Raw genomic sequence first — 55,804 nt, 5'->3', positions numbered from 1 at the left:
GGGAACTGCGCGAACCGGAAGGCGGCTCACCTGCAACTGAGGCTCCGTCAGCCAGTTGCACGTGCTGCCGTCCCCCTTCGCGCAGTTCCCCGCGCCCCCGGTGTAACCACGTACGTCCTCGCGCCGCGGTGTGACCACGTACGTCCTCGCGCACCGGTGTGACCACGTACGTCCTCGCGCACCGGTGTGACCACGTACGTCCTCGCGCCTGGCGTCACCTGGGCGGCAGGGGCGGGCGGCGGAGGTCGGGCCGGGGGGTGTCGGGGGGCGGGGGAGCGGCGGCCGGGTGTTCGGCCAGCAGGTCCAGGGCCAGCCGGACGGCGGTCTCCAGCTCCGTGTGCAGGTGCGCCGCCCACTCGTGCGGCCCCCGCACCACCGTGACGTCCGGCGCCACCCCGTGGTTCTCCACCGACCACCCGATGCTGCCCGTGAACCACGAGGCGTTCTTCGGCACGGAGATCTGCGTCCCGTCCCCGAGCGTGTGACGTCCGGTCATGCCGACCACCCCGCCCCAGGTCCTCGTCCCGACCACCGGCCCGAGCCCCAGCAGCCGGATCGCGGCGATGATGACGTCCCCGTCCGAGCTGGTCGCGTGGTCGGCCAGCGCCACCAGCGGCCCGCGCGGCGCGTCCCGCGGGTAGCGGACCGGCAGCCGCCCCCGGGCGTGGTCCCAGGCCAGCACCCGGCGGTTGAGCTTCTCCAGCACCAGCTCCGAGACGTTCCCGCCGGCGTTCCCCCGCACGTCCAACACCAGGGCGGGGTGGTCGAGTTCGCGCCGCAGGTCGCGGTTGAACTGGGCCCAGCCGGAGCCGCCGAGGTCAGGGATGTGCAGGTACCCGCACCGTCCGTCGCTCAACTCCCGTACCAGCTGGCGCCGTTTGGTCACCCAGTCCTGGTAGCGGATCGGCCGCTCGTCGGTCAGCGGGGTGACCGCGATCCGGCGCTCGGAGCCGTCGGAAGCGGCGCGGAAGGTCAGCTCCACCGTGGTGTTCCCGGCCCCGGCCAGCAGTGGGGCGGGGCCGCGCACCGGGTCCGGCGGGCGGCCGCCGACGGCGGTGAACTCGTCGCCGTCGCGCAGCCCGTAGCCGGCCAGCGGGGCCCGGGCGCGTGGGTCGGAGGACTCGCCGGGCAGGATCCGGTGCACCAGCCAGCGGCCGTCCGCGGCCCGGCGGATGTCCGCGCCGAGCAGGCCCATCGGCTGCTGGGCGAGGGTGGCGCCCTCGCTGCGGCGGGCGGCGGTGACGTAGGCGTGCGAGGTGCCGAGCTCGCCGAGCAGCTCCCTGAGCAGATCGGCGAAGTCGTCGGGGGAGGCCACCCGTTCCACCAACGGGGCGTACTGCTCGACCAGTCCGGGCCAGTCGAGCCCGCACATGCCCTCGTCCCAGAACTGGTCCGGCACGATCCGGGCCGCCTCCCGGAAGGACTGACGCCACTCCTCGGCCGGGTGCACGGTGTGCGTGATCCGGCGCAGGTCGACCGTCAGGGGCTGGCTGCCGGAGGGGAGTTGGAGCAGCCGCAGGGTGGCGTTGGAGAACACCAGCACCGACCGGCCGTCCCCGGCGACCGAGTACCCCTCGACGTGCTCGGCCACCGTGGTCCGGGTGCCGTGCGCCAGGTCGAAGTACTCCAGCACCGGGCGGCCCGAGGTGTCGGCCGGATTGGCGAAGGTCTGCCCCAGCGCCCCCGCGATCGGCCAGCGCAGCCAGAGCACCCCGCCCCGGGCCGAGGCGGTGGCGGAGTACTTGGAGGCCGTCACCGGGAACGGCACCAGCCGGGTGGACAGGCCCTCCCGGTCCACCGTCACCGTGCCGTCGCCGCTGCTCTGCTCCGGGTCCAGCCCCACCGGCGGGCGGCCCTCGGCCGGGGCGGCGAAGGGTGACGGGGTGTCCGCCGCCAGCGGCACCAGGTACGGGCGGCAGCCGAGCGGGAAGGAGAGGTCCCCGGTGTGCACGTCGTGCACCGGGTCGAAGCCGCGCCAGGAGAGGAAGACCAGGAAGCGGCCGTCCCGGGTGAAGACCGGGTGCTCGTCCTCGAACCGCCCGCCGGTCACGTCCACGGTGTGCGAGGGGTCCGCCACCCTGGCCAGCTGGATCGAGCGCAGCGAACGGCCCGCCACCGGCTGCGCCCAGGCCAGCCACTGCGAGTCGGGGGAGAACGCGGGCGTGCCCACCGGGCCGTGCCGGGAGGCGGCCACCTCGGTGACGGTGCCGTCCGCCACCGAGACCAGCAGCAGCCGCCCGTCGGTGGCGACCACCGCCAGGGTGCGGCCGTCCGGCGAACCGGTCAGCTCCACCACCCGGCCCAGCCGCCCCGCCGCCAGCCGCCGGTTCGGGCCCTCCGCGCCGCCCCGGCCCGGCGCGGGGGCGATCTCCACCGCGTCGGCGCCCTCCGCGTCGGTGATCCAGGCGATCCGCCCCTCCGCACCGAGCACCACCGGCAGCCGGGCCCGCACGCCGGGGGTGTCGGCCAGCACCCGGGCCGGGCCGTCCCGGTGCGCCAGCCAGTACAGGCTGCCCCGGACCGTGAGCACGCCGGCCCGCCCGGTGGCGTCGCAGGCGAGGTCCTTGACCTGACCCGCCGTCGGTACCTGGTACGGGCGGCGGCCGGTCCGCGAACCGCCGAGCGGCACCTCCAGCCGGCGCGGGTGCGGCGCCTCCAGGCCCTCCAACAGCCAGAGGTCACCGGCGTGCTGGTAGACGATCCTGGTCCCGTCGGTGGCCGCCTCGCGGGCGTAGTAGCAGGCGTGGTCGGTGTGCCGGCGCAGGTCGGTGCCGTCGGTGCGGCAGGAGTAGAGGTTGCCCACGCCCTCGTGGTCGGAGAGGAAGGCGATCCGGTCGCCCATCGGCATCGGGGAGGCCAGGTGGCCCGGGAGCTCGGGCAGCAGCTGACGGTTCCCCAGCCAGAGCCGCCCGGTGGCGCCGCCCCGGTACCGCTTCCACGCCGCCGGCTCGTGCGGGGCGGTGGCCGTCAGCAGCACGGTGTGCTCGCCGTCCTGCTGCGCGTCGCCGACCGGACCCCAGGGCATCCGGCGCCCGGGGGAGCCGTCCGGCGGGAGCGCCCACGCCCAGGTGTAGTGCGCGAAGGGCTCGTGGTACGAGGTCACCGCGAGCAGTTCGCCGTCCGGCAGCCACCCGCGCAGCCGGGTGTCCTGACTGGCCCAGTGCGTCAGCCGGACGGCCGGCTCGCCGCCGGCCGAAGGGGCGCTCCACACCTCGGGAGTGAGGGTCAGCCAGCTGGTCCAGGCGACGGTCCCGCCGTCCGGCGAGAGCCGCGGGTTGCTCACCCTGGTCCGGTCGCAGCTGACCCGCCAGGCCCGGCCGACCCCGCCGTCCGCGGCGAGCGGGGCGGCCCAGACGTCGTCCTCGGCGGTGAACGTGAGCAGCCCGCCGCGCAGGTGCGGGAACCGGAGGTAGCCAGGGACGGTCACGCCCTCCATGCAACGTGCGCTTCCACGGGCCCGCAACCTGGCATCGGAGGCTCGGCAGGGCAGCGGCCCAGGGGCGCGGGGAACTGCGCGCCGGGGAACGGCAGCACGTGCAACTGGCTGACGTGCCCTCAGTCGCAGGTGGGCCGCCTTCCGCTCCGCGCAGTTCCCCGCGCCCCCAAAGACATCACCTCGTTCCCGGAGCCATTGACACCCGACGGCCCGAGACGCTTCAGTGGTCCAGTCCAATTTTGGCTCCCCTGCACCGAGTTGGACACCCCCACAGAACGAGGCAGGAGCGTCCCCCACATGCGCACTCCCCGTACCACCAGAAGGCTGGTCGCCGGAGCGACCGCCTGGGCCACCGCGGCGGCCGGTGCCGTCGCCCTCACCTTCTCCCTGGCACCGTCCGCGAGCGCGGGCGAGTTCCTGGCGAACGGCGGCTTCGAGTCCGGCAGCCTCTCGCCCTGGAGCTGCTCGGGCGGTCTCGGCAGCGTCAGCAGCCAGGCCCGGACCGGCAGTTCGGCCCTGGCCGGCGCGGCCTCGGCCGGTGACATCGCCAAGTGCGTGCAGACCGTCCAGGTCGCACCGAACACCACGTACCAGCTCTCCGGCTGGGTCAAGGGCTCCTACGTCTACCTCGGCGTGGAGGGCGGCAGCACCGCCTCCACCTGGACCCCGGGCACCGGCGGCGCCTACCAGAAGCTCTCGGTGAGCTTCACCACCGGCGCGAGCCAGACCAGCGCCACCGTCTACACCCACGGCTGGTACGGCCAGGGCACCTACTACGCGGACGACCTCTCGCTGGACGGCCCCGGCGCCCCGAGCCCGAGTCCCTCCGTCTCCGTCTCGCCCTCGCCGTCCACCAGCACCTCGGCCTCGCCGTCGCCGTCCCCCTCCACCAGCACCTCGCCCTCCCCCTCCCCGTCCACCTCCTCCTCGCCGACCGCCCCGCCGCCCGGCGGCCTGCCCAAGCACGCCCTGGTCGGCTACCTGCACGCCAGCTTCGCCAACGGCGCCGGCTACACCAAGGTCGCCGACATCCCGGACTCCTGGGACGTCATCAACCTGTCCTTCGGCGAGCCCACCTCGGTGACCTCCGGCGACATCCGGTTCAACCGCTGCCCGGTCACCGAGTGCCCGTCGGTCGAGTCGGACGCCGACTTCAAGGCGGCCATCGCCGCCAAGCAGGCCAAGGGCAAGAAGGTGCTGATCTCGATCGGCGGCCAGAACGGCCAGGTCCAGCTCACCACCACCGCCGCCCGCGACGCCTTCGTCAACTCGGTCTCGGCCATCATCGACAGGTGGGGCCTGAACGGCCTCGACATCGACTTCGAGGGCCACTCGCTCTCGCTGGCCACCGGCGACAACGACTTCAAGAACCCGACCACCCCGGTCGTGGTGAACCTGATCTCCGCGCTGAAGACCCTCAAGGCCAAGTACGGCAAGGACTTCGTGCTGACCATGGCCCCGGAGACCTTCTTCGTCCAGCTCGGCTACCAGTACTACGGCTCCGGCCCCTGGGGCGGTCAGGACCCGCGCGCCGGCGCCTACCTCCCCGTCATCCACGCGATGCGGAACGACCTCACCCTGCTGCACGTCCAGGACTACAACTCGGGCTCGATCATGGGCCTGGACAACCAGTACCACTCGATGGGCGGCGCCGACTTCCACGTCGCGATGACCGACATGCTGCTCAAGGGCTTCCCGGTGGCCGGCAACACCAACAACGTCTTCCCGCCGCTGGCCCCCTCCCAGGTCGCCATCGGCATGCCCGCCACCACCTACGCCGGCAACGGCTACGTCTCCCCGGCCGAGGTCAACAAGGCCCTCGACTGCCTCACCAAGGCCACCAACTGCGGCACCTACGTCCCCCGCAGCGGCCCCCAGCCCGACCTGCGCGGCCTGATGACCTGGTCCATCAACTGGGACCAGTACAACGGCACCCGCGAGTTCTCCAAGAACTTCGACAGCTACTGGCCGTAGAACGACCGAAGGCCCCTCACCTGAGTGAGGGGCCTTCCGGCTGTCTGTGCGCCGCCAGGGACTCGAACCCCGGACCCGCTGATTAAGAGTCAGCTGCTCTAACCAACTGAGCTAGCGGCGCCTGCTGACGAAGAGAACATTACCCGGTCAGCAGCCCGGATCGGAAATTCACTCCTCCCAGGGGAGGATCACGGCCTTGCCGCGGACGTGGCCGGCCTCCACCAGGCGGTGGGCCTCGGCCGCGCGGGAGAGCGGGAAGGAGGCGGAGACGGTGAGGCGCAGGCGGCCCTGCTCCCAGAGGGCGGTGAGCTCGGCGAGGCGGGCGGCGGAGCGGGGGCCGTAGAGCCAGCGGATGCCGAGGCCCTCGGCGGCCGGGTCGGCGATGGTGCCGATCCGGGAGCGGTCGGCGACCAGTTCGAGGGACGGTTCCAGGGCGCCGCGCCCGGCTGCGTCGAAGGCCGCGTCCACCCCGTCGGGGGCGAGCGCGCGGACCCGGTCGGCCAGGCCCTCGCCGTAGGTGACCGGGGTCGCGCCGAGGGAGCGGAGGTAGTCGTGGTTGGCCTCGCTGGCGGTGCCGATCACCGTGGCGCCCCAGGCCCGGGCCAGCTGGACGGCGACCGTGCCGACCCCGCCGGCCGCGGCGTGGACCAGGACGGTGTCACCCGCCGAGACCCCGAGCCCGGACAGCGCCACGTGCGCGGTCTGGCCGGAGGCGGAGAGCGATCCGGCCTCGGCCCAGCCCATCCCGGCGGGCTTGGCCACCAGCTGGTCGGCCGGTGCCGCCACGTACCGGGCGTGGGCGCCCAGCAGCCGGAAGCCCAGCACCTCGTCGCCGGGCGCCCAGCCCGAGACGCCCTCGCCGAGGGAGACGACCACCCCCGCGAACTCGTTGCCCGGCGTGGCCGGGTACTCCACCGTCACACCGCGCGGCGCCCAGCCGGAGCGGATCGCGGTGTCGGCCGGCTGGATGCCGGCGGCCATCACCCGCACCAGCACCTCGCCCGGCCCGGGCTCCGGCACCGGCAGCTCGGTCACTTCCAGCACCTCGGGCCCACCGGGCTCCCGGAACAGCGTCGCCAGCATCTGCCTGTCTCCCCTTCGGTCGGACTGATCGTCACCACTCTCGAAGATGAAGCGCGCTTGAAGTCAAGGCCCGGCCGGAGCGCGCCGCGCGCGTCTGTCGCACTGTCAGATTTATGCTGATCGGCGACCCGTCGCCCACCGAGAGGACGCCGACCCCCGTGGGACAGCTCAGCCTGCTCTTCCTGGTGCTGCTCGCCTCGGTGGTGACCATCCCGGTCGCCCGGATCACCCGGGTGCCGCAGCCGGTGCTGATGACCGCCATCGGCCTGGTGCTCGCCCTGGTGCCGCAGGTCCCGGACATCGAGGTCAACCCCGAACTGATCCTCCCGCTGGTGCTGCCGCCGCTGATCTTCGCCGTCGCCCGGCGCTCCTCGGTCCGGTACTTCAAGGCCAACGCCCGCTCCATCCTGCTGCTCGCGGTCGGCCTGGTGGTGGTCACCACCACGGTGGTCGCCGGCACCTTCCACTGGCTGCTGCCCGCCCTCCCGGTGGCCGCCGCCATCGCGCTCGGCGCGCTGGTCTCCCCGCCCGACCCGGTGGCCGCGGTCGCGGTGGCCGGCAGCGTCGGGCTGCCCCGGCGGCTGGTCGCGGTGCTGGAGAGCGAGGGCCTGTTCAACGACGTCACCGCGATCGTCATCTACTCGCTGGCGATCGAGGCGGTCACCGAGGGGCACCTGTCCGCGGAGGGGATCGCCCTGCGGTTCGTGCTCTCGGCCGTGGTCGCGGTGGTGGTCGGCGCGGGCCTCGGCTGGCTCAACGCCAGGCTGGCCGGAATGCTCGACGACCCCACCCAGCAGGTCGCGCTCAACCTGCTGGTGCCGTTCGCCGCCTACGTGCTGGCAGAGGAGCTGCACGGCTCCGGCGTGCTCTCCGTGGTGGTCTGCGCCCTCTACCTGGCCGACCGCGCCCAGGACGCCGACGACGTGGCGTACCGGCTGGTCGGCAACGCCTTCTGGCAGATCGTCGAGATCCTGGTCACCGGTGTGGCCTTCGGCCTGATCGGCCTGGAGCTGGCCCCGCTGCTGGACGAGGTCGGCGGCGCCTGGCGTGGCATGCTCGGCGACGCCGCCTGGGTGATCGCCGCCGTGGTGCTGGTCCGGCTGGCCTGGCTGCTGCCCGCCGCCTGGATCTCCAAGCGGGTCAGCAACGCCGACGAGGACACCCCGGTCAGCGTCGGCGAGACGGTGGTGCTCTGGTGGTCCGGGATGCGCGGGGTGGCCACCGTGGCCCTCGCGCTCGCCATCCCGCGCGACTTCCCCGGGCGCAACGAGATCGTCATCTGCGCCTTCGCGGTGGTCCTCTTCACCCTGCTGGTCCAGGGTCTGACGCTCCCTCTGGTGGTCAAGGTGCTCGGCCTCGGCGGCGGCACCGACGAGCACGAGGAGGCGGTCAAGCACATGTGGTGGCGGGCCGCCAAGGCCGGCCTGGTCCGGCTCGGGGAGCTGGAGGAGGAGCGCGACCTCCAGCCCGAGGTGGTCGAGGTCCTCAGGGAGCGCCAGCACGACCGGCTGGCCCGGCTCTGCCCCGAGCGCTACGCCGAGGAGGAGGCGGTCGAGGCCCGCGAGCGCTGGGAGCAGCTGCGCTCCGCCGCCGACCTCGAACAGGAGATGATCGCCGCCTCCCGCCGCGAGGTCCTGGTCGCCCGCGGCGAGCCGGGAGGCGATCCGGAGATCGCCGACCAGGTGATGCGCCGTCTGGACCTGCGCTCCCGGCGGAAGTAGGTGCACGGGAGGAGGTGGCGGAGTACGCCCGGTGGCCAGTGGCGCGTCACCTGACGGACCGTCGCGCGAAGTAGGCTGACCCGGGCAGGCCGTCAACGGAGTCGGCGCACCACAGAGCTACCGCCGGACCTCGCGCCACCCTCTCGCAGGGACCTGCCGGTAACCGAAATCCGGATACTCAAGGAGCAAAGCGATGACGGCGCAGAACCGCACCCCCCTGGACCGGCTGCCGCAGTGGACGGCGCTGGCCAAGCACCGGGAGGAGTTCGGTCAGACGCACCTGCGCGAGCTGTTCGCCGCCGACCCGGAGCGCGGCTCGGGCTACACCCTGGCCGTCGGCGACCTGCTGGTGGACTACTCGAAGCAGCTGGTGAACGACCGGACCCTGGAGCTGCTGCGGGAGCTGGCCGCGGCCACCGGCGTGGCCGAGCTGCGCGACGCGATGTTCCGCGGCGAGAAGATCAACACCACCGAGGACCGGGCCGTCCTGCACACCGCGCTGCGGGCCCCGCGCGGCGCGGAGGTCCTGGTCGACGGCGAGAACGTGGTCCCGGCCGTGCACGCGGTGCTCGACAAGATGGCCGCCTTCTCCGACAAGGTCCGCTCCGGGGAGTGGACCGGCCACACCGGCAAGCGGATCAAGAACGTGGTCAACGTCGGCATCGGCGGCTCCGACCTCGGCCCGGCGATGGCGTACGAGGTGCTCCGCCCGTTCACCCAGCGCGACCTGACGGTCCGTTTCGTCTCCAACGTGGACGGCGCGGACCTGCACGAGGCGGTCCGCGACCTGGACGCCGCCGAGACCCTCTTCATCGTGGCCTCCAAGACCTTCACCACGATCGAGACCGTCACCAACGCCACCTCCGCCCGCGGCTGGCTGCTGGAGCAGCTCGGCGCCGGCCAGGAGGCCGTGGCCAAGCACTTCGTGGCGCTCTCCACCAACGCCGCCGGCGTCGCCGACTTCGGCATCGACGTGGAGAACATGTTCGAGTTCTGGGACTGGGTCGGCGGCCGCTACTCCTACGACTCGGCCATCGGCCTCTCGCTGATGATCGCCATCGGCCCGGAGAACTTCCGGCAGATGCTGGACGGCTTCCACCTGGTCGACGAGCACTTCCGCACCGCGCCCGCGGCCGAGAACGTCCCGTTGCTGCTCGGCCTGCTGGGCGTCTGGTACGGCGCGTTCTTCGATGCCCAGGCGCACGCGGTGCTGCCCTACTCGCACTACCTCTCCCGCTTCACCGCCTACCTCCAGCAGCTCGACATGGAGTCCAACGGCAAGTCGGTGGACCGCGAGGGCAACCCGGTGAACTGGCAGACCGGCCCGGTGGTCTGGGGCACCCCCGGCACCAACGGCCAGCACGCCTACTACCAGCTGCTGCACCAGGGCACCAAGGTGATCCCGGCCGACTTCATCGGCTTCGCCCGCCCGGTCGCCGAGCTGGATGCCGCGACGGCCGCCCAGCACGACCTGCTGATGGCCAACTTCTTCGCCCAGACCCAGGCGCTGGCCTTCGGCAAGACCCCGGAGGAGGTCGCCGCGGAGGGCGTCCCCGCCGAGCTGGTGCCGCACAAGACCTTCCGGGGCAACCACCCGACCACCACCCTCCTGGCCGGCGAGCTGACCCCCTCGGTGCTCGGCCAGCTGGTCGCGCTGTACGAGCACAAGGTGTTCGTCCAGGGCGCGGTGTGGAACATCGACTCCTTCGACCAGTGGGGCGTCGAGCTCGGCAAGGTGCTCGCCAAGAAGATCGAGCCGGTCCTGCTGACCGGCGAGGGCACCGACCAGCTGGACAGCTCCACCGCCGCCTTGGTCGCCAAGTACCGCACCCTGCGCGGCCGCTGACGCTCGCCCGGGCAGCGCCCCGAGGGCCGAAGGCCCCAGGGGCGCGAGGAACTGCGCGGGCTGGAAAGGCAGCACCTGCAACTGGCCGACGGTGGGTCAGTCGCAGGTGAGCCGCCTTCCGGTTCGCGCAGTTCCCCGCGCCCCCGGGATCACCATCCGGTGCGGGCAACGCAAGAAGGCCTCCCATCCGGAGATGGAAGGCCTTCTGCTGTCTGTGCGCCGCCAGGGACTCGAACCCCGGACCCGCTGATTAAGAGTCAGCTGCTCTAACCAACTGAGCTAGCGGCGCCTGCTGACGTGGAAGACTTTAGCAGCGTGTTCGGGCGGAACCAAAATCCAATTCACCCCCGCGACGCCCGGACGCAGGCCCAGAGCACGGTGGCCGCCCCCGGCAGCCACGGCTCCCGGGAGTCCGGCGCCACGATCCACCGGCCCGACCCCTGTCCGGGTGAGGCCGGGGCGTCCAGCATCCGCTGGATCGGCGGCACCGTCACCGCGTCCCCCAGGCCGTGGCAGAGCAGTGGCGGCACCTCGCGGGCCCACTCCTCCCAGGCCAGCAGGGTGCGCAGCCGGGCCGCGGCGCCCGGCTGCACGAACAGCAGGGTCCGGCCCCGGTACGAGGCCACCGGGCCGCAGCCCGGCCCGGAGGCCCAGAGTTCGTCCAGCACGGCCCGCCCGAACAGGGCCGGCATGCTGATCACGTCGAAGGCGCGGCCGCAGGGCAGCACCGTCGGGGCCCAGGGGCGGGACTCCCACAGGGCACGCATGCTGCGCGGGTACTCGCTCGCCGTGGCCAGCCAGGCCTCGCCGGCGGCCGTGACGTACTCCACGGATTGATACGTCCAGATGTCCACGCACAGCAGGGTGGCGCGGGGCGGGCGCCGCACGCAGGGAAAGCGGCGTTCGCCGGACAGCGGGTGGGGTGGGGGCGTACCCTTCCCGGCCGCATATGCCAATGGCCTGCCGGCCGGCTGCGCCCCCGCCTGCCCCGCTCGGCTCAGTGCTCGCCGGAGGCCCGGCGGCGGAGCAGCGAACCGCCGTACTCGACCATCTTGGCCGCGTAGTCCGGGGTCCAGTCGGCCCGGTCCGCGATCTCGGCGGGGGAGAGCGCGTCGAAGCGGCGGGTGTCCGCCAGCTGGGCCGCGGCGATGGCCTGGAAATCGGCGGCCCGCTCGGCGGCGGCCCGGAACGCCAGCGTCAACTCCGTGGAGCGGCGCAGCAGTTCGGCCGGGTCGGCGATGGACTCCAGGTCGAAGAACCGTTCCGCCTCGGGCTCGTCGGCCTGCGGCTCGAAGAGCAGCTGGGCCGGGCGCAGCCGACGGGCGGGCGCGGGCACGGCTGACGGGGCGTCCGGTGCGACGAGGTCGGCAGCGTCGGGGCGGGAAGCACCGGCGTCGGGCATGGTGGGACACCTCCGGGGTGTGGTGGGTGGCTGCCGTCCCATTGTCGCGCGGGGACGGCCGGTAACGGAACGGTGCGCGTGCGGTCGCTATTCCCCTCCCGTGCGCCCCCTTGGTGCTGCCTCCGCCGGTGTTCGTGCCGCGTCCGCCGTGCTCAGCGCAGCCGGACCCGGTGCTCGCCCAGCAGGGCCAGCACCGCGTGGTTGGCCTCCCAGCCGTCCGGGAACTTCATCGTGACGCCCAGCTGCACCGGCTCGGTGGACGGGTGCTCGTCCAGCAGCTCCGGGATGCCGGCCCGGGCCACCACGATGCAGGCGTGCCGGTGCCGCGAGGCGAGCACGCAGAGCCGGCCCGTCTCCAGGTGGAAGGCGGTGGCGTCCGGGCGGCCGGAGAGCGGGTGCAGCACCACCGTGACGTCGTACTCCCGGCCCTGCAGCCGGTTGGCGGTGTCCACGGTGACGGCCGGGCCGGCCGCGTGGTCCACCGGCACGCCGAGCTTCACCAGGGCGGCCCGCACCGCCGCCGCCTGGTCCCGGTGCGCGGTGCCGACCGCGATCCGGTCGGGGGTGAGCGGGGCCGAACCCTGCTCCGAGTGCGCCGTCAGGCCCCTGGCCAGCAGGCGCTGCACCACTGCGGCGGTGGCCTGCACCGCCTGCGGGTCGGTCCGCACGGTGTGCCGGGCGGGCAGCTCCAGCAGCGCCCAGCCGTGCTCGGCCGCCTCGTCCACGGCCGCGTCCAGTGCCGAGCCGTCCCCGGCGGTGGCGGCGGTCAGCCGCCGGTCGTCCGGGCCGGTGCCCGAGCGGAACGGGGTGTACGGGTAGAACGCCTGCGAGATCAGCGGAGCCGCCGAGTACGGCAGCCGCCAGGAGACCGGCAGCCGGTGCGGGCGGATCGCCGGGTTGTGCGCCAGCAGGGTGACCACCGCACTGCTCGACGGGTCGTACGACAGGCCGGCCCACTGGTCGGTGCCGACCACCGTGAACGGGTCCAGCTGGCCCGGGTCACCGACGAACAGCGCCCGCTCGAACAGCCCGGCGACGGCCAGCAGTGCGTCCGAGCGCATCTGGTACGCCTCGTCCACGATCGCGTGCCGCCAGGGCTGCTCGGCCTTCACCCACTGCCACTTGGCGGCGGTGGAGATGACCACGTCCTGCTCCAGCAGCTCCGCCACCTTGGAGGAGGCCGTCACGTTCGCCAGCGCGGCCAGCTCCGGGCCCGGCTTGGCGTCGCTCGCGTGCAGCCGGCCGATCGTCAGCTCCGGACCCCTCTCGGCCAACCGGCCGACCAGGTCGTCCACCTGACCGTTCGTCTGGGCCACGATCATCAGGCGCTCGCCGCCGGCGACCAGCTCCTTGGCGGCCCTCACCACGAGCGTCGACTTCCCCGCGCCGGGCGGGGAGTCGACCACCACGCCCCGCGGTCCCCCGGGGGCGGGGCTGACGGTGGCGGCCAGGATCGCGGCCACGGCGGAGTCGGCGGCGGCGCCCGGGTTCGCCACCTCGGGGGCCTCAGGAGCCGCGGGGGCCTCCGGGGCCGGAGGGTCGATGGTCATGCCGGTGGTCATTCCCACTCTTCGCTTGCGGTAGGCGAGGGATCGGTGCTGCCGCCGGGCGGGCCGCCGTGCGTCCACGGCGTGTCCTCCGGCTCGGGGAGCGGGGCGGACTGACGGGCGGTCAGCTCGAAGAGCGTGAAGGTGACCTGCTCGCCGGGCTCGGGCAGGCTGCCCGGCTCGGGCTCCTTCTTGCGGCCCATGCCGTTCAGCACCCGGACGGTGACGGTGCCCCCGGCCGCCGCCACGATCTCCGCCTTCTGGGCCGAGGGCCCGTTCGCCCGGTGCACCTCGCGGCCCGCGTCGGCGTGCGGGCGGTCGGCGGTGCGCAGCACCAGCAGCGGGCGGGGCTTGGGGGAGCGGCCGGTGGTGTCGTACTCCGGCACCACCTCCACCACCTCGCCGCTGAACGCCTCGCCCGAGAGCCGGTGCCCGGCCATCGCCAGCGGGTCGTCCAGTGCCTCCTGCACGTCCACCTTGGCCTGCTCGCGCTCGCGCTGGGCCAGCTTGCGCGCGGCGGTCACGGCGTCGTCCTGCTTCGGCTGCGGCGGCTCGCCGGCCGCCAGCCTGTCCCGGTGGTTGGTGAAGGACCAGCGGTCGCCCTCCCAGCGGTCGGCCAGGTGGGCGGCGGGCGGCAGTTCGCGCAGCAGGTCCAGGCCGCGCCAGACGTCGTGCCAGGTGGGGAGGGTGGCCCCGAGCAGCACCGCGCGCAGCTCCTCGGCGGCGCGCTTCACCGCCGACTGCGCCTGGGGGTCGCCCCGGTGGGCCAGCGCGGTGAGCGCCTGGTCGTGCCGGGTGATCGCCGGGGCGAGCACCTTGGCGTCGAAGACCGGATCGGTGGCCGGCCCGGCCGGCGGGTGCACCGGCACGCCCCGGGCGTCCCGCTCGGTCTCCACCCGCTCGGCCAGCTCGGCGCCGGACGTCCCGGCCGGCGGCCGGTGCCAGGCCAGCCGGGCGCCGAGGTGCTGGTCCTCCAGCAGGCTCTGGCCGGTCGCCCAGTGCCGGGCCAGTAGCTGGGTCACCGACAGCAGCAGGGAGGAGCCAGGCACCTGGGCCCGCTCGGTGAAGTGCGTCAGCCAGCGGCCCAGCAGCGGCACCTGGGTCGGCGCCGGGTACGGCCCCGGGTCGGGGTCGGAGGCCGTCCGGCGGAACCGGGTGGAGCGGCCGATCAGCGCCAGGTGCTGCACCGCGCCCGCGTTCGGAACGATCAACTGCGGGGCATCGGCACAGAGTTCACGGAAGGTCTGGGTCTTCTCGCCGGTCTCCGGATCCTTCTCGGACCGCTCGACCAGCTCCACCTCGCCGGCGTAGGACTCCAGGTACGGCAGCAGCTCGGCGGCGAACTCGGCCAGGAAGCCGAAGCGCATGTCCCGGTTGAGCGGCTGCGGCACCAGCAGCAGCCGGGGGTGCTCCCGGTCGGTGCCCAGCAGCACCGCCAGCGGGGCCCCCGCCTCGCCGGCGGCGGCCAGCGGCACCAGCACCATCGGACGCTCCGACAGGTGCCGGTGCCGGACGGTGGCGAGCGGCTCGGCGTGCCCGCTGCGGACGGCCTCCAGCCGGGCCAGCGTGTCCAGCAGGCTCACCGGGCCGCCTCCCGGGTGCCGGTACCGGTCGTACCGGTCGCACCGGCCGCGCCCGCGGAGCCTGCCGCGCACAGCGCCTCGGTGCGGAGTGCGGCGGCGTGGGCCAGCCGCACGGCCGCCTCGTCGGTGCCGTCCGGGCTGCCCTTCTCGGCGGCGGCCAGCGCCTCCTCCACCGTCCGCAGGGTGCCCAACTCGCCCCGTACGCCCCGGCCGAGCTGCTCCACCGCACCCGAGGTGCGGGCCTGTGACCGGCAGAGGAAGCCCAACTCGCAGGCGGCCAGGCAGTCCGGGCCGTAGCTGGCCGGCACCGCCTCCACCGCGCTGCCCAACTCGGCCACCGGCCTGGTCGGCACCCCCGCCTGGTCCGGCGCCAGGTCGAAGCTGGTGCCGGACGGCAGGGCCTCCAGCAGCTCCTCGATCCTGGTCAGCCGGGCCAGCTGACGCCTGGTCACCGAGAGCTCGCGGCGGACGTCCACGCTGCTCGCGGTCGGCCGGTTGGAGAAGTCCTTCGGGCAGACCAGCAGCACGCTCAGCTCGGGCGAGCCGGGCAACTGCTGCTGTCCGTACGGCGACTGGTCCACCGTCACGCCCGCCAGCTCGGCGGCGGCCTGCTGGAGCGCCAGCACGTACACCGCCGCCTGCCGGGCGGCCGCGCCGACCTTGGCCGGATCGGCGGAGCCGTCGATCACCGGGAAGGACTTGATCTCCACCACCGTGCAGCGGCCGCCGTGCACCAGCACCGCGTCCGGCTCCAGGTAGGCGGGGGTGCCGGCCACCGTGAGGCGGAGCATCGGGTGGTCCAGCAGCGTCCAGCCGTCGAGGTCGGCCGCCGCCTCGGCCAGCACCTGGCGGGTCCGGTCCGCCCGGGTGGCCGGGGCGGAGCGCGGCAGCAGGTCGGGGACCGTCAGGGGGCTTCCCTCGGGCGGGAGTCCGAGCCTGGCCCGGAGCGGGGCCAGCAGGGCGGCGTAGCCGTCGTCCTTGAGACGGGCCTCGAAGACGTTCCCCCGGGTGATCGCGAACGGCGACTGCCCGAACGGCGCGGGCCGCCCCAACCGCTCCGCCACCGCGCGCTTGTCCACCCCGGCCGCATCGAGCACTGCCCGCCGCCGGCACCCCGGATTGGCCGCGAGGGCGGCCAGCGCCCGGGCGTCGAGGCTGCGCTGCGGCGCCGGGCCGCGCAGTTCGCGGAGCCGCCGCGCGACCGGCTCCGCCTGCCCTTGGATCGAGACGTTCATGGTGCGGCCCAGTCTCGCACCCACCACCGACACTTCGGGTCAGGACGGCCCGACCCGGGACGCTCCGGGCGACCCGGGCGCTGCCGGCGGCCCCTGGTCGGTGGTGATGCCCGTGGCGACCGCGAGGACGGCGAGGCGGATCCGGTTGTCCCGGCCGGTCTTCGCCATCAGGTTCGCGACGTGCGTCTTGACCGTGGTGACGCCCAGGTGCAGGCGGTCGGCGATCTCCCGGTTGGACAGCCCTCCGCCGACCAGGCCGAGCACCTCCCGCTCGCGCGGGGTGATGTCGGGCACCGCCGGGCGGTCGGAGCCGGAGCCGGGGTCGGGAGCCTTGGCGGCCCGGGCGTCGACGGCGTGGCCGACCAGCCGGTCGAGAGCGGCCCGGCTGAACGGGGCCTCGCCGTCCGCGGCCCGGCGCACGGCGTCGACCAGGTCGGCCGGTGGGGTGTCCTTCACCAGGAAGCCGCAGGCCCCGGCGGCGAGCGCCGGGTAGAGGTGGTCGTCGTCGTCGAAGGTGGTGAGCGCGACGACGCGGGTGGCGGGGCGGGCCGCCAGGATCCGGCGGGTCGCGGTGACGCCGTCCAGCACGGGCATCCGAAGGTCCATCAGGACCACCTCCGGACGGAGGCGTTGGGCCAGCCGCACCGCCTCCGCGCCGTTCTCCGCCTCGCCGACCACCTCGATGTCGGGGGCCTGCTCGAAGAGCATGCGCAGGCCCATCCGGACCAGCTGCTGGTCGTCGGCCACCAGGACGTGGATCACGGTGTCTGCTCCGGGAGTCGTACGGGTGCGGGAGAGGCGGGCAGTTCGGCGGTGAGCGACCAGCCCCGCGGGGTCGGGCCCGCCTCCAGGCGGCCGCCGAGCAGGTCGACGCGTTCGTGCATGCCGACCAGCCCGTGCCCGGACGTGCCTCGGGCCGGGGCCGGGGCCGGGGCGGGCCAGCCGGGACGACCCGCGCCGTCGTCTCGGAGCGTCAGGTGCACGGTGTCGTCCTCGGCCATCCGGACGGTCAGCTCGGCCCGGGTGCCGCTGCCGGCGTGCCGGGCGGTGTTCGCGAGGCCCTCCTGGGCCAGGCGGAGCACGGCGAGGCCGCGGACCGCGTCGAGGTGCGCGAGGGCCGGGTCCACGACGGCGGTGACCGTCAGACCGGTGCGGCGGCCGCCCTCCAGGACGGACTCCAGAGCGTCCGGCAGTGCCCCGGGCGTGACCAGGGCGGAGGCCGCACCGGGGCCCGCGACGCCGTCCGGATCGCGCAGCACGGCCACCAGGCGGCGCAGGTCGGCGAGTGCCTCGCTGCCGCTGGAGTGCAGGTCGTCGAAGACCTCGGTCACCCGCGGGTCGACGGTGGCGGCGGGGAGGACGTGCCGGGCGATGCCGACGCGCAGCACCATCGACGAGACGTGATGGGCCACCAGGTCGTGCAACTCGCGTGCGATGGCGGTGCGTTCGGCGGCGCGGGCGGCCAGCACCCGCTCTCCGGCGCCGGCCGCCTCCCGGGCCGCGTGCGCGCGGGCGTCGCGGGCGGCGTCGCGGGTGGTCCGCAGGTACGCGCCCAGGAGCAGCGGCAGCCCGGCCACGATGCCCATCTTGTAGAGCACGGAGGGGAGTTCGCCGGGGAGGTCGGCGAGGCGGTTCGCCGCGACGGCCAGGGCCAGCACCACCGAGCCGGCCACCGGACGGCGGCCGTGCTCCCGGACGGCCAGCTCGAAGACGGTGACGGCCGCGAGCACCTTCAACGCGGGGACGATGTCCGAGCCGAGCGCGTGCGCGGCGACGAGCAGGCCGGACAGCAGCAGCACCGCGCCGAACGTCCACCTGGCCGCGATCGCGCACAGGGCGGTCCCGGCCGCCGCGAGGGCCACGTCCCGGACGCCGGAGGGCCGGTGCACCAGGAGGAGGTCACCGACCAGGACGCCGACCAGCGCCACCGTCCGCAGGGCGGCGAACCGTTGGTCGAACGCCAGCTCCATGCCTGATCGGTTCACGCGCCTCACGATAGGCGGGTGTCCGCTCGCCCCGGGTCCTGCCGTGGGAGGAGGGCGCCTCCTCCCACGGGCCGCGAGGTCCGGCCCGTCGGCCGAGCCGGAGCCCCGGCCCGGACTGCGAGCGTGGTCGCCATGGAGACGAACGCGAACGGCGACACGAACGGGAACGACAACGTGGACGACTGCGCGAACGGCGGCCCGAAGGCGGCCGGGCCGGGGCGGCGGGCCCTGCTCGGTGGCGCGGCCGCCGTCGGCGCGGCGGGCGCCCTGCTCGGCGCGGGTGCCCGGACGGCGAGCGCCGCCCCGGCGGGGCGGCGGGGCGGGGAAGGACGGTTCCAGGGCAGGTCGGTGCTCATCACCGGCGGTACCTCGGGCATCGGCAGGGCCACCGCCCGGGCCTTCGCGGCGGCCGGCGCCCACGTCGGATTCTGCGGCAGGCGGGCCGAGTTGGGACGCCAGGTGGAGCGGGAGATCCGGGACGCGGGCGGCGAGGCCACGTACGTGCGGGCCGACGTGCGGGAGGCCGGGCAGGTGCAGGAGTTCGTGGACCGGATCGCGAGCCGGTACGGCGGGATCGACGTGGCGTTCAACAACGCGGGCATCGGCAGTGCCAAGGCGCCGCACGAGCTGAGCGTCGAGGAGTGGGAGGACGTCCAGGCCACCAACGCCAGGGGCGTCTTCCTCGCCGTCAAGTACGAGGTCCCGTACATGCTCACGGCCGGGCGCGGCGTCATCATCTGCACCTCCTCCTCGGCGGCCGAACAGGCCCGGCCGACCAGCGCCGCGTACACCGCGAGCAAGCGGGCCGTGCAGGGCATCGTGAAGGCCGCCGCGCTCGCCTACGGTCCCCGGGGCATCCGGGTCAACGCGCTCCTGCCGGGCACCACCGACACCCCCTTCGTCCGCCCGCCCGGCATCCCCGACGAGGCGTGGGCCGCGTACAAGCGGGCGTTCGGTCCGCTCAACATCGACGGACTGGAGCGGATGGCCGAGGCCGAGGAGATCGCGCGCGCCGTGCTCGGGCTCGCCTCCGACGACTTCCCCTACATGACGGGAGCCTCCGTCGCGGTGGACGGCGGCAGCACGGCCGGCCGGAAGATGGTCCAGCCGGGCCGGGCCTGAGCGGGTGGTGGAGGGCCCGGCGGCCGTGCCGGCTCCGGCGGTGGGGGATCATGGGGGTGTCGGCGACTCGATGGCGAGGCTGGCCGGTGCCCGTCTTGGCCGGGGAGGAACTGCCAACGAGTTGTGAGGAGCCGCTCATGCCCGCCCGTATCGTGCTCGTCCGCCACGGTGAGACCGCCTGGTCCGTCACCGGCCAGCACACCGGCCGCACCGACGTGCCGCTCACCGAGGAGGGCCGCGAGATGGCCCGTGCCCTCGGGGTCCGGCTGGCCGGCGCGCCGTGGCACGGCCTGCCGGAGGCGACCGTGTACACCAGCCCGCTCTCCCGGGCCCGGGAGACCTGTGAGCTGGCCGGTTTCGGCGCCCGCGCGGTGGACCGCGAGGAGTTGCTGGAGTGGGACTACGGCCAGTACGAGGGCCGGACCGGTCCGGACATCCGGGCCACCGACCAGCCCGGCTGGCTGATCTGGCGGGACGGCGTGCCCGGCGGCGAGGAGCTCTCCGAGGTGGCGGCCCGGGTGGACGCCTTCCTGGCCGGCCTGCACGAGGAGCACGGCACCCCGGAGCCGGACACCACCACCATGCACTGCGCCGACCACGACGTGGTGGTCTTCGCCCACGGGCACCTGCTGCGCATCCTGACGGCCCGTTGGCTGGGCCTGCCGCCCGAGTTCGCGCAGCGGTTCAAGCTGGGCACGGCCGCCCTCTCCGTCCTCTCCTGGGAGTACGGGGCCCCGGCGGTCGAACTCTGGAACGACCAGTCCCACCTCGGCAAGTAGCCGGACCCGACCCCGCCGCCGGGCTCAGGCGGCCTCGTGCGCGGCCAGGAAGGCCGCCACCTCCGGGACGGCACGGTGCGCCCGCAGCTGCCGCGCCGTCCCGGAGAGCATGGCCCGGATCCGGGCCGAACGGACCTCGCCCAGCAGCGCCGTCGCCTCGGAGGCGAGCACGGCGGCCCCGGCCAGGTCCCCGAGCCCGAGCCGGTCGTGGGCCAACTCGGCGGTGTAGAGCACCCGGTTGCGGACGAAGTGCGGCTCCTGGAGGTCAACCGCCTGGCGGGCCAGCACCCCGGCCCGGTCCCAGACCTCCAGGGCGGACCAGCACTGGGACTCCAGCCCGGCGATCTCGGCCTCGCCGAAGAAGGTCATCCACTCCGGGTCGGCCTCCGCCTCGCCCTGGTCGAAGAGCGTGTACGCCCGCCCGAGCGCCCGCTCGCACGCCCCCCGGTCGCGCAGCAGCGCCCATGCCCCGGCCTCCCGCATGGCGAGCAGCGAGAGCAACCGGGCGGAGTCGAGCCGGCGGGCGGCGGACTGCCCGGCCTGGGCGGCCCGCAGGGCCTCACGGGCCCGGCCGGTGTCCCGGGCCAGGAAGGCGCTGTTGCAGAAGACGTGCGCCTCCAGGGCCGGGTCGTTGGCCATCCGGGCGGTGGCCAGCGCCTCGGCGTAGAAGGAACGGGCCTCCACGGTGCGGTCCGAGTCGTGCGCCAGCCAGCCCACCGAGATGGCCAACTCGCCGGCGCCGGACTGGAGTCGGCGCTCGGTCGCGGCGCCGTAGTCACCGTCGTTGAGCAGCACGTAGGCACTGCGCAGGGACTGCCCGGCCAGCTCGAACAGGGTGTCGGCGCCGTGCACGTCGTCCAGCAAGCGGATGTCGCGGACGGCCTGTTCGACGCCGCGCACCTCGGCGGAGCCGACCCGGCGCGGGGGCGGCACGGTGTGCCCGGGGGCGGTGGAGCGGGGAGCGGCCATGGCGGGACGGTCCAGGCCGAGGGCGGCGGCCAGCGAGGTGGGGGCCACCACGGTGGCCGGTCCGCCGGTCAGGAAGGTTCGGCGACGCAAGTCGTCGTGCTCCTCGTCGGGAAGGTACGGGGCGTCGAGCGGCGGCAGCCCGCCGGGACGAAGCCTCGGACCCGGGACTGACGGCGGGTCGGCCGCGCGGCGGCGGACCGCCGTACGCGGGGTGAACCCGAGCTCGGCCGGCGAGCGGTCGGGCCACATGTGCCGGAACACCCGCTCGTACGCGTAGTTGGGACAGCGGATCTCGCCGGACTCCACCCGGCCGACGTAGCGCGCGTCGCAGGAGACGTGCTCGCCGATCTCCCGGGCGGCGCGTCGGATCGCGAGCGCGAACTCGCCGGGGGAGAGGTCACCCCGGAGCGCTCGCATGGCGGCGTTGGGGACGGGTGGTCTCGTGGCTGCCATGGTGCTGCGCTCCGAGTCGGGGGTCTCGATCCAGCGCAGAGAGTACCGACTGTCACGGACCGGACACGTCCGGTTGTGGGCTGAGGTACGGTCAATTGCCCATAAAAGGGACAGAGTTGCGCTGAAATGCCATGAAGTGCCATGGGTTGCTGTACGTCAGCCCGTGGCCTTTCGGCACCCTTTCGCGTTGTCCTGATACATGGCGGCCCCTGGCCGACCCCACGCCGTCCGGCGCACCCGGACGAGCGGCCGGGCCGCCGAGTTGACGAGGAGACAGGAGGGCCCATGGCCGCCGGACTTCCGCAGTACCGTCACATCACCGTCCCGGTCACCCCCAGGCCCGTCCGGCCCCTGCTCGCGGCGGCGCCGCTCGCGCCCGTCCTGCCCTCCTCCCCGGCCGGCTTCGACACCGTCACGGTGGCGGTCCGGCACGGCCTGGAGACGGTGGACATCCTGCGCCTGCGCCGCGCCTGCGGCACGGTCCTGCAGAGCGACGGCGGCACCGCCATCGCGTTCCTCGTCCCCGCAGGGGTGGCCGGGCAGTGGCACCTGCCCGGCACCTCCTGTACGCCGGGGGCCCGGCTGCTCCCCGCCACCGACCCGCGCTGGGTGATGCCGCCGTCCGGCCCCGGTGCGCTGGCCCGGCCGACCGACCCCTGGGTGCTCCGCTCCGGCCTCTGCGAGGCCGCCTGCACCCTGGCCGCCGGGGGCCTCGGGCCGTTCTGAGCCGAGCCGCCGCCTCCCGCCCCGGCCGCCGCCCGCCTTCGCCGCCCCGCCTTCTCCGGCCCGTCCTCTCCGCCTCGCGCTCCCCGCCCGCCCCGCTTCCGCGTGCTGAGGGCCCGTCGGCTCCGAGGTCGGCCCGGCCCGGTCCGCCGGCCCGGCCTGTGGCTCCGTGTCGTGCCCCGCCCCGCCCCGCTGACCTGCGGCTCCGTGCCGTGCCCGGGGCTGCCGTCCGGCGATAATGGCTGCCATGGGACGCAACCGGGCCGGTCGGGCTCGCACCGAGACCGAGCCGGACGCCGGCGCCGCAGCCGCCACCTCTGCCGCGTCCGCCACCGGCGCCGAGGGCCGTATCCACGCCCAGGGTCCGCTGGCCCGGAAGGTCGCCTCCGGCCTGGCCGAGCTGGTTCCCGACCGGGACCGTGCCCGGGCCTGGACGCTGCTGCTGGACGGCGCCCCGCAGTCCCTGGTGGACCTGGCGGACCCGACCCACCTCGGCTTCGAGTACCAGCGCCGCCTGGGTCACCTGATCGACCTGGCCGCCCCGCCCGGCCGTCCGGTCACCGTGCTCCACCTCGGCGGCGGGGCGCTCACCCTGGCCCGCTACACCGCCGCCACCCGCCCGAGGTCCCGTCAGCAGGTCGCCGAGATCGACCCCGAGCTGACCGAACTGGTGCGCGCCGAACTGCCGTTGGAGCGCGGATGGCAGATCAAGGTGCGCGGTGCGGACGCCCGTGCGGTGCTGGAACGCACTCCGGAGGGATCGGTGGACCTGGTGATCGCCGACGTCTTCTCCGGGGCCCGGACCCCGGCGCACTGCGCCACCGTGGAGTTCGCCGCCCTGGCCGCCCGGGCGCTGGCCCCCGGCGGGCGGTACGCGGCGAACATCGCCGACGGCGGTGCCCTGCCCTTCGCCCGCTCCCAGGTGGCCACCCTTCTGGCGGTCTTCCCCGAGGTCTGCCTGATCGCCGATCCGGCGGTGCTGCGCGGCAAGCGCTTCGGCAATCTGATCCTGGCGGCCGCTCAGCAGGCGCTCCCGCTCGACGAGTTGGGCCGCCGGGTGGCCTCCGACTCCTACCTCGGCCGGATCGAGCACGGCCGGGGGCTGGCCGACTTCACGGCCGGGGCGCTCCCGGCCACCGACGCCACGGCGGCGCCGTCCCCGACCCCGCCGCCCGGTGTCTTCCGCTGAGCCGTGGGAACGCCGAGCCGTAAGCCCGCTGAGCCGTAAGCCCGCTGAGCCGTAAGCCCGCCGAGCCGTGGGACCGCCGGGTCGCGGAGCTCAGTGCCCGCGCGGCAGGCCCTTGTGCTTGTACATCGCCGCCCCGGTGAGCAGCATCCCGGCCGCGATCGGCACCAGCACGGCGGTGAGCTCGCCCTCGATCTCCACCGGGCTGGCGGCGGCCAGTGCCACGTCCTCCTCCGGTGCGGCGAGCGACCAAGTGCCCTGCGGCAGCTGCACGGTGGCGGTCCGGACAGCGGCTGCCGCCGGGCCGCCACCGTCGGTGGGGATCCGTGCCGGCCCGACCGCGGGGGCCGGTGCGGAGACGGGGGGTTCGATCCTCGGCCGGGCGCCGGGCCCGGGAACCCCCGGCTCGTCCTCTGGGGTCGAGCGGGAGGCCCGCGGCCCGTCGCCGCGCGGCTGCGGCGGCACCGAGGGGAGCAGCACCGCCGCGATGGCGAAGGCGTCCGGCACGGTGGTGGCCTGGCCGGGCAGCGGGAGCCCGTCGGTCTTGATCCGCTCCTGGAGGGCCTTGGCCACCGAGGCGGTCTGCTGCTCCAGCACCGGGGTCGCGACCCCGGTCAGCTGGCCCAACAGGGCCGGGGCGTCAGCCCGTTGGACCAGGTCGGGCCCGAGCAGCCCGGCCACCGCCGAACCGTCCGCGGCGTACGCGACCCCCACTCCGAGCCCGAGGCCCCAGACGTGGGCGAGCACCGCCCCGCCGGCCGCCAGCGTCCTGGTGCGCGGCCGGGGCAGCCGCCCCCGCCCGGCGCCGGCATCCGCGCCGGCGTCGGCGGCGGTGACCGGGACGGCGCCCGCCCCGACACGTGCCCCGACACTCGCCCCGGCACCCGCTACGGCCTCCGCCGCGGAGTCCGTACACTCGCCGTCCGGTCCCTCGACTCGCGGCTGCGCCACGTGGTTTGCTCGCACGTCAACAGAGAACGAAACCCCACCCGCGAAGGTCACGCCCCGTCGGTTCGGCGGGGGGCGTGCGCGGGGAGCGTTCCGGTACGGATCACCTCGGCGTACCAGTGCGCGCTGGCCTTCGGGGTGCGGGCCAGCGTCTCGTAGTCCACGTGCACGGCGCCGAAGCGCTTCGCGTACCCGTACGCCCACTCGAAGTTGTCCAGCAGGGACCAGAGGTAGTACCCGCGCACGTCGGCGCCGAGCTCCACCGCCCGGGCCAGGGCGGCCAAGTGGCCGTGCAGGTAGGCGATCCGGTCCTGGTCGTCCACCGTGCCGTCGGGGCCCACCCGGTCCTCGAAGGCGGCGCCGTTCTCGGTGACCAGCATCGGCAGGCCGGGGTGGTCGCGGTGGACCGCGAGCAGCAGGTCGGTCAGGCCGCTCGGGTCGATCGGCCAGCCCATCGCGGTCACCTCGCCGGGGGCGAGGTGGAAGGCCACCTCGTCGGCGCCCGGCCAGGGGGAGTGCGCACTGGCGCCGTGGCCGTCGTGGCGGGGCAGGTGGGCGGCGCTGGCGGCGCTCGAAACCACGGTCGGGGTGTAGTAGTTGATGCCCAGCAGGTCGATCGGGCGGGAGGTCTCGGCGAGGTCCCCCGGCCGCACCAGGGCGTCCCAGTCGACCAGATGGGCGGTGTCGGCGAGCAGGTCGGCGGGGTAGGCGCCGTCGAGCATCGGGCCGGTGAAGATCCGGTTGCCGACGGCGTCGATCCGGCGGGCCGCGTCCAGGTCGGCCGGGTCCCCGGTGAGCGGGCGGACCTGGTGCAGGTTGAGGGAGACGGCGAGCTGCGCGGTGCGGGGGAGCGCGGCGCGCAGGGCGCCGACGGCGAGGCCGTGGCCGAGGTTGAGGTGGTGGGCGGCGCGCAGGGCGTCGGCCGGGTCTGTGCGGCCGGGGGCGTGCACGCCGGAGCCGTAGCCGAGGAAGGCGCTGCACCAGGGCTCGTTGAGGGTGGTCCAGGTGGAGACCCGGTCGCCGAGCGCCTCCGCCGCCAGGGCGGCGTACTCGGCGAAGCGGTACGCGGTCTCCCGGGCGGGCCAGCCGCCGGTGTCCTCCAGGTGCTGGGGGAGGTCCCAGTGGTAGAGGGTGGCGACGGGGGCGATGCCGTGGGCCAGCAGTTCGTCGCACAGGGCGCGGTAGAAGTCCAGGCCGTGCTCGACGGCGGGGCCGCGGCCGGTGGGCTGGATGCGGGGCCAGGAGAGCGAGAACCGGTAGGCGGTGAGGCCGAGTTCGGCCATCAGCCGGACGTCCTCGCGGAAGCGGTGGTAGTGGTCCACGGCGGTGTCGCCGGTGTCCCCGCCGGCCACCTTGCCCGGGGTGTGGCTGAAGGTGTCCCAGATCGAGGGGGTGCGGCCGCCCTCGGCGGCGGCGCCCTCGATCTGGTACGCGGCGGTGGCGGCGCCCCAGGCGAAGCCGGGCGGGAAGGCCGGGCGGAGGGTCGCCTCGGTGCCGAGCGGGCCGGGGTCGGTCACGGTCATAACGGGAGCGCTCCCAAGGTAGAGGGGCTGACGCGCGGTCAGCTCTTGACGGCACCGGCGGTGATGCCGCCGACGATGTGCTTGCCCAGGACGGCGAAGATCAGCAGCAGCGGCAGGGTGCCGACCAGGGCGCCGGTCATGATGACCGCCTGGTTGATGTCGTACGCGCTGCCGCCGCCGATCGCGGAGAGCGCGACCTGTACCGTCGGGTTCTGCTGGGTGAGCACCACGAAGGGCCAGAAGAAGTCGTTCCAGGACTGCACGAACACCAGCATGCCCAGCACCGCCATGGCCGGCCGGGCGATCGGGAAGACCACGTGCCAGACGATCCGCAGGCTGTGCGCACCGTCCATCCGGGCCGCCTCGACCAGCTCCACCGGCAGGGCCTCGGCCAGGAACTGGCGCATGAAGAAGACCCCGAAGGCGGCCACCAGGGAGGGCAGGACCACCGACTGCAGCTGGTTGCCCCACTCCAGGTCGGTGATGATCCGGTAGAGCGGGATCACGCTCAGCTGGGGCGGGATGGTCATGGTCGCCACCACCACGGTGAGCAGGGCGTTGCGGCCCCGGAACGGCAGTTTGGCGAAGGCGAAGCCGGCCAGGGTGGAGAAGGCCACGGTGGAGAGCGAGACCAGGCCGGCCACGATGGTGGAGTTGAGCAGCGCCTTCCCCATCGCGGCCTGCTCCCAGACGGTGGAGACGTTGGCCCAGAGCGAGCCGCCCGGCAGCAGCGGCGGCGGGGACTGGGCGACCCGCTCACCGGTGTGGGTGGCGGCCACGAAGGTCCAGTAGAGCGGGAAGAGGGAGACCACGGCGGCCAGGCCGAGCAGCAGGTAGCTGACCGGGCCCGCCTTGTCCTGGTCGCCGGCCCCGGCCCGGAACCGCCGCCTGGTGGCGGGCGCCGGCCGGGCGGCGGTGGGGCCGGGCGTCGTGGTGGGTCCGGAGGGCGTGGTGGGGGTGCTCAGGGTGCTCATCGCTCAGGCTCCCAGCTCGGTGCGGCGGCGGCGCCGGGCGATCAGCAGGTTGACCGCACCGACCAGCAGCAGGATCAGCAGCATCGTCCAGGCCACCGCCGAGGCGCGGCCCAACTGGCGGTTGGGCCAGCCGAGTTCGTACAGATAGAGGCTCAGGGTCTGGAACTGGTGAGCGGAGCCGCCGCTCACCCCGACACCGCCGCCGAACAGCATCGGCTCGCCGAACAGCTGGGTGGCGCCGATGGTCGAGACGATCACCGTGAAAAGGATGGTCGGCCGGATCGAGGGGATGGTGATCCGGGTGAACTGCTGCCAACGGGACGCCCCGTCGAGGGCGGCCGCCTCGTACAGGTCCTTCGGCACGGCCTGCATCGCGGCCAGGTAGATCAGCGCGTTGTAGCCCGTCCAGCGCCAGGTCACGATGGTGGCGATGGCGATCTGCGAGGGCCAGGTGTCGGCGAACCAGTCGGTGCGGTCGAAACCCAGTGCGGAGAGCGCCCAGTTGACGATGCCGTAGTCCGGGTTGAACAGCTGGACGAAGACCAGGGTGGCCGCCGCGATCGAGGTCGCGTACGGGGCGAGCACCGCCACCCGGAGGAAACCCCGGCCGCGCAGGCGGTAGTTGAGCAGGTGCGCCAGGCCGAGGGCCATCAGCAGCTGCGGGACGGTGGACAGGACGCCGATGGTGAAGGTGTTCCGCAGCGCCGTCCAGAACTGCTCGCTCCCCCACAGCCGGGTGTAGTTGCCGAGGCCGCGCCACTCCATGACGTCCGGGGTGAGCAGGTCCACCTGGTGCAGGGAGAGCCAGCCGGTCCAGATCAGCGGGACGAGGCCGAAGGCGGCGAAGCAGAGGAAGAACGGGGCGACGTAGGCGTAGGGCGCGGCCTTGAGGTCGAGCCGGTACAGGCGGGAGCGCCAGCTCGACGGTACCGCCGGACGGTGGCCGGTGCGTTCGGGACGTTCGGCGCGTTCGGTGCGGGGTGGGGCGGGGGTGGCCACGGGGCGTCCTCCCGGGGTGGTGGGGCACCACCCCGGCCGACGGGCCGTCAGGGGCTCGCGGCCGGGGCGGCGGCTCGGAACTGGTGGGCGTCGGGCGTCAGTTGGTGATCTTGTCGTCGATCGTCTTCAGCACGTTCTGCCAGGCCTTGGCCGGGTCGGTGCCGTGCTCCTCGATGTCGAGGATCCCGTTGTCGGTGATGATGGTCTTGGCGGTGCCGTCGTCCGGGCCGATCTTCGCGGGCTGGATCGAACCGGCCGCGGCGGCGTAGATCTTGCCGGTCGGGGTGTCGCCGAAGTAGTCCAGCGTCGCCGACTGCACGGCCGGGAGCTTGAGTCCGGCGGCGGTCGAGGGCAGGTTGCCGACCTTGGTGAAGACCTTGGCCTGCTGCTCCGGCGCGGTCAGCCAGGCGGCCAGCTCGGCGGCCTCCTTGGTGTGCTTGCCGGCCTTCGGCACGGTCAGGAAGGCCCCGCCCCAGTTGGCGGCGACCGGTGCCGCGGCGATGTCCCACTTGCCCTTGCCGGCCTCGCCGGACTGCTTGCTGACGATGCCGGTCATCCAGGACGGGCAGACCACGGTGGCGAACTTGGCGTTGGCGAACGCGGACTCCCAGGGCTTCTGGAACTGCCGCAGCCCGGCGCTGATCTTCGCCTGCGAGGCGGCCACCGAGAGGGACCAGGCCTTCTGCACGCTGGCGCTGCCCTTGACGTCCAGCTTCCCGGAGGCGTCCGAGTACTGCTGGGCGTCGCTGGAGATCACCGCGTTGAACAGGCCGCTGGCCGAGTCGGTGAAGAAGGTCCCGGCCGGGGCCTTGGCCTGGTACTCCTTGCCCTTGTCGACGAACTTCGACCAGTCCCCGGCCCAGAGCGCGCCGACCGCCTCCCGGTCGGTGGGCAGCCCGGCCTGCTGGAACAGGTCCTTGCGGTAGCAGATCGCCATCGGGCCGATGTCGGTGCCGAGGCCGATCAGCGCGCCCTGCGCGGTGGTCGCCTGCTGCGACTTCCAGGGCAGCCAGGCCCCGGCGCTGACGCCCTCGGTCTTGCCGAGGTCGACGAACTTGTCCGCCAACTTGCCGGTGGCCTGGGCGATGTAGCCCACCTCGACGGCCTGCACGTCGGCCAGGCCGCTGCCGGCCGCGAGGCGGGTGGTGAGCGCGTCCCAGTACTTCTGGCCGTCCTGGGCGGTCTCGTACTTGACGGTGATGTTCGGGTGGGCCGCCATGTACTCCTGGTAGAGGCCTGCTTCCTGGTAGCCGAAGGTGCCGAAGTCGCCGACGGTGAGGGTGATCTTGCCGCCCGCGGAGTCGCCCGCGGAGCCTCCGGCGGCGCTGGAGCAGCCCGTCAGTACGAGGGCGGCGGTGGCGAGGGCGGCGGCTCTGTGGGGGAGGGCGGTGCTGCGGCGCATGGCGTTCTCCTTGGTCCGGGTGGGAAGGTATGAGAGTGTGGGAGCGCTCCCATGGGTGCCTGCCGGAAGGTTGCTGGCTGGCGGGGGTGGGTGTCAAGAGCAGTTGCCGGATCGTTTCCGGTTCGACCGTCGGGCCGGTCCGGCGACCGGCCGGTGGATCGGAGAGTGGGTCGGTGTCCGCCCGTCGGGTCCGGGGTCGGTGCGCCGGCGCTCGCACCGGCCACAATGAGCAGCGAACAGCCCGATCACGTGCCCGATCACGTACGCGTCCCACGAGGTGAGCGATGAGCCAGACCGCCGCACAGCGCCCGACGGGGCCCCGGGGGGAACCGGGGGCCGGCCGGACCACGGCCCGCCCCACCCTGGAGGAGGTCGCGGCCCTCGCCGGCGTCGGCCGGGGCACCGTCTCCCGGGTGGTCAACGGCTCCCCGCGGGTGAGCGACAAGGCCCGCGAGGCCGTCAACGCCGCCATCGCCGAGCTCGGTTACGTCCCCAACCGGGCCGCCCGCACCCTGGTCACCTCGCGCACCGACTCGATCGCCCTGGTGGTGCCGGAGGCGGAGACCAGACTGTTCTCGGAGCCGTACTTCTCCGACATCATCAGCGGGGTCTCGGCGGAGCTCGCCGAGACCGACATGCAGCTGCTGCTGATCCTGGTCCGCAACCAGCGCGAGCGGGAACGACTTTCGGCCTATCTGACCGCGCAACGGGTGGACGGCGTACTGGTGGTGTCGGTGCATCAGGACGACCCGCTGCCGGCCCTGCTGGAGAGCCTGGAGATCCCCTCGGTGCTCGCCGGGCGCCGGGGCGACCTGGAGCCGCTCAGCTACGTCCACGCCGACAACGCGGGCGGGGCCAGGATGGCCGTCCGGCACCTGTTGCGGCGCGGCTGCGAGCAGGTCGCCACCATCACCGGGCCGATGGACATGGAGGTGGCCAGGGCCCGGCTGGCCGGGTACCGGGGGGCGCTGGAGGAGGCCGGGCGCCCGTACCGGGAGGAGCTGGTGGTGCTCGGCGACTTCACCGAGGAGGGCGGGCGGCTGGCGATGCGCGAGCTGCTGACGCGCCGTCCGGAGGTGGACGGGGTGTTCTGCGCCTCGGACGTGATGGCGGCGGGGGCGATGCAGGTGCTCCGGGCCGCGGGGCGGCGGGTGCCGGACGACGTGGCGGTGATCGGCTTCGACGACTCGATCGTGGCCCGGCACACGGAGCCGGCCATGACCAGCGTGCGGCAGCCGATCGAGGAGATGGGGCGGACGATGGCGCGGCTGCTGCTCGACGAGATCGCGGAGCGGGGGCGGGCGCGGCGGCAGGTGGTGCTGGCGACCGAGCTGGTGGTGCGGGACTCGGCCTGACGGGGCGCTGGGGTGCTCCGGCGGCGGTTCCGGTCCGGGCGCTCGACCCGGCCTGGGCCCCGGCCTGGGCCTTGGGTCCCTGCTCCGGCCCCGGCTCCGTGCCCCGGTCCCGGCTCCGTGCCTTGCTCTCGGGTTCGGCCCGGGTGAGTGTGATGCGGCTCACCCGGGCCGTGGCCGAGGGCGGGGCTGATGTCGGGTCAGGCTCCGGTCAGGCGTTCGGGCGCAGGGTCCAGGAGATCTTCATGGTGCTGGTGACGTCGCCGTCCTCGCGCGTGACGTCCACGGTGACCTCGAACTCCGGGCGCTCGCCCTTGTCCAGCTCGGCGACCACGTCGGCGACCGGGCGGCCGAGGGTCGCGGTGGCGGTGAGCGGGCCCCTGGCCAGCTTGAGGTAGGCGGTCTCGGTCTTCACGACCAGCGGCACGGCCCGGCCCAGCTGGTCGCCGAAGGCGGCCAGGACGATGCAGCCGCTGGCGGTCTCGGCCAGCGTGAACATCGCACCGGCGTGCGGGCCGCCGACGTGGTTGCGGTACTCGGGCCGGTCCGGGAAGCGGAGCACGGCGCGCTCGGGGGTGGTCTCCAGGTACTCCAGGCCGAGGGTGTGGGCCATGGGGACGGTGGAGTCGAGCAGCTGGCCGATCTGGGTCATGGTCATGGGCGCGATGTTACTAGCCGGTAGGAAGTGGGGGTAGTGCCTGCCCGAGGATCGTCTGCGGGAACGCGAAAAGCCTTCAGGGCCTGGTCCGTTGAGACCAGGCCCTGAAGGCGATGGGGTGAGTGACGGGACTCGAACCCGCGGCCACCTGGACCACAACCAGGTGCTCTACCAACTGAGCTACACCCACCATCTGTCCGGGGCGTTCCCGCTCCGACAGGAAGAACTCTACAGGATCGGAGAGGGTGCTCGCGCCAGGGTTTCGGTGACGGGCGGTCGAGGGCCGCTGGTCAGCCCGTCGGAGGGGCGGGCCGGGCCCCGGTGGCGGTGCCGGCCGGTGTCCGGCGGTCCGTCAGGTCGTCGGCAGCTGGTACTTGGCGGCGATGGTCCGGGCGGCGTCGGTGTCCGGACCGGGCTGGGGGACGAACACCGCCTCGCGGTAGTAGCGGAGTTCGGCGATGCTCTCCCGGATGTCCGCCAGGGCGCGGTGGTTGCCGCCCTTCTGCGGGCTGTTGTAGTAGGCCCGCGGGAACCAGCGGCGTGCCAGCTCCTTGATCGAGGACACGTCGACGATCCGGTAGTGGAGGTGGCCCTCCAGGGCGGGCATGTCCCGGGAGAGGAAACCCCGGTCGGTGGCCACGGAGTTGCCGCAGAGCGGGGTCTTGCCGGCCTCGGGCGCGTGCTCGCGGACGTAGGCGAGCACCATGGCCTCGGCCTCGGCCAGGGTCACGCCGTTCTCCAGCTCGTCGAGCAGGCCGGAGGAGGTGTGCATGGTGCGCACCACGTCCGGCATGTTCTCGAGCGCGGCGGCGGGCGGACGGATGATGACGTCCACGCCCTCGCCGAGGATGTTGAGTTCGGAGTCGGTCACCAACGCGGCGACCTCGACCAGGGCGTCCCGGTCGAGGTCGAGCCCCGTCATTTCACAGTCGATCCATACCAGGCGGTCATTCACGCCCCTCAGCCTACGGCGCGATCCCTCGAGCCGGACAGTTGTCGCCCCGGTGCGGGTTCGGTGCCGTTGCCCGTGGCGGGGCGTTCGGCGTGTTGGCCGTGCTGCTCGGGGTGCTCCTGGTACGTCCGGTCGGAGCGCGGCGCGGACGGCGGTGCGCCGTCCGGACGGTGACCCTGCGCCAGGTCACGGGCCGTCGGCTGGCCGGGGCCCTGACCGTGGCCGGGGCCGTAGCCCTCCTCGGTGGCGGCCGCGTGGGCGTGCTCGACGCCCGGCGCGGAACCGCCGACGGGGACGGCCGGTGCGTGCTGCCGGGCGCCGGCACCGCCGCCCGGGCGCTGGTGGCCGTGTTGGGGGGCCTGGCCGCCCTGGGACGGGACCAGCGGACGCGTCGGACCGTTCGTCAGGTGCGGTGCGCCGTGCGGTGCCATGGCCGGACGGTCCGCCGGGTGGGCCTGCGGGGGGACCGTCGCGACGGCGGTCTGACCCGGTGCGGTGCCGGCGGAACCGGGTGCGGCCCCGCCGGCCAGGGAGGCCCCGTTCACGGAGCTCCCGGCCGGGAGCGGACGCCTGGCCCGGTAGCTGGTCCGGTACGCGGCGGGGGAGACCCCGAGCTGCCGACGGAAGTGCCCGCGCAGCGCGACCGGGGAACGGAAGCCGCAGCGGCGCGCGACGTCGTCCACCGAGAGCTCGGACGCCTCCAGCAACCGCTGTGCCTGGAGCACCCGTTGGGTGATCAGCCACTGCAGCGGGGCGCTGCCGGTGAGCGTGCGGAACCGCCGGTCGAAGGTGCGGCGGCTCATGTAGGCGCGGGCGGCCAGGACCTCGACGTCGAACTGCTGGTTGAGGTTCTCCAGGGCCCAGGTCACGACCTCGGCGAGCGGGTCGTTGCCGATCTCCTCAGGTAAAGACTGATCGATGTACTGGGCCTGTCCTCCGCCGCTGCGGCGGTTGGGCACCACCAGGCGGCGGGCCAGGGCGTTGGCCGCCTCGGCGCCGTGGTCGCTGCGCACCACGTGCAGGCAGAGGTCTATCCCGGCGGCGGTCCCGGCGGAGGTGAGCACGTCGCCGTCGTCGACGAAGAGCTCGCGCGGATCGACGTGGACCTTCGGGTAGCGCTTGGCCAGCGTCGGCGCGTACATCCAGTGGGTGGTGGCCGGGCGGCCGTCCAGGAGACCGGCGGCGGCCAGCACGAAGGCGCCGGTGCAGAGGCCGATGATCCGGGCACCCTCGTGGTGGGCCTTGCGCAGGGCGGCGATCGCCTCCTGCGGGGGCGGCTGCGAGATCGAGCGCCAGGCCGGGACGACGATGGTGCCGGCCCGGGCGAGCGCCTCCAGGCCGTACGGGGCGGTGAGGGTGAGCCCGCCGGTGGTGGCGAGCGGTCCGTCCTCACCGGCGCAGACCAGCAGGCGGTACCGGGGGACTCCGGCGTCCTGGCGGTCCACGCCGAAGACCGAGAGCGGGATCGAGCTCTCGAAGATCGGGGCCCCGCCGAAGATCAGGACGGCGACCGTCTCGCGCCGTCGGCGGCCGGAGAGCTTGCGCGCGGCGCTGCTGTGGCCGAGCAGTCCGTTGCCGGACGCGGTGACGGGCGGTTCGACGGCGACCGCGGTTCCGGCGGCGCCGGTCGGGGTGTTGTGGCCGACGTGGCCGGAGTGACTGCCGCGGCCCCCGTGACTCCCGGAGGCGGCGGCCTGCAAGAACTGGTTGTGCGTCAGTTGTGCTGCTGCCTGCGGGGACTGACCGGCCGACAGGGACGCGAGGGGCGAAGGCGAGCGCCGGGCAGCGGAGTTGGTGTGCTGCGACGGCGGGGCCGACTGGCTCGGGGCGGCGAGGGGGACCGGGGAGTGGCCCTGGTGGGCGCCGTACTGCGGTCCGTGCGGATGCCCGAACTGCGCTCCGAGCGGGGAGCCGTGCTGCGGGGCGTGCTGCGGGTGCGGGCCGAGGTGCGAACCCGGGGGCGGTGGGCTGGGCTGGTGCGGCGCGGTCTCTCTCGACGAGCGGATCGTGAAGCCGGCCGACGGCTGGCCGCCGCCAGGACCCGTATCGCTCCTGCTCACCCTGCTCAAGGCGCTCCAGCCCCCTCGGTGGTGTGGTGTGGTGGTGCCGTGGTGCCCAACTACTCGCCCTGCTGGCCCTGCTCGCCAAGATCGAATCTACTGGGTGGACCGTCGCCGTTGTGACAAGTTCACCATCCGACGCTATGTCGACATGGCAATTTGGCGTGATGCATTCGATCACGAAGCGTGGCAGGCGTCGACCCCCCTGTGAAGAGGGCGGGGAGTTCGATGGCTGGTTGCCGCACGACCGACCGCCCAGTGAGGCCGGAGAACGTGCCGCGTCGAGCGGCCTGGTCTGCGGCTTTGCCGAACGGTGCGCGCCGGTAACGAGATTGACTGAAAACCGCCGGTACGTGAAGGGGGCGCGCGTCGGGGAATCGTGCGCCGGTGGGCGCTGGGTGGCTCGGACGTGTCGGTGGGGTGGAGGGCGCCCGAGCCGGCCCCGAGCGGGGTGTGACCTGGGTTTCCGTTTGGGCCGCGGCGCGGCGGGCCGGGATCGTATGGTCGGAACATGACGAAGATCGGTCGACTCGAACAGGCCAACGACAATGCCGCCGGCTTCTGGCTGGCCCAGGCCCGCGCCCAGGGTTGGGAGTCCGAGCGGCGGGAGGGCTTCGCCGCCGTGCGGTGCACCAGGAATGCGACCGACACCCACCGCGTGGTGGTCACCCGCCCGTACGGGGCGGACACGGCGGCTGACGGGCAGTCAGGCGGGCGGTCAGGCGGGCAGTCCGCCGGGGCGGCGGCCCTGCAGGCGGAGCTGGCCGAGCTGTTCGAGAAGTGGGGCACCACGCGGATGGTGGTGGAGGACCCGTACGGCGGGCTCGACTTCGCCGCGGGTGGCTGCACGCCGACCCGACCGATGAACGTCATGGTCCGTGAGCCGGAGGCCTCCGAGGCCCCGGCCGCCACGGAGGCCTCCGAGGCGGCCGTCGCGGCAGGGCTGCGTCCGGGAGTGACGGTGGAGGAGATCGGCTCGGTGGCCGAACTCGCCGAACTGGAGCGGGTGGTGGTGGACGGCTTCCCGTTGGAGGAGCACCAGCCGTGGCGTGCCGGTGCGGTGCTGCCGGCCACGCTGTTGGCCGAGCCGGGCTACCGGGCCTGGCTCGGCCGGGTCGAGGGCGTCCCGGCCGCCGCCTGCATGACCTACGACGACGGCGAGACGGTGGGCGTCTACTGGGTCGCGACCCTGCCAACCCACCGCTCGATGGGCCTGGGACGGGCCGTCCTCACGACCGCCCTCGCGGCGCAGCCGGGGCGGGTCTTCACCCTGGTGGCCACCCTGCTCGGTGAACCCCTGTACCGGCAGCTGGGGTTCGTGGAGCGGGGCGCTACGCGCTGGTGGCGCTGACGCTCGGCATCGGGGCGGGGACGGGGGCGGAGACGGGGGTTCCCGGGCCGGTCGGTGCGGGCGGGCTGCTCGGCGTGGCCGGGCCACTCGGTGCGCGGAGGGGGGTGACGTCGGCGACCCCGGTTCGGTGATTGTGCCGGAGGTCGTGGCGCGGTTCGGAGCCGGCCTCTGCCCGAAGGGCGGTCCGGGGTTCGCCGTGCGGCCGAGGCTCGGCGTGGAGCCGGGACTCGCCGTGGACCCGGGGTTCGCCGAGGAGCCGGGCCTCCGGCCGGGTGTGCGGGGCCGAGGTGGCGGTGCGGCGTGCGGTGGCCGCGGTGCTCGCGCCGGTCGGGGCGGAGCGGGCGGAGAGGATCAGCCCGACGGCCTCCGGGAGGCCGGCCGCACTGAGGGTCGGGCGGTAGCCGGGTTCCGACCACGGGCGACCGTGGTGGAGCCAGACGCTGCGCAGGCCGGTGAGCTCGGCGCCGGCGATGTCGGCGGGGGCGTGGTCGCCGACCATCCAGGTCCGGTCGGCCCAGTCGCCGGCCGGCGTCACGCCGCAGCGCTGGGCGGCGATCTCGAAGATCCGCGGATCGGGCTTGAGGCAGCGGGCCTCCTCGGAGATCACCCAACCGTCGACCAGGGCGCTGAGCCCGGCCCGCCGGATCTTCTCCAACTGGGGGCCGGTGCCGCCGTTGCTCACGATGCCGATCAGCCAGCCGGCGGACCGGGCCGCGTTGAGCGCGGAGAGGTGGGAGGGCGGGCAGTGGATGTGGGAGTTGATGCCCCGCCGGTAGTGGCCGAGCAGGGAGTCCATCGAGCGGTCCAGGCCGTAGCGACGCTTGGCGGCCCCGAGTACGGTGCTGCGGGGTACGTAGCCGCCGCCGTCGATGGTCGTGAGCCAGCCCAGGTCGGCGGCGGGTAGCCGGTGCTCGGCCAGGAAGTCCCGGGCCCAGGCGCGGAAGGCGGCGTCCCGGGGCAGCAGGGTGTTGTCGAGGTCGAGCAGCAGCAGCGGCATGCGGTGCATGCTGCCAGCAGGCCGGAGTATGCAGCAGGCAATTGCCGCGTTACCCTCCGTGCCGCCTTGAATTGGCCGGAAGCGGTTGCCCGGTGGGGGATCGGCGGAGGCCAGAGGTTTGACCGGCGGCGGGGGTGGAAGCGTGCGGCGGCCGCCGACGCCGAACGGTGGGGGCACGTGACGTGCACGTATATAGAGGAGAGCCGGGCGCAGGCCGTGGGCCGGCCGCGGTGCCGGTGCGCCAACCGGACGGTGACAGTCGGATCACGGTGTACCGGGGCCCTGTTGCGTCCAGGGGCTTCCTCGGCGAAGCTCCAGGGAACCTTCACCGAAGGGCCCTGGCGCACGGGCTCGACGGTGGGGCGCGAAGAACCGGGAACGCGCGACTCCGTTCGCGGGATTCCTTGCCGTTCAAGGGCTCTGCCGCTGGGCGCGGCCCGGGGCCGGTCGTACTCTGAGAGGAACAGGTCACATTCGGTGGTGCTCGGCGGAGACCGGCTCGATGGCTCGGGTGGACCTGTTGCCCGGGCATTCGTGCCCCGTTCTGTCGGCCCATTCCACTCGAAGAGCTTTGAGCCATGGTCGATTTTGAGCTCCCCGAACCGGCGGACGCCGCTCTCGGTGCCCGGATCGAGGAGGAGTTGCGCGCCGGCGGTCCGGGTGCGCCCGGCAGGTCGGGCGGATCGGGCGCGTCGGACGCAGTGGACACATCCGGGGCCGAACGGTCCGGACGGGTCGCAGGCCCCCGGGCCGTGGCCGTCCCGGCCAGGGACGTCGTGCGCCGGGGCCGGCTGTGGCCGCGCCAGCGGTGGCTGGGCCGCCGGGGCGAGGGTCGCGGTGGAAGCAGTGAGGGGGCTGCGATGACGGACGGAACGATCGCGGGCGGTACCGGTGCGGCAGGAGCCGTTCCGGGGAGGGCCGGTGGGGCGGAGCTCGCGGCTCAGCCCGCGCGGACCTGTGACCCGGTCTTCCAGCACGGTGTGGTGGTCGGTTTCGACGGCTCGCTCTCCAGCGAACGCGCGCTCGCGTACGCGGTCGGCATGGCCCGCCGGTCACAGTGCGGACTGGTGATCGTGCACGTCGCCAACCGGCTGCCCGCGACGGTCTGGGCAGGCTGCGAGCCGCCCGTGTTCGTGGACCTGCCCGACCACCGCACGGAGGTCCTCGGCCTGGAACTGGCGTGCGCGGACTACCTCAACGGGGTGCCGTGGATCCTGGTCGAGCGCGGCGGGGACATCTGCCACGAGATCGAGGAGGTCGGCCGGGAGTACGCCGCCGACGCGATCGTGGTCGGGACCACGCACGGCCTGCTCGGCAAGCTGTTCGGTTCGGTCTCGGGCCGGCTGGCGCGCCGGGCGAACCGGCCCGTGATCGTCATCCCCTGAGCGGGGACGCGGAGTCCGTGTGGACGGATGCCGATGGAGGGGGCGGCCCTGGCGGGCCGCCCCCTCCGGCCGTGCCACGGGTCAGGAGTTGATGCCCAACTCCCTTGCGATCAGCATCCGCTGGACCTCGGAGGTGCCCTCCCCGATCTCCAGGATCTTGCAGTCGCGCCACATGCGGGCGACCGGGTACTCGTTCATGAAGCCGTAGCCGCCGTGGATCTGGGTGGCCTCCCGGGCGTTGTCCACCGCCGCCTCGGACGAGTACAGCTTCGCGATGGCCGCCTCCTTCTTGAACGGCTCGGAGTGCAGCAGCCGGGAGGCGGCGTCCCGCCAGGCCAGGCGGGAGGTGTGCGCGCGCATCTCCATGTCGGCGAGCTTGAACTGGATGACCTGGTTGGCGCCGATCGTCCGCCCGAAGGCGCGGCGGGTGCCGGCGTAAGCGATGGACTGGTCGACGCAGCCCTGGGCCAGGCCGGTGGCCAGGGCGGCGATGGCGATGCGCCCCTCGTCGAGGATGCGCAGGAACTGGGCGTAGCCGCGGCCGCGGGTGCCGAGCAGGTTGGCCGCGGGAACTCGGCAGTCGGTGAAGGACAGTTCACGGGTGTCGGATGCGTTCCACCCGACCTTGGAGTACTTGCGGGAGACGGTGAACCCAGGGGTACCGGTGGGAACGATGATGGAGGAGATCTCGCGAGTTGACGAGACGTCAGCCGAGTCTTCACTCGAACGAGCGATCGGTTCTGTCAGTGCGGTCACGGTGACCAGGCCGGTCATCTCGGTGCCGGAGTTGGTGATGAAGCACTTGGTGCCGTTGATCACCCACTCGTCCGTCTCCGCGTCGTAGCGGGCCGTGGTGCGGGTCGCCCCGGCGTCCGAGCCGCCCTCCGGCTCGGTCAGGCCGAAGGCGCCGAGCAGCTCGCCCGACGTCAGCCGGGGCAGCCACTCCCGCTTCTGCTCCTCGGTGCCGAAGCGGTAGATCGGCATCGCGCCGAGCGAGACCGCGGCCTCCAGGGTGATCGCCACCGAGGAGTCGACCCGGGCGAGCTCCTCCAGGGCCAGGCCGAGGGCGAAGTAGTCGCCGCCCATGCCGCCGTACTCCTCCGGGAAGGGCAGGCCGAACAGCCCCATCTGGGCCATCTCGCGGACGATCTCGTACGGGAACTCGTTCTGCTCGTAGTAGTCCCCGATCTTCGGGGCCACCACGTCGTTGGCGAACTGCTCGACGGTGCGGCGCAGTTCCTCGTACTCGCGGTCCAAGCGGTGGTCGAGCATGGTGATCCTCCTGGATCGGGGCCGCAGGGCCCGGAGTTGGGGTCGGTCGGGGCCCGGGCGGCCCGGTGGCGCGCGCCGGGGAAGACGCCGGGCCGGTGCCGGGCCGCTGCCCGGGGTGGGGGAGCGGGAGGGGCCGGCCCCGGGGGAGGGGCCGGCCGTCGAGCGGGTCGGAGGGACCGCGACTCAGGCGGAGGGGGTGCCCGCGGAGCCGTCGTCCGTGGTGCCGGCCAGGGCCTGGACGGCCCGGGAGGGGCTCGGCCGGCCGAGCCGGCGCGCCATCCAGGCGCTGGTGGCGACCAGGGAGCGCAGGTCCACGCCGGTCTCGATGCCGAGGCCGTGCAGCATCCAGACCAGGTCCTCGGTCGCGAGGTTCCCGGTGGCGCTCTTGGCGTACGGGCAGCCGCCCAGGCCGCCGGCCGAGGCGTCGACCGTGGTGACGCCGGAGCGCAGCGCGGCGAGGGTGTTGGCCAGGGCCTGGCCGTAGGTGTCGTGGAAGTGGACGGCCAGCCGGTCGGGGCCGACCCCGGCCCGGTCGAACGCCTCGAGCAGCGCGGTGACCTGGCCCGGGGTGGCCACGCCGATGGTGTCGCCGAGGCTGAGCTCGGTGCAGCCGAGCTCCAGCAGCCGGACGCCGAACCCGACGACCTGCTCCTGCGGCACCGGGCCCTCCCAGGGGTCGCCGAAGCACATCGAGAGGTAGCCGCGGGTCGGCACCCCGGCCGCGGCGGCGCGCTCGACCACCGGCTTGAACATCTCCAGGGCCTCCGCCGCCGAACGGTTGAGGTTGCGCCGGGCGAAGGTCTCGGTGGCGCTGGCGAAGACCGCGACCTCGGTGGCGTGGTGGGCCAGCGCGCGGTCCAGGCCGCGCTCGTTCGGCACCAGCACGGGCAGCCGCAGGCCCGGGTGACGGTCGGTCAGCCCGGCCAGCCGGGGCATCAATTCCTCGGCGTCGGCCAGCTGCGGAACCCACTTGGGGTGGACGAAGCTGGTGGCCTCGACCCGGCCGAGTCCGGCGGCCGCGAGCCGGGCGATGAACTCGGCCTTCACCGTCACCGGTACGAGTGAACTCTCGTTCTGGAGACCGTCGCGGGGCCCGACCTCGTGGATACTGACCCGACCGGGTAGGCCGGGGGCGGGGGCGACGGCGGGCAGGCCCAGGTCCAGCGCGTCGGGCTCGCGCCCACCCGTGGCGGGGGCGGCCGTCGAGGTGTCGGCCGTCGAGGTGTCGGCGGTGCGGCCGGGCTCCGTGGTCACGACGCCTCCCCGGTGGTGAGGGCGTCCGCCGTGCCGGAGGGCTCGACCACGACCAGCAGTTCGTCCATCGCGACGGTGCTCCCGGCGGCGGCCCGCAGCTCGCTGACGGTGCCGTCGTGCGGAGCGGTGATCACGTGCTCCATCTTCATCGCCTCCAGGACGAGCAGGGGTTGGCCGCGGCGGACCTGCTCGCCCGGCGAGGTCTTCACCACGGTGACGGTGCCGGGCATGGGCGCGGTCAGACCGCCGTGGTGGGCGTCGCCGCCGCGGGCCTGGTCGGCCACCGGGTCGTACGGGTGCACGCCCCAGGCGTCGCCGTCCAGGCCGAGCCACTGGACCGTTCCGGCGGCGGTGCTGTCGGTGGTGTGTGCGAAGGTCGTCTGCAGACCGTCGACGGTGAGGTGGAGCCGCTCGGGTGCGAGGGCGGCGCGGACGGTCCGGATCGGGCCGCCGTCGAGAGTGGCGTCCCAGGCGGAGGGCGTGCCCGCGGCGGTGGCGGGCCGGAGCCGCACGGTCACCGGGTCCTGGCCCGGCAGCCGGAGCCGGTGGGCGGTCCAGGCGGGGGTGCCGCCGAGCCGCCAGCCGGAGGCCTCGGCGAACGGGTCGGTCCAGCCCTCGTCGGAGACCGCCGGGGCGAGGCCCAACTGGCGTGCCAGCGCGGCCGCGTGGAAGAGGGGTTCGGCGGGGGAGCGGTCCGGCTGCGGGGCGGCCGGGGTGGTGACGCCGTCGGATCCGTCGGTGGTCTCGGAGGCGTCGGAGGCGTCCAAGCCTCCGAGAGGGCCTGAGCCGGCCGGAGCGGCCGAGAAGGAGGAGGCCAGCAGCTCCGGCGTCCGTTCCACCGTGCGCTCGACCAGCCCGGTGTCCAACCGTCCGGCCACCACGTCCGGGTGGGCCAGCAGCCGTCGCAGGAAGCCGGCGTTGGTGGTGACGCCGAGCACCCGGGTCTCGGCAAGGGCCGCCCGCAGACGGCGCAGGGCGGTCGCCCGGTCCGGCCCGTAGGCGATCACCTTGGCCAGCATCGGGTCGTACAGGCTGCCGACCTCGGTGCCCCGCTGGATGCCGGAGTCCACCCGGACGCCCTCGCCCTGCGGGTCCTCCAGCAGCAGGACCTGACCGCCCGTCGGCAGGAAGTCGCGCTCGGGGTCCTCGGCACAGATCCGGGCCTCGATCGCGTGGCCCAGGAAGGAGATGTCCGACTGATCGAACGTCAGCCGCTCACCGGAGGCGACCCGCACCTGCCACTCGACCAGGTCCAGCCGCGCCGGGGCCGGGGTGTCGGCCCCCACCGCGATCGCCAGCTCGGTGACGGGGTGCTCGACCTGGAGCCGGGTGTTCATCTCCATGAAGAAGAAGTCCATGACGCCCTCGGGCGCGGGCCCGTCGGGGTCCAGACCGGGGACGATGAACTCGACCGTGCCGGCCCCCGTGTAACCGCAGGCCTCGGCCGCGCGGACGGCCGCCAGGCCCATCGCCGCCCGGGTCTCCGGGTTCAGCAGGACGGAGGGAGCCTCCTCGATCAGCTTCTGGTGCCGGCGCTGCAGGCTGCACTCGCGCTCGCCCAGGTGCACCGTCCGGCCGTGGGTGTCGGCCAGGACCTGCACCTCGATGTGGCGCGGCCGGTCGACCCAGCGCTCCAGCAGCAGGGTGTCGTCGCCGAAGGCGGTCCGGGCGATCCGGCGGGCGGCTGCCAGCTCGGTGGCCAGGTCGGCCGGGTCACGGACCAGCCGCATGCCCTTGCCGCCGCCGCCGGCCGAGGGCTTGAGCAGCACCGGGTAGCCGATCTCGGCTGCGGCGGCGGTGAGTTCGGCGTCGCTCGGCGCCCCGTCGCCGCGCCCGACGCTGCCGGGGACCACGGGCACCCCGGCGGCCCGGACGGCCTCCTTGGCGTTGATCTTGTCGCCCATCAGCTCCACCGCACCGGGCGGCGGGCCGATGAAGACGACACCGGCCTCGGAGCAGGCCCGGGCGAAGGCCGGGTTCTCCGCGAGGAAGCCGTAGCCGGGGTGGATCGCCTGGGCCCCGGTCCGGCGGGCGGCCGCCAGGATCAGGTCGCCCCGCAGGTAGGTCTCGGTGGCCGAGCTGTCGCTGTGCCCCTCCGGGCCGAGCCGGACGGCCAGGTCGGCCTCCCGGACGTGCGGCGCGTCGGCGTCCGCGTCGCTGAACACCGCCACCGAGCGCACGCCGAGGCGGCGGAGCGTGCGGATCACCCGGACCGCGATCTCGCCTCGGTTGGCGACCAGAACTGTGTCGAACATGGGAGGCGTTCCTCCGGGTCGTGAGCGGGGATCGTGAGCGGGGATCTGAGCGGGTCGGAAGAGCGGCGGTCCGGGGGCGCCGGACGGGGCCGGCGCCCCCGGACGGCGCGTCACATGCGGAAGACGCCGTACGGCCGGGCCGGGGCGAGCGGGGCGTTGGCGCAGGCGGTCAGGGCCAGGCCGAGCGCGGCCCGGGTGTCCATCGGGTCGATCACGCCGTCGTCCCAGAGCCGGGCGGTCGAGTAGTAGGCGTTGCCCTGCCGCTCGTACTGCTCGCGGACCGGCCGCTTGAACTCCTCCTCGGCCTCGCCGGGCCACTCCTCGCCCTGCGCCTCCAACTGGTCGCGGCGCACGGTGGCCAGCACCGAGGCGGCCTGCTCGCCGCCCATCACCGAGATCTTCGCGCCCGGCCACATCCACAGGAAGCGAGGGGAGTAGGCCCGCCCGCACATCGAGTAGTTCCCGGCGCCGTACGAGCCGCCGATCACCACGGTCAGCTTGGGCACCCGGGTGCAGGCCACGGCCGTGACCATCTTGGCGCCGTGCTTGGCGATGCCGCCGGCCTCGTACTGGCGCCCGACCATGAAGCCGGTGATGTTCTGCAGGAAGAGCAGCGGGATGCCGCGCTGGTCGCAGAGCTCGATGAAGTGCGCGCCCTTGAGGGCGGACTCGGCGAACAGCACGCCGTTGTTGGCGACGATGCCGACCGGGTGGCCGTGGATGTGGGCGAAGCCGGTGACCAGGGTGGTCCCGTACTCCGCCTTGAACTCGGCGAAGCGGCTGCCGTCCACCAGACGGGCGATCACCTCGCGGACGTCGTACGGCGTGCGCGGGTCCACCGGCACCGCGCCGTACAGCCCGGCCGGGTCGACGGCGGGGGGCTCGACCGGGGTGAGCGGCCAGGGCTTGGCGGCGCGCGGGCCGAGGCCCGAGACGATGGTCCGCACGACGGCCAGCGCGTGGGCGTCGTCCTCGGCCAGATGGTCCGTCACGCCCGAGGTGCGGGAGTGCAGTTCGCCGCCGCCCAGCTCCTCGGCGGTGACGACCTCGCCGGTCGCGGCCTTCACCAGGGGCGGGCCGCCGAGGAAGATGGTGCCCTGGTTCCGGACGATCACGGCCTGGTCGCTCATCGCCGGGACGTACGCGCCGCCGGCCGTGCAGGAGCCGAGCACCGCCGCGATCTGCGGGATGCCCGCGGCCGACAGCCGGGCCTGGTTGTAGAAGATCCGCCCGAAGTGGTCGCGGTCCGGGAAGACCTCGTCCTGCATCGGGAGGAAGGCGCCGCCGGAGTCCACCAGGTAGACGCAGGGGAGCTGGTTCTCCAGCGCCACCTCCTGCGCCCGCAGGTGCTTCTTCACCGTCATCGGGTAGTAGGTGCCGCCCTTGACGGTGGCGTCGTTGGCGACCACCACCACCTCGCGCCCGGCGACCCGGCCGATTCCGGCGATCACGCCGGCCGCCGGTGCGGCGCCGTCGTAGAGGCCGTCCGCCGCGAGCGGGGCGAGCTCCAGGAAGGGGGAGCCCGGGTCGAGCAGGGTGTCCACCCGCTCGCGCGGCAGCAGCTTGCCGCGCGCGGTGTGCCGGGCGCGGGCCTTGGCGCCACCGCCCTCGGCCGCCGCCGCGAGCTTCGTGCGCAGCTCGGCGACCAGCGCCTGGTGCGCGGCGGTGTTCGCCCGGTAGGCGGCCGAGCCCGGGTCGGCCGAGCTCTCCAGCCGTGGCGCGGGCGCGGCGGCCGGGTCGAACGCCGGCATCGGACTGCTGCCCCGGCCGGCCTGCGGTGCCCGCAGCCCCTGCGGTCCGTGCAGTCCGGCAGTCGAGAGGACCATCCCCAGAGCTCCCTTGCCCTCGGAGAGCGGACGGGCCGGGCCGACGGTGCGGGTGAGCCCGGGACCCGGAGCCGCCCCAAGTTAATGAGCGTTAACTCCTGGGCTCAGGTTAACCACGGATAACCCCACTGTCTACGATGGGTGTCATGTCGAAGGCCCCCGAAGCCCCCGTAGTCCCGCGCCGGGACCAGATCCGCCGCGAGGCGGCCCGGCTGTTCGCCGCCCGGGGCTTCCTCGGCGTCGGGGTGGACGAGATCGGCAAGGCGGTGGGCATCAGCGGCCCCGCGCTCTACCGCCACTTCTCCGGCAAGGACGCGATGCTCGCCGATCTCCTGATCGGCATCAGCGAGCGACTGCTGGAGGAGGGCCGCCGCCGGGCGGGTGAGGCCGCTACGCCGGACGGCGCCCTGGACGCCCTGATCGACGGCCACGTCGAGTTCGCCCTCGACGACCGCGACCTGATCACCCTGCACGACCGGGAGCTGCTGCACCTCAAGGAGGAGGACCGCCGCAAGGTCCGCCGCCTCCAGCGCTCCTACGTCGAGCTCTGGGTGGACACCGTCCGGCGCACCCATCCGGCGCTGGCCGAGCCGGCCGCCGAGCCGACCGCCCGCACCGTGGTGCACGCCGTCTTCGGCCTGCTCAACTCCACCCCGCACAGCGCCGACCGCACCGGCCTGTCCCGCACGGCCACGGCCGCGCTGCTGCACGGCCTGGCCCAGGGGGCCTTCACGGCCGCGGCCGAGCAGTCGGCCCACTGACCTAGGTCCAACGGCGGTCCGCACGGAGTACGTCAGACCAGTCCGCCGCGCCGCGCCGGGGGCGATGCTGGTCGGGCCGGGCGTGTCGGGAAGCAGTCCGGGGTCCGGGCTGTTCGCATCGACGTGCCCGCCGGATAAGCACTGGGGGGCGAGCGATGAAATGGTTAGTATCCCTAAATATGCGTGAGACTCACGGATCTGCATCCGAAGACCAGGTGAACGACCCGGCGGCGCTCCGGTCGTCCGGCTGGCTGCGCCGCCTGTCGGGCTACAGCTGGCGCCACCGCCGCGGCGTGCTGCTCGCCTTCGGCGCCTCGCTGGTCGGCATGGCCGTCACCTCCACCGTCCCGCTGATCACCAAGGTGATCATCGACGACGTGATCACCGCGCACAGCCGCCCGCTCACCCCGTGGGCGGTCCTGCTGCTGGTGGCCGCCGCGGTGGTCTTCCTCTGCACCCAGGTCCGCCGGTACTTCGGCGGGCAGCTCGCCATCGACGTCCAGCACGACATGCGGGCCGACCTGTTCCGCTCGCTCACCCGGCTCGACGGGGACCGGCAGGACGAGCTCGACACCGGCCAGGTGGTCGGCCGGGCCACCTCCGACCTCCAGCTGGTCGTCGGCCTGCTCTTCATGCTGCCGATGATGACGGGGAACGTGCTGATGTTCGGCATGTCCCTGGGCGTCATGCTCTGGCTCTCCCCGCCGCTCACCCTGATCGCCCTGCTGATGGGGCCGGCCCTGTGGTGGACCGCCACCCTCAGCCGCAAGCGCCTCTTCCCCGCGACCTGGGCCGCGCAGCAGGAGGCGGCCGCCGTGGCCGGAGTGGTGGACGGCGCGGTCGGCGGCGTCCGGGTGGTCAAGGGCTTCGGCCAGGAGGCCCAGGAGCGGGCCAAGTTGGAGGCCGCCTCCCGCAAGCTGTTCGCGGCCCGGCTCCGCTCCATCCGGCTGAGCAGCCGTTACAACCCGGCCATGCAGGCGGTCCCGGCCCTCGGCCAGGTCGCGGTGCTCGCGCTCGGCGGCTGGCTGGCCGTCAGGGGCGAGGTCAGCCTCGGCACCTTCGTCGCCTTCTCCACCTACCTGGCCCAGCTCACCGGCCCGGTCCGGATGCTCACCATGGTGATCACCGTCGGCCAGCAGGCCAGGGCCGGCGTCGAGCGGGTGCTCGAGCTGGTCGACCTGCGCCCGAAGGTCCAGGAGGCCCCGGACGCCCTCGACCTCACCGCGCTGCCCCGGACGGCGGGGACTCCCGCCATCGAGTTCGACCGCGTCGACTTCTCCTACGGCGGCCGGCCGGACGCGGACCAGGACCAGGGGCCGGACAGCGGGACCGGCCACGTGCTGCGCGGGCTGAGCTTCCGTCTGGCCGAGGGCGAGACGCTCGCCCTCGTCGGTGCCTCCGGCTCCGGCAAGTCCACCGTCGCGCAGTTGGTGCCGCGCTTCTACGACGCCGCGTCGGGCGCCGTCCGCCTCTACGGACACGACGTCCGCGAGCTGACGGTCGACTCCGTCCGGGCCACCGTCGGCATCGTCCCGGAGGACAGCTTCCTCTTCTCCGAGAGTGTCCGGGACAACATCGCCTACGGCCGCCCTGCCGCCACCGACGAGGAGATCGAGGCCGCCGCCCGGGCGGCGCAGGCGGACGGCTTCATCCGCGAGCTGCCCGAGGGCTACGCCACCAAGGTCGGCGAGCAGGGCCTGACCCTCTCCGGCGGCCAGCGCCAGCGGATCGCGCTCGCCCGGGCCATCCTCAGCGACCCGGCCGTGCTCCTCCTGGACGACGCCACCTCCGCGGTCGACCCGCAGGTCGAGGCCGAGATCCACCAGGCGCTGCACGGCGTCACGGCCGGCCGCACCACCCTCCTGATCGCGCACCGCCGCTCCACCCTCCAACTCGCCGACCGGATCGCCGTGATGGACGCCGGCGGCCTGGTCGACCTCGGCACGCACGAGGAACTCGAGGCCCGATGTCCCCTCTACCGGGCACTGATCAGCAACCCCGACGAGGTCCTGGACACCCCCCGACCGCTGGCGGCGGAGCCCACCCCGGCCATCCTCACGAAGGCCGTCGAGGCCGCCGAGGCCACCGGGGCCGATCCGAGGGAGAAGGCGGGGGCCAAGGCGGCCAAGGCGGAGAAGAAGCCCGGAGCCGACCCCGAGCTGCTCGCCAAGGTCGCCGCGCTGCCCCCCGCCACCGACACCCCCGCGATCCCGGTGGAGCAGGCCGAGGCCGGTGACCCGGACTTCAACCTGCGCCGGATGCTCGCCCCGTTCCGCCGCCCGCTCCTGCTCGCCCTGCTGCTGGTCGCGCTGGACGCGGCCGCCGGTCTCAGCCTGCCGGTCCTGATCCGGCACGGCATCGACGACGGCGTCAGCAAGGCCGCGATGTCCGGGGTGGCGGTCGCCTCGCTCGCCGCGCTGGCGATCGTGCTGCTCGACTGGCTGGTGCAGAGCACCGAGACCAAGGTCAGCGGCCGCACCGGCGAGCGGATGCTCTACAGCCTGCGGCTGAAGATCTTCGCCCACCTCAACCGGCTCGGCCTGGACTACTACGAGCGCGAGCTGTCCGGCCGGATCATGACCAGGATGACCACCGACGTCGACTCGATCAGCTCCTTCCTGCAGACCGGCGTGGTCACCGCCGTGGTCAGCCTGCTGACCTTCTTCGGCATCTTCGCCGCGCTGCTGGTGATCGACGCCGGCCTGGCCCTGGTGGTGTTCGCCGTGCTGCCGCTGCTGGCGGTCGCGACCTGGATCTTCCGGCGCAAGTCCAGCACCCAGTACCAGCGCTCCCGCGAGCTGATCAGCACGGTCAACGCCGAGCTGCAGGAGAACGTCGCGGGCATGCGGATCGTCCAGGCGTTCCGCCGGCAGACCGTCAACACCGAGCGCTTCGAGGCCAGCGGTCTCGCCTACCGGGACTCGCGCAACCGCGCGCAGTTCTACATCTCGCTGTACTTCCCGTTCGTGCAGTTCCTCTCCGGCACCGCCGCCGCGCTGGTGCTGATCGTGGGTGCGGCCCGGGTCGAGTCGGGCACCCTGACCATCGGCGCGCTGGTCGCGTACCTGCTCTACATCGACCTCTTCTTCGCCCCGGTCAACCAGCTCTCGCAGATCTTCGACGGCTACCAGCAGGCCGCCGTCGGCCTCGGCCGGATCCGCGAGCTGCTGCGCACCCCGACCAGCACCCCGCCGGCCGAGGACCCGGTGCCGGTCGGCAAGCTGCGCGGCGAGATCACCTTCCAGGACGTCAGCTTCGCCTACAGCGGCGCCGCCGAGGGCCGGCCGGACGTGCTCAGCGGCATCGACCTGCACATCCCCGCCGGGCAGACCGTGGCGCTGGTGGGCGAGACCGGCGCGGGCAAGTCCACGCTGGTCAAGCTGGTGGCGCGGTTCTACGACGTGACCGGCGGCCGGGTGCTGGTGGACGGCACCGACGTGTCCGCGTACGACCTGGCCGAGTACCGGCACCGGCTCGGCGTGGTCCCGCAGGAGGCGTACCTGTTCGCCGGCACGGTGCGCGAGGCCATCGCGTACGGGCGGCCCGACGCCACCGCCGCCGAGGTGGAGGCGGCGGCCGAGGCGGTCGGCGCACACCGGATGATCACCGCCCTCTCCGACGGCTACGACCACAAGGTCACCTCCCGGGGCCGCAACCTCTCGGCGGGCCAGCGCCAGCTGATAGCCCTGGCCCGCGCCGAACTGGTCGACCCGGACGTCCTGTTGCTGGACGAGGCCACCGCCGCGCTCGACCTGGCCACCGAGGCCGCGGTCAACCGCGCCGCCGACCGGCTGGCTGGCGGCCGCACCACCCTGGTCATCGCCCACCGCCTGACCACCGCCGAGCGGGCCGACCGCGTGGTCGTCCTGGACCGCGGCCGAGTGGTGGAGGACGGCACCCACGACTCCCTGCTGGCCCTCGACGGTGCCTACGCCCGGCTGTGGCGCGCCTTCGTCGCCGAGCACCACGGGCACGCGGAGCGCCTGGACGAGGAGCTGGACGAGCAGGAGAAGGAGCGGGTCTAGACAGGCTCTAGGGCGGGGAGCACGGGGCCGTTCGATCACGGAGGGATCTCGGGCGGGCCGCAACTGTGCAGCTCGGCGGTTGCGGGACGGTTCTGACGGGCCGTCATCCGGGTGCGGCCTGGTAGACAGGGCGGGCGACCGCGCGAGAGGCCGGGAGCACCACCCCGGTCCGCCCTGGTCGAGAGGCCACGCCCATGGTTCCGCGCGCCCGCGAGGCACGGTCCGCCGCCGCCCACCCCGCCTCCCGGGCGGCGACCACCGCGCTGGTGGTGCTGTTCTCGGCCGGGTACCTGCCCGCCTACCTGCTGCCGACCGTGGTCGGCCGGCTGGTCGGCTCCTTCGGACTGACCACCCCTCAGGCCGGGGCGGTGGGCAGCGCGCTGCTGCTCACCTCCGCCTCGGCGGGGCTGCTGCTGGCCGGTCGGGTGCGACGCCTCGGCCCGGTCCGGCTGGCCCGGGCCGGGACCGGCCTGCTGGCCGTCGGCGGCACCGCAGCCGCGCTCTCCGACCACCTGCCGCTGCTGATCGCCGGCTGCCTGCTCACCGGCCTCGGCGCGGGCACCGCGACGGCGGTGGCCTCCACGGGCATCGCCGCCACCGCCGACCCGCAGCGCGGTTCGGCGCTGGGGCTGCTGACCACCTCCGCCGTGGCCGCGGCGCTCTTCCTGGCGCTGCCCCGGCTCGGCGGCGGCCACGGGCTGCCGTTCGCGGCCGTCGCCGGGTGGGCACTGGTGGCCGCGCTGACCACGGGCGGTCTGACGGTCGGTCCGCTGACGGAGGGTCCGACCGCCTCGCGCAGGCCGGCCGGGGGCGCGCTGCCCCGGAAGGCGGTGGGCTGCGTACTGGCCGGCGGAATGCTGCTCTGGTCGATGGGGCAGAACGCCCTCTGGGGCGTGAGCGGTCAGATCGGCACCGCCCGGGTCGGTCTGGACGAGCGGACCCTCGGCCTGGTCTTCGCCGCCGCGCTCGGCGGCGGCCTGCTCGGGGTGACGGCGGCGAGCGCGGTGGGCTCCCGCTTCGGGCGGGCGCTGCCGATCGGAGCCGGCACCGCGGTGATCGCGCTCTGCATGGTGCTGGCGGGCGGCGCCGGATCGGTGCTGCCGTTCGCCGTCGGCGAGGTGCTCTGGAACACCTGCTACCCGCTGGTGCTCAGTCACCTGATCGCGCTGGCCGCCGGATTGGACCGGGCCGGCCGCTGGGCCGTGCTGGCCGGGGCGGGCTCCTCGCTCGGAGTGGCGGCCGGGCCGGTGGTCGGCGCCACCCTGGCCGCCGCCGCCGGGTACCCGGGCATGGGGCTGGCGCTCGGCGGCCTGCTCGCGGCGGTGGGCGTCCCGCTGGTGCTGGTCGCCCGGCGGAGCGCGGCGCCGACGGCCGCCCGGGTGTTCGTCCCGGCACAGCGGTCGGCAGACCGGCGGTCGGCACACCGGCCGTCGGCGGTCCGGGCGGAGACGGTCGCCGCCGGACACTGACCGGGTGCCCGGATTCCGTTGACGCAGACGGTAGTTCGTACCCCGGTGGCAGTGTCGCCGGTGCTAGCCTGGCCGGATGGCCAAGACCTCCTCGGGTGGGCGCCCGGACCTGGTCAGCACCCTGGTGCGGTCCGCCTTCCTGGTGAACGAGGTGTACGCCGAGTCCGCCCGCGGGCTCGGCCTGACCCCGCAGCAGGGGCAGTTGCTCTGCGTCCTCATGGCCCGGCCGCACGGGATGGGCGAACTGGGCGGGGTGCTCGGCCTGGCCCGGTCCAGCCTGACCGGGCTGGTGGACCGGACCTCGCAGCGCGGGCTGGTCCGCCGGGAGCCGGGCCCGGGCGACGCCCGGGCCGTCCGGGTCGCGCTCACGCCCGAGGGCACCGGACTCGCCGAGCTCTTCTACGCCGAGGCCCGCCGCCGGATCGACGCTCTGGCGGGCGGGATCGGCGAAGCCGGCCGGGAGGCGCTCGCGGAGCTCCTCGACCGCGTGGTGGAGCAGAACGGCGCGCCCGTGGTCTTCCTGGCCCGCGGCCACCGCCTGCCCGCGGACCGGACCCCCGCCATTCGGGCCCCTCAGCCCGGCTGAGCCACCGTCAGTACCTGGACACGCCTCGGCCCGCTCCCGGCCGGGGGCGTCCGCCGACGTTCCCGGTCGAAGCGTCCGCCGACGTCCTCGGTTCTGCCCGGCCCCGTCAGCCGCCGGTGCGGGACAGCAGTGCCGTCAGCAGCCGCCCCAGGTCCGCCCCGCGCGGCAGCTCGCTGACCTGCCCGTCACCCACCTCCACCACCCGCCAGGACCCGTCCGCCTCCGACTGGGCCAGGTCGGTGGTGACGAAGCGGCAGCCGAGCGAGCGCACCAGCGGCTGCACCCCACCGAGCTCGGGCCGGACCACCGCGTCCGGCCGGTCCGGATGCGGGCCGACCAGCACCGGATCGCCGTCCAGCCACCACACCCGGGCCTCCACCGCCCGGCCGTCCGCACCCCGCCGGTACTCCTCGAACCGCCGCAGCACCACGCCCCCGGCCAGGAACTCCCCCTGGAGCTCCTCGAACCGCCGCACCACCCGCAGCAGCCCGGCCGGGTCGGCCAGCTCCGGCACGTAGCAGGCCTCGTCCCACTCGTGCTTGCGCGACTTCACGTAGTCCTTCACCACGGCCGGCCCGCGCCCGCCCAACCTCCGCGCCGCCTCCGCCAGCGCGGCCTCGCCGACCGCGCCGCCACGGCCCGGCCCGCTCGGCAGCCAGACGCTCTCCGGCGTCGAGCCCTCGAAGACCGGGTACCAGCCCGGCAGTTCATGGGCGTCGGCGTACGAGGCGCCGCTGGTCATCAGTGGCCGCCCGCGTGCGGCGAGCGCCTCCGCGAGCTCGGCGTACCGGGCCGTCGGGACCATCCACCCCCGGTACCACAGCGGACCGCCGCCCGCCGGGACGGCTCGGACCGCCTCCCGGACGTCCCCCGCCAGCAGCGCGTCGTGGTCCAACAGGACGGTGCCGCCGCCGAGTTCGGTGACCCGCCGGGCCTCCAGCAGGAAGTGCGGATCGGGGCGGCGGGGGGTCAGCGGATCGACGGGGAAGAGGATCATTGGCTCAGGTTAGGGCCGGAGGTGGGCGGTGCAACGGAAATGCCCTGGTCGCCGTCGGAGCCGTCTGCCAGGGTGACCCGATGCGAACCCCACGACGAGCGGCACGGACCGCCGTACTGGAGCCGGGCGGCGCGGTCTTCCTGCTCCGCTCCGACAACAGCGAGGTCGGCGTGCACTGGACCATGCCGGGCGGCGGCATCGAGGCGGGTGAGTCCCCGGCCACCGGAGCCCGCCGCGAGCTCTGGGAGGAGACCGGCTGGACCGACCTGGCCCCGGGCCCGCTGCTCTGCACCTGGGAGCACGACTTCACCTGGCACGGCATCCCGGTCCGCCAGCACGAGCACGTCTACCTCAGCCGTGGCCCCCGGCGCGGGCTGGTCGGCGACGTCAGCGCGGTGCACGCGACCGACCGCATCCTCGACTCCCGCTGGTGGTCCCCGGAGGACCTGGCCGACCCGGCCGCCGACGCCCTCTGGCCCCCGCAACTGCCCGAGCTGCTGGCCGCGGTCCGCGAGGGCTGGCTGGCCGGTCGGGGCACGGTGGTCCCGGTCGACCTCGGGTACGTGCCCAACGCGCGGTGAGGGCGGGCCGCGAGGAGAAAGTCCCTGTCCCGGGCAGGCGCCCGGCGGCTACCCTGGCGGACATGAAGCTTCAGCCGTGCCTCAACTGGTGGCCGTCCTAGGACGGCCACCCCGCACGCATGACCGCAGGGCCGTCCGCGAGGGCGGCCCTGCGGCGTGTCCGCGCACGGCGGCTCCCGGCGGACGGTCCGACCCACCGTCACCTCCCAGGAGCCACCCATGCAGACCACCACCTCCGCCACCCCGGCCGTCGGCCACACCACCCTCGACGAGGTCCTCCGCCACCCCGAGGGCCACCGCATCCTCACCGGCGACCGCCCCACCGGCCCGCTCCACCTCGGCCACTACTTCGGCACCCTCAAGAACCGGGTCGACCTCCAGGCCGCCGGCGTCGAACTCCTCCTGGTGGTCGCCGACTACCAGACCCTCACCGACCGGGACCGCGCCGACCGCCCCGCCGAGGCCGCCGAGGACCTGGTGCTCGACTACCTCGCCGCCGGTGTCGACCCGGCCCGGGCCACGGTCTTCACGCACAGCTCCGTCCCCGCCCTGAACCAGCTGATGCTCCCCTTCCTCAGCCTGGTCAGCGTCGCCGAGCTCAGCCGCAACCCCACCGTCAAGGACGAGATCGCGCACTCCAGCCAGGCCGCCGTCAGCGGGCTGATGTTCACCTATCCCGTGCACCAGGCCGCCGACATCCTCTTCTGCAAGGCCGACCTGGTCCCCGTCGGCCGCGACCAGCTCCCGCACCTGGAGGTCACCCGCACCATCGCCCGCCGCTTCAACGAGCGCTACGCCACCGAGCTCTTCCCCGTCCCCCGGCCACTGCTCTCCGACGCACCGCTGCTCCTCGGCACCGACGGCGGCAAGATGAGCAAGAGCCGCGGCAACGCCATCCCGCTCGGCGCCACCGAGGACCGCACCGCCAAGCTCATCCGCGGCGCCACCACCGACGCCTCACGGCACATCAGCTACGACCCCGAGGCCCGCCCCGGCGTCTCCGGCCTGCTCCGGCTCGCCGCCCTCTGCCAGGACCGCGACCCGGCCGCCGTGGCCGCCGAGATCGGTGACGGCGGAGCGGCCGCCCTCAAGAAGCACGTCACCGAGGCCGTCAACGAGTACCTCCGCCCCATCCGCGCCCGCCGCGCCGAACTCGCCGAGGACCGCACCCTGCTCCGCACCGTCCTCACCGAGGGCGCCGAACGGGCCAACGCCCTCGCCGACGCCACCCTGGCCGAGGTCCGCCACGCGATGGGCATGCGGTAGGACTGGAAGGGACCGCGCGGTGCCGGCCGGGCACCCGTCCGACCGGCACCGCGCCCATCCCGTCCTCCGTCCCTCCGAGGGGTACCTGACGATGTCTCAGACGACCACCGCCACCTCTGCCGTCGGCACGCTGCGCAGGGGGCGCCGCCTGGTGCCCGGCGACCGGGTCGCCCTGGTGGCCACCAGCGGACCCCTCGAGGCCGAACAGATCACGGCCGGCACCGCCGTCCTCCGGTCCTGGGGCCTGGAGGTCGTCCCCGGTGCCCACCACCGCGACAAGCACCTCGGCTACCTGGCGGGCACCGACGCCGACCGCGCGGCCGACTTCCAGCAGGCCTGGCTCGACCCCACCGTCGCCGCCGTCATCTGCGCCCGCGGCGGCTACGGCGTCCAGCGGATGGTCGACCTGCTCGACTGGGACGCGCTGCGCGCCGCGCCGCCCAAGGCCCTGGTCGGCTTCAGCGACATCACCGTCCTGCACGAGGCCGTCGCCCAGCGCCTCGGCGTCCCCACGCTCTACGGCCCGCTCGGCACCGGCGCCACCTTCATCGCCGACCCGCCCACCGCCGAACACCTGCGCCGCACCCTCTTCGAGCCCGAGACCACCCTGGTCGTCGGCTCCACCGGCACCCCCCTCTTCCCCGGCACCGCCCGCGGCACCACGGCCGGCGGCTGCGCCGCCCTGCTCGCCGCCGAACGCGGCACCCCCACCGCCCGCCCCTCCTTCGCCGGCACCCTCCTCCTGCTGGAGGACGTCGGCGAGCAGCCCTACCAGCTCGACCGCATCCTCACCCAGCTGATCCGCTCCGGTGCCCTGGAGGGCGTGGCCGGGATCGCCCTCGGCTCCTGGGAGGACTGCGGCCCGCTCGACCAGGTCAGGGAGACCATGCGCGACCGGCTCGCCCCGCTGGGCGTCCCGGTGATCTGGGAGTTCGGCTTCGGCCACTGCCCTTCCACCCTCACCGTCCCGCTCGGCCTGCCCGCCACCCTGGACGCCGGAGCCGGCACCCTCACCTTCGACGTGCCGGTCCTCACCGCGCACCCGGCTGCGTAGGGTGCGCCCCATGCCGCTGGACAGCAACGCCGCCTCGACCTCCGCCTCCTCCCCGGCGACCCCCGAGAACCTGGTCGCCCTCGCCACCCGCCTCCTCGACGGCCACACCGTCCACAAGGGCCGCTCCGTCCTCGGCCTCACCGGTCCGCCCGGCACCGGGAAGTCCACCCTGGCCCTGCACCTGATCACCGAGATCAACCGCACCCACGGCCCCGGTACCGCGGCCTACCTCCCCCTCGACGGCTTCCACCTCGCCAACGCCCAACTCGACCGCCTCGGCCTGCGCCACCGCAAGGGCTCCCCGCCCAGCTTCGACGCCCACGGCTACGTCGCCCTCCTCCGCCGTGTCCACACCGAACGCTTCACCGAGGTCTACGCCCCCGGCTTCGACCGCACCCTCGACGAGGCGGTCGCCGGCCGCCACGCCATCCACCCCCACACCCGCCTGGTCGTCACCGAGGGCAACTACCTCGCCAGCACCGAGCCCCCCTGGTCCGCCGTCCGCCCCCTCCTCCACGAGCTCTGGTACCTCGCGACGCCGGACTCCGTCCGGGACGCACGCCTGATGCACCGTCATGTCAGCGGCGGCCGCACCCCGGAGGCGGCTCGGGAGTGGATCGAGCGCAACGACGCTCCCAACGGCGCGTACGTGGAGGGGTCACTGGCCGCCTGCACGCGGGTCCTCGAAGTGGGATGTTTGCCTTCGGAGGGTGACGGGGGTAGTGTTCTCTAGTCGCTCGGCAGGGAGCACCGGACACGCGTTCTGTGTGGACGGTCCCGGGGCGGCCAATCCTTGGAACACCACTTCTGCTC

General features: G+C 74.2%; 41 protein-coding genes, 3 tRNA genes and 1 pseudogene. 18 read left to right on the top strand and 27 right to left on the bottom strand.

All coding sequences use genetic code 11. The features are described 5' to 3' along the window. Positions 1–214: 214 nt before the first annotated feature. Complete coding sequence (locus ACWCYY_RS37635; RefSeq protein WP_449798605.1) at positions 215–3,436, bottom strand: S41 family peptidase; 3,222 nt, start codon at positions 3,434–3,436, stop codon at positions 215–217. A 297-nt stretch (positions 3,437–3,733) separates the two neighbouring features. Between ACWCYY_RS37635 and ACWCYY_RS37630 the strand changes: the two genes are divergently transcribed. Continuing rightward, a complete protein-coding gene (locus ACWCYY_RS37630) occupies positions 3,734–5,410 on the top strand; it encodes a chitinase (protein WP_449798604.1) in 1,677 nt (558 codons plus the stop codon). A 47-nt stretch (positions 5,411–5,457) separates the two neighbouring features. Here the strand turns inward: ACWCYY_RS37630 and ACWCYY_RS37625 are convergent. Together ACWCYY_RS37625 and ACWCYY_RS37620 are read right to left on the bottom strand one after the other, a co-directional pair. Continuing rightward, positions 5,458–5,531 (bottom strand) — tRNA-Lys (locus tag ACWCYY_RS37625). Between the two features lie 47 nt (positions 5,532–5,578). Next, a complete protein-coding gene (locus tag ACWCYY_RS37620) occupies positions 5,579–6,493 on the bottom strand; it encodes an NADP-dependent oxidoreductase (protein ID WP_449798603.1) in 915 nt (304 codons plus the stop codon). Positions 6,494–6,651: 158 nt separating this feature from the next. Here ACWCYY_RS37620 and ACWCYY_RS37615 point away from each other — a divergent pair, with 158 nt between their 5' ends. Both ACWCYY_RS37615 and pgi read left to right on the top strand, forming a co-directional pair. Further along, complete coding sequence (locus ACWCYY_RS37615) at positions 6,652–8,214, top strand: Na+/H+ antiporter (RefSeq protein WP_345285782.1); 1,563 nt, start codon at positions 6,652–6,654, stop codon at positions 8,212–8,214. A 193-nt stretch (positions 8,215–8,407) separates the two neighbouring features. Continuing rightward, on the top strand, positions 8,408–10,060 hold the full coding sequence (gene pgi / locus ACWCYY_RS37610; RefSeq protein WP_449798602.1) for a glucose-6-phosphate isomerase: 1,653 nt from the start codon (positions 8,408–8,410) through the stop codon (positions 10,058–10,060). 215 nt (positions 10,061–10,275) lie between these two features. Here the strand turns inward: pgi and ACWCYY_RS37605 are convergent. The 8 genes from ACWCYY_RS37605 to ACWCYY_RS37570 form a co-directional block, all read right to left on the bottom strand. Continuing rightward, positions 10,276–10,349 (bottom strand) — tRNA-Lys (locus ACWCYY_RS37605). Between the two features lie 52 nt (positions 10,350–10,401). Continuing rightward, positions 10,402–10,914, bottom strand: coding sequence for a bifunctional DNA primase/polymerase (locus ACWCYY_RS37600; protein WP_345285786.1), 513 nt, complete (start codon positions 10,912–10,914; stop codon positions 10,402–10,404). A 143-nt stretch (positions 10,915–11,057) separates the two neighbouring features. Then, a complete protein-coding gene (locus tag ACWCYY_RS37595) occupies positions 11,058–11,462 on the bottom strand; it encodes a hypothetical protein (protein WP_345285788.1) in 405 nt (134 codons plus the stop codon). Between the two features lie 152 nt (positions 11,463–11,614). Continuing rightward, complete coding sequence (locus tag ACWCYY_RS37590) at positions 11,615–13,012, bottom strand: AAA domain-containing protein (protein ID WP_449798609.1); 1,398 nt, start codon at positions 13,010–13,012, stop codon at positions 11,615–11,617. 8 nt (positions 13,013–13,020) lie between these two features. Continuing rightward, positions 13,021–14,592 (bottom strand): hypothetical protein, encoded by a 1,572-nt coding sequence (locus ACWCYY_RS37585; protein WP_449798601.1) that lies wholly within the window; start codon positions 14,590–14,592, stop codon positions 13,021–13,023. Beyond that, on the bottom strand, positions 14,589–15,827 hold the full coding sequence (locus ACWCYY_RS37580; RefSeq protein WP_449798600.1) for a hypothetical protein: 1,239 nt from the start codon (positions 15,825–15,827) through the stop codon (positions 14,589–14,591). The genes ACWCYY_RS37585 and ACWCYY_RS37580 overlap by 4 nt, the downstream gene beginning before the upstream one ends. Positions 15,828–15,866: 39 nt before the next feature. Continuing rightward, a complete protein-coding gene (locus ACWCYY_RS37575; protein WP_449798599.1) occupies positions 15,867–16,589 on the bottom strand; it encodes a response regulator in 723 nt (240 codons plus the stop codon). Further along, complete coding sequence (locus tag ACWCYY_RS37570; RefSeq protein WP_449798598.1) at positions 16,586–17,812, bottom strand: sensor histidine kinase; 1,227 nt, start codon at positions 17,810–17,812, stop codon at positions 16,586–16,588. Before ACWCYY_RS37570 ends, ACWCYY_RS37575 begins: the two co-directional genes overlap by 4 nt. Before the next feature lie 132 nt (positions 17,813–17,944). Here ACWCYY_RS37570 and ACWCYY_RS37565 point away from each other — a divergent pair, with 132 nt between their 5' ends. After that, positions 17,945–18,934 carry an SDR family NAD(P)-dependent oxidoreductase gene (locus ACWCYY_RS37565; RefSeq protein WP_345285798.1) on the top strand — a complete coding sequence of 330 codons (990 nt, stop codon included), beginning with the start codon at positions 17,945–17,947 and terminating at the stop codon, positions 18,932–18,934. A 137-nt stretch (positions 18,935–19,071) separates the two neighbouring features. After that, positions 19,072–19,713 carry a histidine phosphatase family protein gene (locus ACWCYY_RS37560; RefSeq protein ID WP_345285800.1) on the top strand — a complete coding sequence of 214 codons (642 nt, stop codon included), beginning with the start codon at positions 19,072–19,074 and terminating at the stop codon, positions 19,711–19,713. Between the two features lie 24 nt (positions 19,714–19,737). Here the strand turns inward: ACWCYY_RS37560 and ACWCYY_RS37555 are convergent, their stop codons facing one another. Further along, entirely contained in the window at positions 19,738–21,135 is a 1,398-nt protein-coding gene (locus ACWCYY_RS37555; RefSeq protein WP_345285802.1) for a tetratricopeptide repeat protein, read from the bottom strand. Positions 21,136–21,420: 285 nt separating this feature from the next. Here ACWCYY_RS37555 and ACWCYY_RS37550 point away from each other — a divergent pair, with 285 nt between their 5' ends. Beyond that, positions 21,421–21,861, top strand: coding sequence for a hypothetical protein (locus ACWCYY_RS37550; protein WP_345285804.1), 441 nt, complete (start codon positions 21,421–21,423; stop codon positions 21,859–21,861). A gap of 244 nt (positions 21,862–22,105) precedes the next feature. After that, positions 22,106–23,047 carry a spermidine synthase gene (locus ACWCYY_RS37545; RefSeq protein WP_380149309.1) on the top strand — a complete coding sequence of 314 codons (942 nt, stop codon included), beginning with the start codon at positions 22,106–22,108 and terminating at the stop codon, positions 23,045–23,047. 90 nt (positions 23,048–23,137) lie between these two features. Here the strand turns inward: ACWCYY_RS37545 and ACWCYY_RS37540 are convergent, their stop codons facing one another. The 5 genes from ACWCYY_RS37540 to ACWCYY_RS37520 form a co-directional block, all read right to left on the bottom strand. Further along, entirely contained in the window at positions 23,138–23,791 is a 654-nt protein-coding gene (locus tag ACWCYY_RS37540) for a hypothetical protein (RefSeq protein WP_449798597.1), read from the bottom strand. 251 nt (positions 23,792–24,042) lie between these two features. Further along, the gene (locus ACWCYY_RS37535) at positions 24,043–25,515 is read right to left on the bottom strand and encodes a GH1 family beta-glucosidase (RefSeq protein WP_345285810.1); all 1,473 of its coding nucleotides are present in this window, start codon (positions 25,513–25,515) and stop codon (positions 24,043–24,045) included. 38 nt (positions 25,516–25,553) lie between these two features. Then, positions 25,554–26,489, bottom strand: coding sequence for a carbohydrate ABC transporter permease (locus ACWCYY_RS37530; protein WP_345285812.1), 936 nt, complete (start codon positions 26,487–26,489; stop codon positions 25,554–25,556). A 3-nt stretch (positions 26,490–26,492) separates the two neighbouring features. Further along, positions 26,493–27,488, bottom strand: coding sequence for a carbohydrate ABC transporter permease (locus tag ACWCYY_RS37525; protein WP_449798596.1), 996 nt, complete (start codon positions 27,486–27,488; stop codon positions 26,493–26,495). A gap of 97 nt (positions 27,489–27,585) precedes the next feature. Next, complete coding sequence (locus ACWCYY_RS37520; protein WP_345285814.1) at positions 27,586–28,890, bottom strand: ABC transporter substrate-binding protein; 1,305 nt, start codon at positions 28,888–28,890, stop codon at positions 27,586–27,588. Between the two features lie 284 nt (positions 28,891–29,174). Here ACWCYY_RS37520 and ACWCYY_RS37515 point away from each other — a divergent pair, with 284 nt between their 5' ends. Next, positions 29,175–30,245, top strand: coding sequence for a LacI family DNA-binding transcriptional regulator (locus ACWCYY_RS37515; RefSeq protein WP_345285816.1), 1,071 nt, complete (start codon positions 29,175–29,177; stop codon positions 30,243–30,245). Positions 30,246–30,453: 208 nt separating this feature from the next. Here ACWCYY_RS37515 and ACWCYY_RS37510 read toward each other — a convergent pair whose 3' ends face one another. From ACWCYY_RS37510 to ACWCYY_RS37495, 4 genes and pseudogenes are all read right to left on the bottom strand, one after another. Beyond that, entirely contained in the window at positions 30,454–30,900 is a 447-nt protein-coding gene (locus tag ACWCYY_RS37510; RefSeq protein WP_449798595.1) for a DUF4442 domain-containing protein, read from the bottom strand. A gap of 114 nt (positions 30,901–31,014) precedes the next feature. After that, positions 31,015–31,090, bottom strand: a tRNA-His gene (locus tag ACWCYY_RS37505). 162 nt (positions 31,091–31,252) lie between these two features. Next, a complete protein-coding gene (gene orn, locus ACWCYY_RS37500) occupies positions 31,253–31,855 on the bottom strand; it encodes an oligoribonuclease (RefSeq protein ID WP_345285818.1) in 603 nt (200 codons plus the stop codon). Between the two features lie 560 nt (positions 31,856–32,415). Beyond that, positions 32,416–33,420, bottom strand: a pseudogene (locus tag ACWCYY_RS37495) (helix-turn-helix domain-containing protein); the annotation flags it as partial. A 1,003-nt stretch (positions 33,421–34,423) separates the two neighbouring features. On the opposite strand from ACWCYY_RS37495, the gene ACWCYY_RS37490 reads away from it, so the two are divergent. Next, complete coding sequence (locus ACWCYY_RS37490; protein ID WP_449798594.1) at positions 34,424–35,263, top strand: GNAT family N-acetyltransferase; 840 nt, start codon at positions 34,424–34,426, stop codon at positions 35,261–35,263. Here the strand turns inward: ACWCYY_RS37490 and ACWCYY_RS37485 are convergent. After that, complete coding sequence (locus ACWCYY_RS37485) at positions 35,244–36,260, bottom strand: HAD family hydrolase (protein ID WP_380149301.1); 1,017 nt, start codon at positions 36,258–36,260, stop codon at positions 35,244–35,246. The two genes, ACWCYY_RS37490 and ACWCYY_RS37485, sit on opposite strands and share 20 nt — an antisense overlap. 875 nt (positions 36,261–37,135) lie before the next feature. On the opposite strand from ACWCYY_RS37485, the gene ACWCYY_RS37480 reads away from it, so the two are divergent. Then, entirely contained in the window at positions 37,136–37,645 is a 510-nt protein-coding gene (locus ACWCYY_RS37480; RefSeq protein WP_449798608.1) for a universal stress protein, read from the top strand. A gap of 81 nt (positions 37,646–37,726) precedes the next feature. On the opposite strand, the gene ACWCYY_RS37475 is transcribed toward ACWCYY_RS37480, so the two are convergent. The 4 genes from ACWCYY_RS37475 to ACWCYY_RS37460 form a co-directional block, all read right to left on the bottom strand. Beyond that, the gene (locus ACWCYY_RS37475; RefSeq protein ID WP_449798593.1) at positions 37,727–38,917 is read right to left on the bottom strand and encodes an acyl-CoA dehydrogenase family protein; all 1,191 of its coding nucleotides are present in this window, start codon (positions 38,915–38,917) and stop codon (positions 37,727–37,729) included. A 183-nt stretch (positions 38,918–39,100) separates the two neighbouring features. Further along, entirely contained in the window at positions 39,101–40,081 is a 981-nt protein-coding gene (locus tag ACWCYY_RS37470) for a hydroxymethylglutaryl-CoA lyase (protein WP_449798607.1), read from the bottom strand. An 86-nt stretch (positions 40,082–40,167) separates the two neighbouring features. Then, positions 40,168–42,426, bottom strand: a complete 2,259-nt coding sequence (locus tag ACWCYY_RS37465; protein WP_449798592.1) for an ATP-binding protein — start codon at positions 42,424–42,426, stop codon at positions 40,168–40,170. A gap of 110 nt (positions 42,427–42,536) precedes the next feature. Beyond that, positions 42,537–44,177, bottom strand: coding sequence for a carboxyl transferase domain-containing protein (locus ACWCYY_RS37460; protein ID WP_449798606.1), 1,641 nt, complete (start codon positions 44,175–44,177; stop codon positions 42,537–42,539). Positions 44,178–44,398: 221 nt separating this feature from the next. On the opposite strand from ACWCYY_RS37460, the gene ACWCYY_RS37455 reads away from it, so the two are divergent. The 4 genes from ACWCYY_RS37455 (at position 44,399) to ACWCYY_RS37440 (ending at position 51,093) form a co-directional block, all read left to right on the top strand. Continuing rightward, entirely contained in the window at positions 44,399–45,013 is a 615-nt protein-coding gene (locus tag ACWCYY_RS37455; RefSeq protein ID WP_345290860.1) for an SACE_7040 family transcriptional regulator, read from the top strand. A 179-nt stretch (positions 45,014–45,192) separates the two neighbouring features. Then, the gene (locus ACWCYY_RS37450; RefSeq protein WP_449798591.1) at positions 45,193–49,038 is read left to right on the top strand and encodes an ABC transporter ATP-binding protein; all 3,846 of its coding nucleotides are present in this window, start codon (positions 45,193–45,195) and stop codon (positions 49,036–49,038) included. A gap of 194 nt (positions 49,039–49,232) precedes the next feature. Continuing rightward, positions 49,233–50,507 carry an MFS transporter gene (locus ACWCYY_RS37445; RefSeq protein ID WP_449798590.1) on the top strand — a complete coding sequence of 425 codons (1,275 nt, stop codon included), beginning with the start codon at positions 49,233–49,235 and terminating at the stop codon, positions 50,505–50,507. Between the two features lie 76 nt (positions 50,508–50,583). After that, positions 50,584–51,093, top strand: coding sequence for a MarR family winged helix-turn-helix transcriptional regulator (locus ACWCYY_RS37440; protein WP_345290863.1), 510 nt, complete (start codon positions 50,584–50,586; stop codon positions 51,091–51,093). 106 nt (positions 51,094–51,199) lie between these two features. Here ACWCYY_RS37440 and ACWCYY_RS37435 read toward each other — a convergent pair whose 3' ends face one another. Continuing rightward, positions 51,200–52,090, bottom strand: a complete 891-nt coding sequence (locus tag ACWCYY_RS37435; protein ID WP_345290864.1) for an ATP-grasp domain-containing protein — start codon at positions 52,088–52,090, stop codon at positions 51,200–51,202. Between the two features lie 80 nt (positions 52,091–52,170). On the opposite strand from ACWCYY_RS37435, the gene ACWCYY_RS37430 reads away from it, so the two are divergent. From ACWCYY_RS37430 to ACWCYY_RS37415, 4 genes are all read left to right on the top strand, one after another. Continuing rightward, on the top strand, positions 52,171–52,671 hold the full coding sequence (locus tag ACWCYY_RS37430; RefSeq protein WP_449798589.1) for an NUDIX hydrolase: 501 nt from the start codon (positions 52,171–52,173) through the stop codon (positions 52,669–52,671). A 219-nt stretch (positions 52,672–52,890) separates the two neighbouring features. After that, the gene (gene trpS / locus ACWCYY_RS37425) at positions 52,891–53,937 is read left to right on the top strand and encodes a tryptophan--tRNA ligase (RefSeq protein ID WP_449798588.1); all 1,047 of its coding nucleotides are present in this window, start codon (positions 52,891–52,893) and stop codon (positions 53,935–53,937) included. A 91-nt stretch (positions 53,938–54,028) separates the two neighbouring features. Continuing rightward, positions 54,029–54,991: a S66 peptidase family protein gene (locus tag ACWCYY_RS37420; RefSeq protein WP_345290867.1), complete on the top strand. Its 963-nt coding sequence runs from the start codon at positions 54,029–54,031 to the stop codon at positions 54,989–54,991. Between the two features lie 10 nt (positions 54,992–55,001). After that, a complete protein-coding gene (locus tag ACWCYY_RS37415) occupies positions 55,002–55,724 on the top strand; it encodes a nucleoside/nucleotide kinase family protein (RefSeq protein WP_345290868.1) in 723 nt (240 codons plus the stop codon). The last annotated feature ends 80 nt before the right edge of the window (positions 55,725–55,804 follow it).

The organism is Kitasatospora sp. NPDC001664 (assembly GCF_053596675.1).
This window is presented reverse-complemented; position numbering and strand designations above follow the sequence as displayed.

Coding starts and splice junctions, on each gene's coding strand:
- ACWCYY_RS37580 (WP_449798600.1), bottom strand. CDS start 15,827: ATGAACGTCTCGATCCAAGGGCAGGCGGAGCCGGTCGCGCGGCGGCTC.
- ACWCYY_RS37440 (WP_345290863.1), top strand. CDS start 50,584: ATGGCCAAGACCTCCTCGGGTGGGCGCCCGGACCTGGTCAGCACCCTG.
- ACWCYY_RS37545 (WP_380149309.1), top strand. CDS start 22,106: ATGGGACGCAACCGGGCCGGTCGGGCTCGCACCGAGACCGAGCCGGAC.
- ACWCYY_RS37420 (WP_345290867.1), top strand. CDS start 54,029: ATGTCTCAGACGACCACCGCCACCTCTGCCGTCGGCACGCTGCGCAGG.
- ACWCYY_RS37515 (WP_345285816.1), top strand. CDS start 29,175: ATGAGCCAGACCGCCGCACAGCGCCCGACGGGGCCCCGGGGGGAACCG.
- ACWCYY_RS37535 (WP_345285810.1), bottom strand. CDS start 25,515: ATGACCGTGACCGACCCCGGCCCGCTCGGCACCGAGGCGACCCTCCGC.
- ACWCYY_RS37485 (WP_380149301.1), bottom strand. CDS start 36,260: ATGCCGCTGCTGCTGCTCGACCTCGACAACACCCTGCTGCCCCGGGAC.
- ACWCYY_RS37520 (WP_345285814.1), bottom strand. CDS start 28,890: ATGCGCCGCAGCACCGCCCTCCCCCACAGAGCCGCCGCCCTCGCCACC.
- ACWCYY_RS37560 (WP_345285800.1), top strand. CDS start 19,072: ATGCCCGCCCGTATCGTGCTCGTCCGCCACGGTGAGACCGCCTGGTCC.
- ACWCYY_RS37620 (WP_449798603.1), bottom strand. CDS start 6,493: ATGCTGGCGACGCTGTTCCGGGAGCCCGGTGGGCCCGAGGTGCTGGAA.
- ACWCYY_RS37415 (WP_345290868.1), top strand. CDS start 55,002: ATGCCGCTGGACAGCAACGCCGCCTCGACCTCCGCCTCCTCCCCGGCG.
- ACWCYY_RS37555 (WP_345285802.1), bottom strand. CDS start 21,135: ATGGCAGCCACGAGACCACCCGTCCCCAACGCCGCCATGCGAGCGCTC.
- ACWCYY_RS37450 (WP_449798591.1), top strand. CDS start 45,193: ATGCGTGAGACTCACGGATCTGCATCCGAAGACCAGGTGAACGACCCG.
- ACWCYY_RS37475 (WP_449798593.1), bottom strand. CDS start 38,917: ATGCTCGACCACCGCTTGGACCGCGAGTACGAGGAACTGCGCCGCACC.
- trpS (WP_449798588.1), top strand. CDS start 52,891: ATGCAGACCACCACCTCCGCCACCCCGGCCGTCGGCCACACCACCCTC.
- ACWCYY_RS37510 (WP_449798595.1), bottom strand. CDS start 30,900: ATGACCATGACCCAGATCGGCCAGCTGCTCGACTCCACCGTCCCCATG.
- ACWCYY_RS37455 (WP_345290860.1), top strand. CDS start 44,399: ATGTCGAAGGCCCCCGAAGCCCCCGTAGTCCCGCGCCGGGACCAGATC.
- ACWCYY_RS37530 (WP_345285812.1), bottom strand. CDS start 26,489: ATGAGCACCCTGAGCACCCCCACCACGCCCTCCGGACCCACCACGACG.
- ACWCYY_RS37630 (WP_449798604.1), top strand. CDS start 3,734: ATGCGCACTCCCCGTACCACCAGAAGGCTGGTCGCCGGAGCGACCGCC.
- ACWCYY_RS37460 (WP_449798606.1), bottom strand. CDS start 44,177: ATGCCGGCGTTCGACCCGGCCGCCGCGCCCGCGCCACGGCTGGAGAGC.
- ACWCYY_RS37565 (WP_345285798.1), top strand. CDS start 17,945: ATGGAGACGAACGCGAACGGCGACACGAACGGGAACGACAACGTGGAC.
- ACWCYY_RS37635 (WP_449798605.1), bottom strand. CDS start 3,436: ATGGAGGGCGTGACCGTCCCTGGCTACCTCCGGTTCCCGCACCTGCGC.
- ACWCYY_RS37550 (WP_345285804.1), top strand. CDS start 21,421: ATGGCCGCCGGACTTCCGCAGTACCGTCACATCACCGTCCCGGTCACC.
- ACWCYY_RS37430 (WP_449798589.1), top strand. CDS start 52,171: ATGCGAACCCCACGACGAGCGGCACGGACCGCCGTACTGGAGCCGGGC.
- ACWCYY_RS37590 (WP_449798609.1), bottom strand. CDS start 13,012: ATGACCATCGACCCTCCGGCCCCGGAGGCCCCCGCGGCTCCTGAGGCC.
- ACWCYY_RS37490 (WP_449798594.1), top strand. CDS start 34,424: ATGACGAAGATCGGTCGACTCGAACAGGCCAACGACAATGCCGCCGGC.
- ACWCYY_RS37435 (WP_345290864.1), bottom strand. CDS start 52,090: ATGATCCTCTTCCCCGTCGATCCGCTGACCCCCCGCCGCCCCGATCCG.
- ACWCYY_RS37465 (WP_449798592.1), bottom strand. CDS start 42,426: ATGTTCGACACAGTTCTGGTCGCCAACCGAGGCGAGATCGCGGTCCGG.
- ACWCYY_RS37595 (WP_345285788.1), bottom strand. CDS start 11,462: ATGCCCGACGCCGGTGCTTCCCGCCCCGACGCTGCCGACCTCGTCGCA.
- ACWCYY_RS37445 (WP_449798590.1), top strand. CDS start 49,233: ATGGTTCCGCGCGCCCGCGAGGCACGGTCCGCCGCCGCCCACCCCGCC.
- pgi (WP_449798602.1), top strand. CDS start 8,408: ATGACGGCGCAGAACCGCACCCCCCTGGACCGGCTGCCGCAGTGGACG.